The 57671-nt window shown below is 45.0% G+C and carries 49 protein-coding genes (2 of these 49 cut by a window edge); 18 read left to right on the top strand and 31 right to left on the bottom strand.

What is annotated here, in order from left to right:
• The 3 genes from acnD to L5L97_RS13845 all read left to right on the top strand — a co-directional run.
• Positions 1 to 2169: the 3' portion of a Fe/S-dependent 2-methylisocitrate dehydratase AcnD gene (gene acnD, locus L5L97_RS13835; protein ID WP_263147565.1), read on the top strand. Its footprint begins 435 nt before the window's first position; the window shows 2169 of its 2604 coding nt (coding positions 436-2604); its start codon lies off the left edge, out of view; its stop codon occupies positions 2167 to 2169.
• Positions 2170 to 2262: 93 nt separating this feature from the next.
• A complete protein-coding gene (gene prpF / locus L5L97_RS13840; RefSeq protein ID WP_263147567.1) occupies positions 2263 to 3465 on the top strand; it encodes a 2-methylaconitate cis-trans isomerase PrpF in 1203 nt (400 codons plus the stop codon).
• Positions 3466 to 3835: 370 nt separating this feature from the next.
• Positions 3836 to 8362, top strand: coding sequence for an EAL domain-containing protein (locus tag L5L97_RS13845; RefSeq protein WP_263182485.1), 4527 nt, complete (start codon positions 3836 to 3838; stop codon positions 8360 to 8362).
• Positions 8363 to 8447: 85 nt separating this feature from the next.
• Here L5L97_RS13845 and L5L97_RS13850 read toward each other — a convergent pair whose 3' ends face one another.
• Positions 8448 to 9539: a branched-chain amino acid aminotransferase gene (locus L5L97_RS13850; RefSeq protein WP_263182409.1), complete on the bottom strand. Its 1092-nt coding sequence runs from the start codon at positions 9537 to 9539 to the stop codon at positions 8448 to 8450.
• Positions 9540 to 9768: 229 nt separating this feature from the next.
• Here L5L97_RS13850 and L5L97_RS13855 point away from each other — a divergent pair, with 229 nt between their 5' ends.
• Positions 9769 to 10041: a Rho-binding antiterminator gene (locus L5L97_RS13855; RefSeq protein WP_105251101.1), complete on the top strand. Its 273-nt coding sequence runs from the start codon at positions 9769 to 9771 to the stop codon at positions 10039 to 10041.
• 13 nt (positions 10042 to 10054) lie between these two features.
• Complete coding sequence (locus tag L5L97_RS13860) at positions 10055 to 10396, top strand: hypothetical protein (RefSeq protein ID WP_263163947.1); 342 nt, start codon at positions 10055 to 10057, stop codon at positions 10394 to 10396.
• Between the two features lie 162 nt (positions 10397 to 10558).
• On the opposite strand, the gene L5L97_RS13865 is transcribed toward L5L97_RS13860, so the two are convergent.
• A complete protein-coding gene (locus L5L97_RS13865; protein WP_263182413.1) occupies positions 10559 to 10912 on the bottom strand; it encodes a RidA family protein in 354 nt (117 codons plus the stop codon).
• A gap of 81 nt (positions 10913 to 10993) precedes the next feature.
• Positions 10994 to 12487 carry a Na+/H+ antiporter NhaC family protein gene (locus L5L97_RS13870; RefSeq protein ID WP_263182415.1) on the bottom strand — a complete coding sequence of 498 codons (1494 nt, stop codon included), beginning with the start codon at positions 12485 to 12487 and terminating at the stop codon, positions 10994 to 10996.
• A gap of 179 nt (positions 12488 to 12666) precedes the next feature.
• Between L5L97_RS13870 and L5L97_RS13875 the strand changes: the two genes are divergently transcribed.
• Complete coding sequence (locus tag L5L97_RS13875; RefSeq protein ID WP_006083484.1) at positions 12667 to 12888, top strand: cell division protein ZapB; 222 nt, start codon at positions 12667 to 12669, stop codon at positions 12886 to 12888.
• Here the strand turns inward: L5L97_RS13875 and L5L97_RS13880 are convergent.
• From L5L97_RS13880 to L5L97_RS13910, 7 genes are all read right to left on the bottom strand, one after another.
• Positions 12885 to 13097 (bottom strand): DUF1107 domain-containing protein, encoded by a 213-nt coding sequence (locus L5L97_RS13880; protein ID WP_006083486.1) that lies wholly within the window; start codon positions 13095 to 13097, stop codon positions 12885 to 12887. The genes L5L97_RS13875 and L5L97_RS13880 overlap by 4 nt on opposite strands.
• A 504-nt stretch (positions 13098 to 13601) precedes the next feature.
• Positions 13602 to 14210 (bottom strand): thiol:disulfide interchange protein DsbA/DsbL, encoded by a 609-nt coding sequence (locus L5L97_RS13885; RefSeq protein ID WP_173248033.1) that lies wholly within the window; start codon positions 14208 to 14210, stop codon positions 13602 to 13604.
• A 129-nt stretch (positions 14211 to 14339) separates the two neighbouring features.
• On the bottom strand, positions 14340 to 15362 hold the full coding sequence (locus tag L5L97_RS13890) for a serine/threonine protein kinase (protein ID WP_263182418.1): 1023 nt from the start codon (positions 15360 to 15362) through the stop codon (positions 14340 to 14342).
• Positions 15363 to 15364: 2 nt separating this feature from the next.
• On the bottom strand, positions 15365 to 15697 hold the full coding sequence (locus L5L97_RS13895; RefSeq protein ID WP_263168403.1) for a DUF3630 family protein: 333 nt from the start codon (positions 15695 to 15697) through the stop codon (positions 15365 to 15367).
• Positions 15698 to 15710: 13 nt separating this feature from the next.
• On the bottom strand, positions 15711 to 17165 hold the full coding sequence (locus tag L5L97_RS13900; RefSeq protein ID WP_263182420.1) for a protein adenylyltransferase SelO: 1455 nt from the start codon (positions 17163 to 17165) through the stop codon (positions 15711 to 15713).
• Positions 17166 to 17174: 9 nt separating this feature from the next.
• Complete coding sequence (locus tag L5L97_RS13905; protein ID WP_113941607.1) at positions 17175 to 17486, bottom strand: hypothetical protein; 312 nt, start codon at positions 17484 to 17486, stop codon at positions 17175 to 17177.
• Between the two features lie 143 nt (positions 17487 to 17629).
• Entirely contained in the window at positions 17630 to 18466 is an 837-nt protein-coding gene (locus L5L97_RS13910; RefSeq protein WP_263182422.1) for a hypothetical protein, read from the bottom strand.
• A 273-nt stretch (positions 18467 to 18739) separates the two neighbouring features.
• Between L5L97_RS13910 and L5L97_RS13915 the strand changes: the two genes are divergently transcribed.
• The 4 genes from L5L97_RS13915 to L5L97_RS13930 all read left to right on the top strand — a co-directional run bounded on the left by L5L97_RS13915 (position 18740) and on the right by L5L97_RS13930 (position 21354).
• The gene (locus tag L5L97_RS13915; RefSeq protein ID WP_263182424.1) at positions 18740 to 19099 is read left to right on the top strand and encodes a DsrE/DsrF/TusD sulfur relay family protein; all 360 of its coding nucleotides are present in this window, start codon (positions 18740 to 18742) and stop codon (positions 19097 to 19099) included.
• Positions 19100 to 19246: 147 nt separating this feature from the next.
• The gene (locus L5L97_RS13920) at positions 19247 to 19645 is read left to right on the top strand and encodes a nitrous oxide-stimulated promoter family protein (protein WP_071940633.1); all 399 of its coding nucleotides are present in this window, start codon (positions 19247 to 19249) and stop codon (positions 19643 to 19645) included.
• Positions 19646 to 19702: 57 nt separating this feature from the next.
• Positions 19703 to 20617: a hypothetical protein gene (locus L5L97_RS13925; RefSeq protein WP_198573245.1), complete on the top strand. Its 915-nt coding sequence runs from the start codon at positions 19703 to 19705 to the stop codon at positions 20615 to 20617.
• Between the two features lie 152 nt (positions 20618 to 20769).
• Positions 20770 to 21354 carry a YSC84-related protein gene (locus tag L5L97_RS13930; protein ID WP_105250489.1) on the top strand — a complete coding sequence of 195 codons (585 nt, stop codon included), beginning with the start codon at positions 20770 to 20772 and terminating at the stop codon, positions 21352 to 21354.
• Between the two features lie 147 nt (positions 21355 to 21501).
• Here the strand turns inward: L5L97_RS13930 and L5L97_RS13935 are convergent, their stop codons facing one another.
• The 8 genes from L5L97_RS13935 to L5L97_RS13965 form a co-directional block, all read right to left on the bottom strand.
• Positions 21502 to 21897 (bottom strand): universal stress protein, encoded by a 396-nt coding sequence (locus tag L5L97_RS13935; protein WP_263182426.1) that lies wholly within the window; start codon positions 21895 to 21897, stop codon positions 21502 to 21504.
• Between the two features lie 29 nt (positions 21898 to 21926).
• The gene (locus L5L97_RS13940) at positions 21927 to 22355 is read right to left on the bottom strand and encodes a universal stress protein (RefSeq protein WP_263182427.1); all 429 of its coding nucleotides are present in this window, start codon (positions 22353 to 22355) and stop codon (positions 21927 to 21929) included.
• A 32-nt stretch (positions 22356 to 22387) separates the two neighbouring features.
• Positions 22388 to 23878 (bottom strand): SulP family inorganic anion transporter, encoded by a 1491-nt coding sequence (locus L5L97_RS13945; protein ID WP_263182429.1) that lies wholly within the window; start codon positions 23876 to 23878, stop codon positions 22388 to 22390.
• A 462-nt stretch (positions 23879 to 24340) separates the two neighbouring features.
• Positions 24341 to 25591, bottom strand: coding sequence for an organoarsenical effux MFS transporter ArsJ (arsJ, locus tag L5L97_RS13950; protein WP_263182430.1), 1251 nt, complete (start codon positions 25589 to 25591; stop codon positions 24341 to 24343).
• Positions 25592 to 25596: 5 nt separating this feature from the next.
• Positions 25597 to 26613 carry an ArsJ-associated glyceraldehyde-3-phosphate dehydrogenase gene (locus tag L5L97_RS13955; RefSeq protein ID WP_263182431.1) on the bottom strand — a complete coding sequence of 339 codons (1017 nt, stop codon included), beginning with the start codon at positions 26611 to 26613 and terminating at the stop codon, positions 25597 to 25599.
• Positions 26614 to 26677: 64 nt separating this feature from the next.
• Positions 26678 to 26791, bottom strand: a complete 114-nt coding sequence (locus L5L97_RS22965; protein WP_212600613.1) for a thioredoxin family protein — start codon at positions 26789 to 26791, stop codon at positions 26678 to 26680.
• An 11-nt stretch (positions 26792 to 26802) separates the two neighbouring features.
• Positions 26803 to 27801: a permease gene (locus L5L97_RS13960; protein WP_263182432.1), complete on the bottom strand. Its 999-nt coding sequence runs from the start codon at positions 27799 to 27801 to the stop codon at positions 26803 to 26805.
• A 90-nt stretch (positions 27802 to 27891) separates the two neighbouring features.
• Entirely contained in the window at positions 27892 to 28239 is a 348-nt protein-coding gene (locus L5L97_RS13965; protein WP_263178906.1) for a metalloregulator ArsR/SmtB family transcription factor, read from the bottom strand.
• A 357-nt stretch (positions 28240 to 28596) separates the two neighbouring features.
• On the opposite strand from L5L97_RS13965, the gene L5L97_RS13970 reads away from it, so the two are divergent.
• From L5L97_RS13970 to arsH, 3 genes are all read left to right on the top strand, one after another.
• Entirely contained in the window at positions 28597 to 29880 is a 1284-nt protein-coding gene (locus L5L97_RS13970; protein WP_263182433.1) for an arsenic transporter, read from the top strand.
• 87 nt (positions 29881 to 29967) lie between these two features.
• Positions 29968 to 30402 carry a glutaredoxin-dependent arsenate reductase gene (arsC, locus tag L5L97_RS13975; RefSeq protein WP_263182487.1) on the top strand — a complete coding sequence of 145 codons (435 nt, stop codon included), beginning with the start codon at positions 29968 to 29970 and terminating at the stop codon, positions 30400 to 30402.
• Positions 30403 to 30419: 17 nt separating this feature from the next.
• A complete protein-coding gene (arsH, locus tag L5L97_RS13980; protein ID WP_173248745.1) occupies positions 30420 to 31121 on the top strand; it encodes an arsenical resistance protein ArsH in 702 nt (233 codons plus the stop codon).
• Between the two features lie 160 nt (positions 31122 to 31281).
• On the opposite strand, the gene L5L97_RS13985 is transcribed toward arsH, so the two are convergent.
• The 10 genes from L5L97_RS13985 to L5L97_RS14030 form a co-directional block, all read right to left on the bottom strand.
• Positions 31282 to 34389: an EAL domain-containing protein gene (locus tag L5L97_RS13985; RefSeq protein WP_263182435.1), complete on the bottom strand. Its 3108-nt coding sequence runs from the start codon at positions 34387 to 34389 to the stop codon at positions 31282 to 31284.
• A 586-nt stretch (positions 34390 to 34975) separates the two neighbouring features.
• Positions 34976 to 36226, bottom strand: coding sequence for a response regulator (locus tag L5L97_RS13990; protein ID WP_263182437.1), 1251 nt, complete (start codon positions 36224 to 36226; stop codon positions 34976 to 34978).
• Complete coding sequence (locus tag L5L97_RS13995) at positions 36219 to 38888, bottom strand: hybrid sensor histidine kinase/response regulator (RefSeq protein ID WP_263182438.1); 2670 nt, start codon at positions 38886 to 38888, stop codon at positions 36219 to 36221. The genes L5L97_RS13990 and L5L97_RS13995 overlap by 8 nt, the downstream gene beginning before the upstream one ends.
• A 32-nt stretch (positions 38889 to 38920) precedes the next feature.
• Positions 38921 to 40141, bottom strand: coding sequence for an EAL and HDOD domain-containing protein (locus L5L97_RS14000; protein ID WP_263182440.1), 1221 nt, complete (start codon positions 40139 to 40141; stop codon positions 38921 to 38923).
• A 567-nt stretch (positions 40142 to 40708) separates the two neighbouring features.
• Positions 40709 to 41314: a hypothetical protein gene (locus tag L5L97_RS14005; protein WP_263182488.1), complete on the bottom strand. Its 606-nt coding sequence runs from the start codon at positions 41312 to 41314 to the stop codon at positions 40709 to 40711.
• 94 nt (positions 41315 to 41408) lie between these two features.
• The gene (locus L5L97_RS14010) at positions 41409 to 42446 is read right to left on the bottom strand and encodes an acyltransferase family protein (protein ID WP_263182443.1); all 1038 of its coding nucleotides are present in this window, start codon (positions 42444 to 42446) and stop codon (positions 41409 to 41411) included.
• Positions 42447 to 42448: 2 nt separating this feature from the next.
• Positions 42449 to 43846: a hypothetical protein gene (locus tag L5L97_RS14015; protein ID WP_219254197.1), complete on the bottom strand. Its 1398-nt coding sequence runs from the start codon at positions 43844 to 43846 to the stop codon at positions 42449 to 42451.
• 193 nt (positions 43847 to 44039) lie between these two features.
• The gene (locus L5L97_RS14020) at positions 44040 to 44390 is read right to left on the bottom strand and encodes a YkvA family protein (RefSeq protein ID WP_168826089.1); all 351 of its coding nucleotides are present in this window, start codon (positions 44388 to 44390) and stop codon (positions 44040 to 44042) included.
• Positions 44391 to 44439: 49 nt separating this feature from the next.
• The gene (locus L5L97_RS14025) at positions 44440 to 45198 is read right to left on the bottom strand and encodes a helix-turn-helix transcriptional regulator (RefSeq protein WP_263140998.1); all 759 of its coding nucleotides are present in this window, start codon (positions 45196 to 45198) and stop codon (positions 44440 to 44442) included.
• Positions 45199 to 45222: 24 nt separating this feature from the next.
• The gene (locus tag L5L97_RS14030) at positions 45223 to 45765 is read right to left on the bottom strand and encodes a YbhB/YbcL family Raf kinase inhibitor-like protein (RefSeq protein ID WP_263182444.1); all 543 of its coding nucleotides are present in this window, start codon (positions 45763 to 45765) and stop codon (positions 45223 to 45225) included.
• Between the two features lie 503 nt (positions 45766 to 46268).
• Here L5L97_RS14030 and speFL point away from each other — a divergent pair.
• The 4 genes from speFL (at position 46269) to L5L97_RS14045 (ending at position 51521) form a co-directional block, all read left to right on the top strand.
• Positions 46269 to 46352, top strand: a complete 84-nt coding sequence (speFL, locus tag L5L97_RS22970; protein ID WP_224022194.1) for a leader peptide SpeFL — start codon at positions 46269 to 46271, stop codon at positions 46350 to 46352.
• 321 nt (positions 46353 to 46673) lie between these two features.
• Positions 46674 to 48836 (top strand): ornithine decarboxylase SpeF, encoded by a 2163-nt coding sequence (gene speF, locus L5L97_RS14035; RefSeq protein ID WP_263182446.1) that lies wholly within the window; start codon positions 46674 to 46676, stop codon positions 48834 to 48836.
• An 86-nt stretch (positions 48837 to 48922) separates the two neighbouring features.
• Positions 48923 to 50242, top strand: a complete 1320-nt coding sequence (gene potE / locus L5L97_RS14040; protein WP_263182448.1) for a putrescine-ornithine antiporter — start codon at positions 48923 to 48925, stop codon at positions 50240 to 50242.
• 124 nt (positions 50243 to 50366) lie between these two features.
• Positions 50367 to 51521, top strand: a complete 1155-nt coding sequence (locus L5L97_RS14045) for a porin (protein WP_198573233.1) — start codon at positions 50367 to 50369, stop codon at positions 51519 to 51521.
• 454 nt (positions 51522 to 51975) lie between these two features.
• On the opposite strand, the gene L5L97_RS14050 is transcribed toward L5L97_RS14045, so the two are convergent.
• Complete coding sequence (locus tag L5L97_RS14050) at positions 51976 to 52536, bottom strand: gluconokinase (RefSeq protein WP_063884711.1); 561 nt, start codon at positions 52534 to 52536, stop codon at positions 51976 to 51978.
• Between the two features lie 85 nt (positions 52537 to 52621).
• On the opposite strand from L5L97_RS14050, the gene gntU reads away from it, so the two are divergent.
• Positions 52622 to 53965, top strand: a complete 1344-nt coding sequence (gene gntU, locus L5L97_RS14055; RefSeq protein WP_105250511.1) for a gluconate transporter — start codon at positions 52622 to 52624, stop codon at positions 53963 to 53965.
• A gap of 53 nt (positions 53966 to 54018) precedes the next feature.
• On the opposite strand, the gene gntR is transcribed toward gntU, so the two are convergent.
• Both gntR and L5L97_RS14065 read right to left on the bottom strand, forming a co-directional pair.
• Positions 54019 to 55017 (bottom strand): gluconate operon transcriptional repressor GntR, encoded by a 999-nt coding sequence (gene gntR, locus L5L97_RS14060; RefSeq protein WP_263178912.1) that lies wholly within the window; start codon positions 55015 to 55017, stop codon positions 54019 to 54021.
• Between the two features lie 222 nt (positions 55018 to 55239).
• Positions 55240 to 57671: the 3' portion of a YgiQ family radical SAM protein gene (locus L5L97_RS14065; protein ID WP_263182451.1), read on the bottom strand. 4 nt of this gene lie beyond the right edge of the window; only the last 2432 of its 2436 coding nucleotides appear in the window; its start codon lies beyond the right edge, outside the window — the gene reads right to left on this strand; its stop codon occupies positions 55240 to 55242.

The following is a 57671-nucleotide window of genomic DNA, read 5'->3' on the forward strand; positions in this document are numbered from 1 at the left end:
GACAGACGCAACGAAGACAGATTCCACTTTATTGATTGGACGCAAAAAGCCTTTAAAAACATTGATGTTATCCCTCAGGGTAACGGCATCATGCACCAAATTAACTTAGAGCGTATGTCGCCTGTAGTGCATTCACGCAATGGCGTGGCCTTCCCTGATACCTTAGTTGGCACCGATAGCCACACGCCGCACGTTGATGCGCTCGGCGTTATCGCCATAGGTGTCGGCGGCTTAGAAGCCGAAAGCGTGATGCTAGGCCGCGCATCCTATATGCGTCTACCGGACATTATCGGTGTCGAGCTCACGGGCAGACCGCAGCCTGGCATTACGGCTACCGATATCGTATTGGCCTTAACCGAGTTTCTACGCGCACAAAAAGTCGTCTCCTCTTACTTAGAGTTCTTCGGTGAAGGCGCAGCGGCGCTGACATTAGGCGATCGCGCCACGATTTCGAATATGACACCTGAATTTGGCGCCACTGCGGCCATGTTCTACATCGACCAGCAAACCTTAGATTATTTGACCTTAACGGGCCGCGAAGCCGAGCAAGTTAAACTGGTTGAAACCTATGCCAAAACCGCAGGTTTGTGGGCCGACAGCTTGACCGAAGTGCACTATCCACGCGTACTGCATTTTGATTTATCTTCGGTGGTGCGCACCATTGCAGGGCCATCAAACCCACATGCACGGGTGCCAACATCAGAATTGGCTGAGCGCGGAATTAGCGGCGTAGTCGAAAACGAGCCTGGCTTAATGCCCGATGGCGCTGTGATTATCGCGGCGATTACCAGCTGTACTAATACTAGTAACCCACGCAACGTGATTGCTGCAGGTCTCATTGCCCGCAACGCCAACGCTAAAGGCTTAAGCCGCAAACCTTGGGTCAAAACCTCACTCGCCCCCGGCTCAAAAGCGGTGCAGTTGTATTTGGAAGAAGCCAAGCTATTACCTGAACTTGAACAACTCGGCTTTGGCATTGTTGGTTTTGCCTGCACGACGTGTAACGGTATGAGTGGCGCGCTGGATCCTGTGATTCAAAAAGAAGTCATCGACCGCGACTTGTACGCCACCGCGGTATTATCGGGTAACCGCAACTTCGATGGCCGTATTCACCCCTATGCTAAACAAGCTTTCTTAGCATCGCCGCCATTGGTCGTCGCCTACGCGATTGCAGGCACCATACGTTTCGATATCGAAAAGGATGTGCTGGGATTAGATAAAGACGGCAACCCCGTCAAACTTATCGACATTTGGCCATCGGATGAAGAAATCGATGCCGTGATCGCCAAAAGTGTTAAACCCGAGCAGTTCCGCAAAGTGTACGAGCCTATGTTCGATTTAGCCGTCGATTATGGCGAAAAAATCAGCCCGCTGTACGATTGGCGCCCGCAATCTACTTATATTCGTCGCCCACCTTACTGGGAAGGCGCATTGGCGGGTGAACGCGCACTCAAGGGTATGCGACCACTGGCGGTGCTGGGTGACAACATCACCACAGACCATTTATCGCCTTCTAACGCCATTATGATGGACAGCGCCGCGGGCGAATATCTGCACAAAATGGGCTTGCCGGAGGAAGACTTTAACTCCTACGCCACCCATAGGGGTGATCACTTAACCGCCCAGCGCGCAACCTTTGCCAATCCTAAGCTTAAAAACGAAATGGCAATCGTTGACGGCAAAGTGCAACAAGGCTCACTGACGCGTATCGAACCAGAAGGCCAAGTGACCCGTATGTGGGAAGCGATTGAAACCTATATGGAACGTAAGCAACCTCTGATCATCATAGCGGGCGCAGATTACGGCCAAGGTTCGTCCCGTGACTGGGCTGCCAAAGGCGTGCGTTTAGCGGGGGTTGAGGCCATTGTTGCCGAAGGTTTCGAGCGTATTCATCGCACTAACTTAGTCGGTATGGGCGTGTTGCCACTGGAATTTAAAGCGGGCGACAATCGTGCAACTTATGGAATAGATGGCACAGAAGTGTTCGATGTCCTCGGCACGCCAGCGCCAAGAGCGGATTTGACTGTCGTCATCACCCGTAAAAACGGGGAGCGCATCGAAGTGCCGGTGACGTGTCGTCTCGATACCGCCGAAGAAGTGTCTATCTACGAGGCGGGCGGCGTATTGCAGCGTTTTGCTCAGGACTTTTTAGAGTCGAATCTGAAGTAAAACTCGCTTTCAACAGGTGGCGACTCCACACGTGAATCGCCACCTTTGATAGCAACGCTAACCTGTATCGCTATTCCCCTTGGAGTTAATAGCATGAGTAAGAATTTTTTCCCGCCACAAATCAAAGTCGCCGCGACTTATATGCGTGGCGGCACCAGCAAGGGCGTGTTTTTCCGTCTGCAGGATTTACCTAAGGCCGCACAAGTTGCAGGTGCCGCCCGTGATGCCTTGTTACTGCGAGTGATAGGCAGCCCAGATCCCTACGGTAAACAAATTGATGGCATGGGCGCTGCCACCTCAAGCACCAGTAAAACCGTGATTTTATCCAAAAGCACTCAGGGCGATCACGATGTGGATTACCTCTTTGGTCAAGTGGCCATCGATAAGCCCTTTGTCGATTGGAGCGGTAACTGTGGCAATCTAACCGCCGCCGTCGGTGCCTTTGCCATCAGCAATGGCTTGATTGATGCCGACCGCATTCCTCAAAATGGCGTCTGTACTGTGCGAATTTGGCAGGCCAATATTGGCAAAACCATTATCGCCCATGTGCCCATCACTAACGGTGAAGTGCAGGAAACCGGTGATTTTGAACTCGATGGTGTGACCTTTCCTGCCGCGGAAGTGCAAATCGAGTTTATGAGCCCCGCCGCCGATGAAGACGGTGAAGGGGGCTGCATGTTCCCTACGGGTAATGTTGTCGATGTGCTAGAAGTGCCGGGCATTGGCAGCTTTAACGCCACTATGATCAACGCAGGCATTCCCACCATTTTTATCAATGCTGAAGACTTAGGCTACACAGGCACTGAGTTGCAGGATGATATTAATAGCGACAACGCCGCCCTTGCCAAATTTGAGACTATTCGTGCCTATGGGGCTGTGCGTATGGGCTTAATTTCACATATAGACGAAGCCGCATCACGCCAGCACACCCCTAAAATTGCCATTGTCGCCAAACCACAGACCTATGTGTCCTCGAGCGGTAAAACTGTCAATGCAGATGAAATTGATCTACTGGTACGCGCCCTGTCTATGGGCAAACTGCACCACGCCATGATGGGCACGGCGGCAGTGGCAATTGGCACGGCAGCAGCCATTCCCGGCACCTTAGTCAACTTAGCCGCAGGCGGCGACACTCAGGGCAAAATGGATGCGGTACGCTTTGGTCATCCCTCTGGCACCTTGCGCGTCGGCGCAGAGGCGTCAATGGTCAACGGCGAATGGACAGTTGTTAAAGCCATTATGAGCCGCAGCGCTCGCGTACTGATGGAAGGTTTTGTGCGGGTGCCCGCTGCGTAATTTTATCTAAGTAAACAGTTCAACCAAAGACCTTGCTTCTCCCCCTTCCGGCAAGGTCTTTTTTCTATTCTCGCCCATCATTTTAATCTGCTTCGCCCGTATTTGTCTTAGCATGATATGTTGACATACCTGAAACAATGCTAAGATCCTTTAGCAAAAACGCCAGAATACAAACTCGTCATAAAAAGAATATTGGCAGTAAAACGGTACAGTTAATATATTGCATGATCTATTACAGAATCGCGCCCATCGATTTTGGTTATTTTTAAACCAAGTCAGCAATTTAAGTCGCATTTTTACAGCAAAATGGCATGTAAGGTCTAGGCTAAGAACTAAACTAAATAGAAACCTAATCAGGATGGGTCCGTTTTTGGTAGGGGAAAATTTGAGTCAACTAATCCAGAAGCTAATGTTTAGTACGCTTTTTATCCTAAGTTTGTGGGGGATCTCGTGCAATGGATTAGCTCAACCATTGAGCGCGGCTTCTACACAGCTCAAATTTGAACATATTCGCAGTGAAGATGGCCTTACCCAAAATACGATTACTAGCCTGTTTATGGACAATGCAGGTATGTTATGGATTGGCACTCAAGATGGTTTGCATGCTTATAACGGTCACAGCTTCAATATTTTCCCCCATTCACCCAATGATCCGAGGAGTATTTCTGAGAGCTATGTATCTGACATTATTCAAGACTCAGAAGGTAATATCTGGGTTTCGACTTTCAGCCAAGGGGTAAATCGACTCGATTTGAGCACAGGGACCTTTGAACACTTTGGCCAAGAACAAGGGCTTACCGATCCGCGCACAACCAAACTCAGCGTTGTAGGCAATACACTCTGGATTGGTACTAAAGCAGGACTATTTTCCCTATCGACCAAAACCAAACGCATTACCCAAGTGAACTTAGGTAATAGTGTTCAACCCCACATCACCAGCTTAGCCAATGTTGAAGACACTTATCTGCTGGCAGGAACACAAGATAGCGGCACCTTTGCTGTCAGTGCCAATACTATCACTCGCTTAAATGTCCCGCAGAATCTCACTGCACATCAAATTAGGGCACATTCCGCTAATGCGATCACTTTAGCTCTGGGAGAGCAATTATGGCATTACAACTTGGCCTCACAACAGGGCGAAATCCTCTGGCAGACAGACGATAATGTGCCTTACATTAAAGATTTTATCCAAACTGAGCAGGGTGACTTTTGGGTTGTTGGGCCAGAAGCTGGTCTTATTCAACTCGAGAGAAACGATAAGGCATTTACTGCGACCTACCACAGGTATGATCCTAAGCGTACCAACAGTATTAGTGAAAATAACATACTGAGCTTACTGCAAGATCCCTTTGGCAATTTATGGTTAGGTGCCAGTTATTCTGGTCTAGATAAAATTAATACCCGTCGTCAGTATTTTCAGCATATTTACGAATCCACCCCTAACCTGTCGCAACAAAGTAACAACATTCGCACCTTGTTCCGCAGCCAAGATAATGCGCTATGGATAGGCACCGAAGGTGCTGGGCTGAAACGCATGTTGGCCAATGGAAAATATGAACACTACACGGAGCTCTTTGCTAACGCCTTAGGGATGCATCAACGCAACTTGAATCTTATCCTGCGAGATATAGACCAAGACAAAAATGGCGTGCTTTGGTTTGCCACTAACTATGGGTTAGGTCGACTGGCGCTAGATGGCCACTTCCAGTTACTCAAGGTGACAGAACGCACTGATCAAGGTTCAGAAACCAATTATATCCGTAGTTTAGATATTGATGAGCAAGGTCGCCTCTGGGTGGCAACAACCAATGCTCTCTACCGTAAGGCGATAGATACCGATGAATTTACTTTTATCTCATTGGCACATATTGATAATTTCTATCCGGCACAAAACCAGTTTTTAATCCTCAGAACACACAAAGATACGCTATGGATAGGTACTCTCGATGGCCTACTTAAACTGGATATGAAAACAAGTACAGGTAAATCCTACTTCCATCAATCCTCAGACAAAAACAGCCTGATCAACAACCGTGTCCGCGATATTTTAGTCACAAAGTCGGGCGAGGTATGGTTTGCCACCCATGGTGGGATCAGCAAGTTACCGTCCCAAGAGGCCGATGCAGGTTTTAGCCACTATACCCGCAATCAGGGATTACCAAGTGATACCATCTATGCCTTACTCGAGGATCAAGAACACAACATTTGGTTTAGTAGTAATGCGGGCATAGGCAAACTAAACCCTAAAACCAATCGTGTCATCATATTTAATGAGCAAGAAGGGCTACAAGCACTGGAGTTTAACGGTGGCGTAAAACTTGAAGACAGCGATGGCGATCTCTGGTTTGGTGGCATTAATGGCATAAATCGTTTCAATCCAAAGTCAATTCCAGATCAACGACCCGATGTTAAAGTCGCACTCACTGGCTATAGTATTGCGGGTAAAGGGCACACTATTCTCGATTTGAGCCATCCACCTAGCATAGTAATGGACTATAGCGATCAGCTGATCAGTTTTGAGGTGACCTCATTGGATTTCAGCTATACGGGTAAAAACCGCTTCAGCTATTTTCTTGAGGGATTTGATAACGAGTGGCATGAGCTCCCCACAGGTAATGAAATTACCTTTACCAATATTAATCCTGGTCACTACCAACTGCATGTTCGCCATGGGCTGCAATACAACTCTCAAGGTGACTACGCCCTTTCTGTCGATCTTCATGTACAAGCGCCCTTCTATCGAACTCAGTTCGCCTACGCCCTCTATAGCTTGCTCTCTCTATGGCTGTTGGCTTGGATCATTATCTGGCGTAAAAGAAAACGCCAGCAACAGCGCGAATTTGAAACCAGTATCCGCGCCTCAGAGGAGCGACTCAAACTTGCACTTTGGGCCTCTGGCGATGGCATGTGGGACTGGAACATACCAGAAAATCGAGTCTATCGTACCAATATGGATTCTTCAGTCCCCCATTGGAATAGCAGCAATATAGCCCATGAGAGCATGCACTCAGAGGATAGAGAAAGATTCAAATTTGAGCTTAACGAACACCTTCAAGGTCGTTCGCCTTTCTTCGAAGCAGAGTACCGAGTCGAACGCTCCCCCGGTAATTGGGTATGGATTTTAGACCGCGGTAAAGTGGTGGAAAAAGATAGCCTAGATAATCCGATCCGCATGACAGGGACCAACCGTAACATTACCTCGCGCAAACTGATTGAAAACGAGTTGGTACTGTCATCACAAGTGCTTAACAGTATGAACGAAGCCGTTGTAGTGGGAGGATTAAATTATCGAATTCGTTCGGTCAACCCAGCATTTTGTGCCATTACAGGGTACACAGAACGCCAAATAACCGACAAGCATTTCATTCACTTAGCCTTTAGTCGCCAACAGCGAGAGTTGTTCAATACAATTGAACAACAGCTACTGCGTCACAAACATTGGGTCGGAGAACTGTGGATCCGCAATAAACAACGTCAGGCCATTTTAGTCTGGCTTGAAATCAACCAAGTGATCGATATCAAAGGCGAAACCAGTCACTTCGTTGCAGTATTTACCGACATCACAGAGCGGAAAAAAGCCGAAGAAGATCTGCGTTTCCTCGCCAGCTTCGACACATTAACTGGCTTACCGAACCGAACCTTATTTCAAGACAGGCTCAATCACGCGATTACTCAAGCGCACAGAGCGAATAATATCGTTGCCTTACTGTTCTTAGACCTCGACCGCTTTAAACATATCAACGACTCTATGGGTCATCATGTCGGGGATTTGTTACTGAAAGCCGTGGCAAGACGACTGCAAAATGCAGTGCGTGATGGCGATACTGTCGCACGCTTAGGTGGCGATGAATTTACTATTATTTTAGAAGGTGTTGCGAAAACAAAAGCCGCAACCCTGATCTCAGAAAAAGTACTCAGAGCATTCCAAACGCCCTTCCTATTGGACGATAAAACGCTGACCATTTCGACCTCAATAGGTATCAGCTTATACCCTAACGATGCGGACAATGCCGACTCACTGATTAAATTTGCCGATACCGCCATGTACCACGCAAAATCATCAGGTCGAAATAACTTTCAGTTTTATACCTCTAAGTTGAATGAAATCGCCACCCGTCATGTACAACTCGAAAGTGGTTTAAAGGAAGCTATCCAACGCAAAGAACTAAGCTTGGTTTATCAACCTAAATTCTGTTTACGAGATGGTTCACTCACAGGACTGGAAGCACTTTTACGTTGGTATCACACTGAACTTGGTCCTATTTCACCTGTGGAATTTATTCCACTCGCGGAAGAAACGGGTATCATCACTCAAATTGGCCACTGGGTGATCAACCACGCCTGCCAGCAATTAGCCGAATGGAATAGCCTAGGATTTAACGGGATCACTATTGCCATCAACCTATCGGCTCGCCAACTGAAGGCGGACATTATCTCCACCATCGAAGTCGCTTTAGCCGTATCAGGTCTCCCGGCTCAATCCCTTGAGCTTGAGCTTACTGAATCAATGATCATGGGCAATCCGCAGGAGTCGGTCAGCATCCTATCTAAACTCAAGGCCCTAGGATTGACCATAGCCGTGGATGATTTTGGTACGGGTTATTCGAGCCTAAGCTATCTCAAACGCTTCCCGATAGACACACTCAAAATCGATCGAGAATTTGTCAGAGACATCACCAACGATCCCGACGATGCCGCCATCACCAGCGCCATTATTGCCCTCGCTCACAGCTTAGAACTGAATGTCGTCGCCGAAGGCGTAGAGACCCAAGAACAGCTCAACTTCTTGGCGATGCAGGGTTGCGATCAAGTACAAGGTTTTTTACTGAGTAAACCCTTAAATGCCGAAGATTGTTTAACCTTACTCAAAAATCAATCTAAGCCACAGCCACTTTGATTTAAGGCGAAGTCTACAAATGTCATCGCAAAATTCAGCCAATAAAAAAGGCTCCTAGGAGCCTTTAAACATCACCACAAATTCCTTACTTTGCTAAACGTTCAACACGCTTAACCCAACCTTCAGGACCTTTAATATGGCCCTTTTGGATTTCGGTATACAGTTTATAGATGCGCTGAACATGCTCGCCCACTTCACCATTACCGACAGTGACAACATGGCCATCTTCAAAAATGTAGGAGCCTACAGCAGAAACCACGGCCGCCGTCCCAAAACCACCCGCCTCAATAATTTCACCAGATTTAATATCAGCGATAAATTTATCAAGCATGACAGTCTCTTGGCGCACTTCACAACCGAGCATCTCACCCAATTCCATAATGGATTGCGAGGTGATCGACTTCAAAATAGTATCTGTGAAGGTTGGAATAATCACAGTGCCATCTTTCAGAATGTGGAAATGGTTCATCGCGCCCGCTTCTTCAATCTGTTGATTGGTCGAATCGAGATATAACACTTGCGATGCACCAAAGGCTGCCGCAGCTTTACCCGCACGCAACGAAGCCGCATAGTTACCCGCGGCTTTTGAGGCGCCAGTGCCACCCGATACAGCACGATGGAAAGTTTTGCTGATCAGCAAGCGTATACCTTTGTTCACGCCAGCCGCGTAATAAGCGCCACTTGGGCTTAACACCACACAGAAGGTATAACGCGAACTTGGGCTCACAGAGAGGCGGTCTTCGGTCGCAAAAATAAAGGGACGAATATACAGACACGCGCCTTCTTGCATCGGGAACCAGAGGCGATCGACATCGATCAACGCATTGATCGCATCCATCTGCATTTGTTCATCGATATTAGGAATACAGACGATATCGGCGGAGCGATTCATCCGCTCGGCATTCTTATTAATACGGAAAGTATAAATCTCGCCGTCTTCATGCATAAAGGCTTTAGCGCCTTCGAAGATCGACTGGCCATAATGCAACGCCATTGCACCCGGAGCCATTTCAAATGGTCCATAAGGAACGATGCGCGGATCGCACCATTGTCCATCATGATAATCCATCAAAAACATATGATCGGTTCTGAGGCTACCAAAGCCCACATTCCCCTCGGGCTTGAATTGCTCAGTACGGCGCTCGGACGCAGGTTTTAAATTGTAAGTTATTTCCATCGCATACCACCTTGATTACTGAACAAGCAGACTAGGGAGCGACAGGAATAAAGTCAAGAGGGGCGCGCATATCTAAAGGTCTAAGCAAATAAAAAACTCGCTAACACGCTTGGTTCAACTTTTCACACGGCCTCAGAGACAGGATAAAACAATCCGCATTGGGTCACACCTAATGCCAATGGCAAGTATTTTTGCCACAATAGGGTCGAACTCCCAATGAGATGATTCAATGTCAGATTATAAAATGATCCCCTGCGCCCACTACGACTATCTCGAACTCGCCTGTCTGCGTGGTTATCAACTCAACATTGAGCTTATTGATGGCACCCAGTGCCAAGGTAAAGCTATCACCACGCAGACAAGAGCCGACAAAACTGAGTGGCTTATCATCCAACTGCAACAAACTAAACAATCCCTTAGACTCGACCATATCGCCGCCATCACCCCCCTCGAGCCTAATGCTGAATTTAGCCGAGTACTCATTGCGGCCAAGCAACCCTAGCAAAGGATATAACATGGCAACTATGATTTTATCGGTTGAAATCGGTCATTGGATCGGTGGGCATAACGGCCAATACCCCCATCTCATTGAGTTTGATATGGCACATCTGGATAGACCCTTTCAGGTCAGTGAAGGTTGGGGGCATGGTTTAGGAGGCTCCGCTTACTCACTCGCACAATTTGTCGAAACGCCTTATTTCCTCAAACTCAAAACCGAGGCTCCTTGGGCGTTTGCCATTATCGAACAAGGCCTAGCCCAACAAGATATTGAGACTATCGCCAGCGCACTCTCAGAACAATATGGGGATCATCCGCCGCTTGTCCCTGCACATTTAATGGAATACTTATTAGGTTAAAGCTAAAGGGTTTTGTTAGAAGAGAGTGGACCTGCTGAACAATACAGGTTTAGTTAGCGAGGTGTATTGCGGAAAAACTTCACCGAGTCATGACACTCGGTGACAGGATTCAAAATAGGGATCGAAACAGGCTTCTTAACTGGACGAAAAATAGCTTAGCGCTTAAACCGCAACCGCCGCAATCACAGAGACTTCAACCAAATATTCTGGCTCGGCAATAGCGGCTTGCACACAAGCGCGGGCTGGCGCATGGCCTTTAGGCATCCAAGCATCCCATACCGCATTCATCGCATCATAATCACCCATATCTTTCAGATAAATAGTCACTGACAGTAAATGCTCACGCGAACTCCCCGCCTGCGCTAACAAGGTATCGACCTCCTCAAGCATAGTGACAGTTTGCTCGGTGATGCCTTGACACTTGTCCTTCGCCACTTGACCACACAGATACACAGTACCTTGGTGGATCACTATACTGCTCATGCGGGTACCTACATCTAAACGGGTAATACTCATATTGATAATCTCTTAAATCAGATGCACTTAAATAAATGGCTCAGCAAGAACCGAATCGGCTATTTTAACGATAAACAGGCTTTATGTCTGCGCCACGAATCTGGGCAAAGGTGAATAAAAACGTGCCATCAAGGCAAATAATCCTAGGCTACAGCTCACCACGGCCAGCCACACTAACGGCGTCGCCACGGCTAAATTGACTAATTGAAATCCGACTAAGGCTGCACATGCCGCGATCAAAGCAAAGGGCAACTGAGTCACCACATGGTCATGGGGATCGCAACCTGAGCTGGTCGCACTTAGCACGCTGGTATCTGAAATGGGCGAGCAGTGGTCGCCAAAAACCGACCCCGCCATCACAGCGCTCAGTACAGGTAACAACAAATGAGGATCCAAGTTATGGGCAATCTCTGCGCCAATAGGGATCATAATTGCAAATGTTCCCCAGCTTGAACCCGTCGCAAAAGCCATTATCGCGCAGAGTAAAAACATTCCCGCTACCAGCAGGTGCGGAGAAAGATAAGCCTTAGCCCAAGCAGCCAACAATTTAGCGACGCCAAGATCTTGGAGCACAGCGCCAATCATCCAAGTGCAGAGTAAAATCGCAATGGCGAAGGCGATCATGCGAACTCCGTGGCTCAAATCCCCCACTAACGCCGTTAAACGTCGCCCAGACAAGCCTAACATGGCAAGAGTGACTAAGGTTGCCAACAAACAAGCATCGCGCATAGAAGCGCCAATATCAGCCTTAGCAAGCCAAAGTGACACATCCCAAGAAGAGACCTGCTGAGCCCCCGACCACAAAGTTAATCCCACTGAAGCAGACAGCAGAGTCAGCATAGGGATTGCGAGCAGCCAAGGATTTCCCTTAACCTCGACCGTATTGGAGGATTCCACAGCAGTAGCAGCAACAAAAGAGTGAAAACCTACGCCATACCAAGCGACGAGCACGGACAAGCCTAAGGTCACTATGGCGTAAAAGTTAAATAAGGCCACCTCAATAAAGGCTTCCAGCGGCGACACGGGCAAAAAGCTGATCCCCACGATAAGCGCCATCACATAAGGGCCCCAACTGGAGAAAGGCAATAGCGCGCATAAAGGCGAAGCATTGGAATCAACTAAATAGGCGAGCTGCTCATGGCGAATACCATAACGCTGGCTGAGCGGCTGACACACATGGCCGACAGCAAGACAACTGAAAATCCCATCGATAAACACTAACCAACCAAGAAATACGACCCCAAGACGCGCCTGACGCTCAGTACGAATACGGCTATACAGCCAATCGCCAAACTGACCCACGGCACCGCCACGTGCTAACAATTGCGTCATGCTACCGAGCAGTAACATGGCGAACAGCACATTGAGATGCCACGCTTGCCAAGCACCTTGGGCATAAAATTGTTTTACACCGATATCAAGCAAATACAACCCCGTTTGCAGCGGGTCAAATTGGGCGATCAATAGGGCGCCAGAGACGATACCAACGCCTAACGCCACCAGCGTGCGGCGTAAAAACAGGGCTAAGGTTAAGGTCAACAGTAACGGGAGTATGGCGAGCAGACTAGGCGACATGGACCATTCCGATAAAAAATAAAACCAAGAATACTAACGAGTTAATAACAAATGCAAAAAAACTTAATTTAGAACCCAGTAATAGGGTGTTTTTTAACCAAACGGCAAGAATCGCTATTCCTTAAGTTCTAGGCACTGCTAGAATCACAGTCCCATCCAGAAACCATAGGACTCTCCAGATGAGCCTTGAATTACTGTCCAAACTGGAAACCAAAATCCAGGCTGCACTCGAAACTATCGAGCTTCTAAAAATGGAGCTTGAAGAAGAGAAGCAAAAAGCGTCTACGCTGAGTGAGCACAATCAACAATTGAATGCGCAAAACCAGCAACTACAAGAAGAACTCACTTCTTGGAACGAAAAAGTGACTGGCCTTGTTGGCTTGTTAAACAGCGAAATCTAAACTGCATTAGTTTGATGATGCTGCGCTTCGATCAGTTCGTTCAATTCTAAAATAGCCTGCTTCACTTTTGGCAGGCTTTTTCTTGGCAGTAAAAACCGTCCCTTCTCAAATTCCAATCGTCCTAAATCTTTAACCCAAATAACACCAGTGAGAAAAATACGCGCGTGCTTAACGATAAGCTTAGGTGCGTAGACAGGAAAAACTCTCATATGACCACCTACAAGCATTCTTGTTGTTATTGATTACAGTTGTTTGACAGAAGCTTTGCCACTTGAGTTTCATCGTTAGAGTGGTATTTTTCATCTTTTATCGCCAAAAATACTTAATCGTTTGATTTAGTTAAACTATGAATATGTCACCCTGTGAGTAAAAAAGAAGATCGCCATAATAATGTCACTTGCCAATTTTTTGACACTCTGCTAAATTATTAGCGTTACTCAGGGTAAAAATGAGTCCTCTGGCTCAAGTCCGTACTTTCTTTTACAAGAAGTACGGTTTTTTTTGCCCATTTTTTGCCTCGTCTTTATTCAATAAGTTCAAACGACTAGCCTACAGAAGCCCACTCAGTACGTTAAGATCCCTATCAAAGCTTTATTTGCCTTGTTGTTACCAACCGCCCCAATAAAAAAGAGCCCTTAGGCTCTCTTTAACATGCAATCGATACAGCATTATCATCCGCTCATATGACAGCAGTGCGGGTAACGCCTATCGAACTATTTTTTTGCTAGGTAGAAAGCAATTTCTAACAGCTCGTCGTAGGATTTGATTGCCCCTGTTTCAACACGGTACTTACCGTTAACAACCAGAGCAGGTACACCCGTCAGCTTAGCGTTTTCAGTATCACGCTTCATCTTTGCCATTTGCGCCTTTACCATGAAAGACTCTGCAGCCGCATCGAAGGTTTTACCATCGACACCGTTAGCAATAAACACAGCACGAACATCATCGCGATTAGTAAAATGCTGTTTCTTCTCATGAATAGCAGAGAATAACGCCGCATCCATTTTCTCATCGACGTTTAACTGATGTGCGACTGCAAATGCGCGTGACATTTCAACCCCCATCTCTTTGCCGATAAAATCAACGTGTGCTTGGTTAAACGCAACGCCTTCTGGCTTATCGGCGAGAATTTTTGGCACTACGGTTTTAGAGAAAGTAAAACAATGCGGACAATAGAAAGAGAAAAACTCAGTAATCTCAGGCTTCGCTGTTGCTGGGCCATCGTTAATCACTGTGTAATGCACACCTTCTTGGTATTCCACAGCCGATACTGCCAGTGGCGCCAGTAACAGAGCCGCGGCCATGAGTAATACTTTTTTCATGAAAATTCCTTAAATCATTTTGATAAATGGGCTGGAGACTAACATATTCCATTTTTTGAGTGTAACTCAAGCTTAAGAGTTCAATCTAATGTCACAAGATACGTCTGTGAAATCATATTTTGCTCAATGCTAATACGGCACTAGGCTCAGTGGTGGTTCGCTAAGGGCAAATAATTGCTCTTTGAACGCCAAAATCTGCTGTTCCCAATACTTTTCATCCCCAAACCAAGGGAAGTTCATCGGGAAGGCCGGATCGTCCCAGCGACGGCCAATCCACGCGTTGTAATGCACCATACGCAGCGCCCGCAGCGGTTCAATCAAGGCTAACTGCCTTGTATCAAACTCACAAAATTCTTCATAGGCTTCGAGTAAGATCTCAAACTGCATCAGTTGCTGCGCTCTATCCCCGGTCAGCATCATCCATAAATCTTGAATCGCCGGTCCCATGCGAGCATCGTCTAAATCGACGAATCCGGGACCGTCTGGCGTCCACAAAATATTGCCTGGGTGTAAATCGCCGTGTAAACGAATGGCCGCAAAATCTTGGCGATCCCAAATCGCATTCGCCTTTGCCAACACCTGCTCTACTACGGTAAAGAACGGCAAGCGTAGGCTATTAGGCACCAGATTAGATTGCTTTAACCACGCGAGCGGCTCGGCGCCTAAAATCTGCGGATTCAGCGGTTCACGTTCAGCAAATACCGTTTGCGCCGCGTACTGATGTATACGACCGATGAACCGACCCACTAATTCCAGCTGCTCTAAATTATCGACTTCGAAGGCGCGACCACCCAAGGAAGGAAACAGGGTAAATCGATAACCTTGGTACTTGTGTAACGTATGGCCTTCGATAATTACAGGTACGGCAATCGGGATATCTTCTGCCGCGAGTGCGAGCGCATAATCATGTTCCTCTTGGATCTGCGCATCGCTCCAACGATCTGGGCGATAGAACTTCACCACATAACGCAGCCCTTCATCGCTACGGAACTGATAAACGCGGTTCTCGTAACTGTTCAGCGCGAGTAAGCCCGTTTCTGGGTACACGCCCAGACTTTCGATCGCATCTAAGATCAAATCCGGTGTTAGGGCTTGAAAATGGAACTCTGCGCCGCTAGAACTCGTGGTTGGTGGCGTCATATTCTGACTCATATTCAGTTCACTCTTAGGTGAGGTTGCAGCAAAGTGGCTAAGTATTCCAGCACCTCAAAATCGGCTTCTCGTTCGGTCGAGAGCCAGCAAATGTTGCCGTAAAACTCATAATTGAGCCATAACTGGCTGCCTTCAAATTCTAATAACCATTGATGCCTGTCGGCACCCCACTGACGCTCGCGCACAGTGCAATCTAGCGCCGCGGCTAAGGGTTCGGCAAAGTCGGCGAAACGATCAAAATCGATATCCGCACTGACCGCTAAACTTAAGGCACTTTTATCTAAGCTAATGGTATCTAAGCTCATGGCTTTTAAATGCGTACTTGATAATTTCATGCTTGTTATCCCATCAACTACTACATGACATGATCAAACCTTGGCCCCAGTCCGGCGGACGCTTGGCCAAGTCTTCATGCTCTGCGTGTTCGGCAAAGGGCTGAGTTAAGATTTTTTGCAGCAAATGCAGCGGCGCAAGATTACCCTCTTCCACCGCGATTATCGCCTCTTGGGCTAAATAGTTACGCAAAATATATTTGGGATTCACACTATTGCGCTCAGTTTGCCACGCAGGGATATCAGCCACCGCGCCCAATCGCTGTTGATAGGCTTGATACCAAGCATCAAACTGACTGACATCGATAAAGTCATCCCGCAGCGCACTGTGTTTGCTGGTTGGATCTAACTTGCCTAATTGACGCCAAGTCTGAGTGTAATCGAGTTGATTTTTCTCCATCAGCACAGTAAATCGACCTATAAGTTCGAGATCCTGTTTGTCCTGCTCTACCGACGAAACATCAACTGCTGATAGACCTAGTTTTGCCCGCATCAAGCGCAAATAAGGCTGCACTAGCGCCTCTTGGTATTGATTAAGAATGGCAATTAAGTCATCGGATGGGATCACTGGTGTGAGCGCCTGTGCTAAACGTTGCAAGTTCCACAAACCGACGCCCGGCTGCTGACCAAAGGCATAGCGACCTTCGGGATCAGAATGATTACAGATAAAGTCTTCTTGGAATGTATCGAGGAACGCAAAGGGACCGAAGTCAAAACTGTCACCTAGAATCGACATATTGTCTGTGTTCATCACGCCATGGGCAAAACCGACCGCCTGCCAGTGGGCAATCATCTTAGCGGTATCTTGCACTACCTGTAAAAACCACGCTTTATAACCTGCGGCATCACAACTCAAATGGGGATAGTGCTGAGTAATAGTGAAGTTGAGTAATTGAGTCAGCTTATCGGCACGGCCGCGCTCACTGTGGCAGAAAAACTCGAAATGACCGAAACGAATATGGCTACGGGCTAAACGTACGGTAATGGCTGCGGTTTCTTGGCTCTCGCGCCATACGGGCAAGTCAGAGCCAATCACAGCCAAGGCGCGGGTCGTCGGCACATGCAGATGATGCAGCGCCTCAGAGACTAAAAACTCGCGCACTGCGGAGCGCATCACAGCACGGCCATCACCACGGCGCGAATAAGGCGTCGGACCGCCGCCTTTAAGAGCGACATCCCATGCGCCATGTGGACCAATCGCTTCACCTAAAATGATCGAACGTCCATCCCCTAAGCGCGGCGTGTAACCGCCAAATTGGTGGCCACTATAGACTTGGGCATAGTAAGTCGCGCCATCGACGGCAGCATTGCCAGATAAGCCCAATAACAGCTCATCGGTGGGTTGACTTAAGCCTATCAATTGGGCGGCGTCATTACTCCATGCCAGCCATTCAGGCTTAGTTATCCCTTGTGGATATACTTGCGAGTAAAACTCAGGCAGCTGAGTAAAAAAATCCTGTTTAAACTTCATCTTGTCCACCTATTGGCTCATGGTCTTGCAAACCAGCACCGACTTATCGTCGAACTCACATAGGTGCCCACATTGATAAGATCCAAGGCCAAAACCACTCACGCCAGAACGACTTAGGCGTTGCATACCATGAGCCTTGCTCTGGCATTGCTCTAGAGTATCGTAGTAACCATTAATATCTTCGGCCTGCAAAGGTGTCACCGGAATGGCACTCACATCGGGATAATAAAATAGGGTCCATTCTGGGGTTTTAGTACAGCCACTGAGTAGCAATAATCCAAGCCCGAATAAGACATTCGGTAAGGCATAGCTTAGTTTCATTTTTCCCCTATTAAGCCCATAAAAAAAGCGAACCTTAGTTCGCCTTTTGCGCATTCAGTTAGCAGGGATTCTACACTGCTTAGACGAGGGAAATAACCGCTTTTCGACTAAGGGTTTACCCGCTAAGCGCTCCCTACGACATATCAAGCCGTGGTTGCTTTAGTCTGTGCTTTCTCAATCCGGTTGATTCGGCCCTCAAAGCCAGTGACAGTGCCATCGCTCAGCCCAAGCTCAAGTGCTTTACGACAGATGACAATGGCGGCATCGAAGGCTTGGGTATCATTTAGCAAGGTGGCTAAATGCAGGAAACCGGAAGATTTAAGCTCAGTATCTTTGCCTTGCTCGGCGCTAGCCGCTTGGAACAGTGCAATATACTCTTCCGCTAATTGAGCACCATAGTTAAGGTAATCCGCCGATTTACGCTGTTTGTAGCATTCAGCAATCATATTTTGCAGCGCGGTATAGCGAGCACTGGCTGACGTCGCTCCTTGATACTCCTCAAAGGCCCGAACTAAAGTCACATTCGCCCAAGCCCCTGGCGCACCGACCTCAGAACGTGTGTTCGATGCTGGCTCTGCTTCAGTCTTAACGTCATCTTGTTCATCTGCAGGCGTGGTGCCTAAAATGATCACCGCCTCTTCATTATGGGCCGCAGGAATATCGACTTCGATGATATCTGTGTCTAGCGCCACCGAAATGCTCGCAGGGCTTTCGGTCTCACGGGGCATTAATTCGGCTTCAACTTCGATAACTGGCTCTACTTCAGCCACACCAGTATCCTCAACCCTGTTAACTGGCTCAGGTTCTACACGCTCGGGCTCAACAGCGGAGAAAATAGGTGCCTCTTCGGTGGGAACTACAGGTTTTACCGAGGTCGACTTGGGTTTCATCGCCTCTTGTTCTTCTTTCGCCAATCGCTGCGCGCGAAGGAATAAAAACACCCCGACAGCAATCAGTATAAATACGACTAAGATCTTCATTCTTGTTCACCTTTGATGGCCGCTTCTCATCAGAAGCCGTGTCAATGGGTTTGCCAACGTCCATCAGGACTGTGTCCATGGCAACCGAGTCTAGCTAAAAATTGAGCAGAGATTAACCGCTATTAAAGTCCATTGTGTCGGTGCAAATCAAGTATTTATGCCTTTTTATACGATCTTGCGCTCAAATAGTTATAGCCAATTGCGCTAGACTGGCACAATCGAGTTCCCTAATCCCCCCATCCACCTGCTTATAACAAACATAAGGAAAACCTGATGCAAAGTATTCTTATCGTGGCCCATGCCAGCCCTTACGGGACAGAAAAGCTATTTAATAGCTTACGCATCGCATTAGCCCTGAAGGATCAGGACGAGCAAGCGGTCGATCTTAAACTTTTTCTCATGTCAGATGCCGTGTTTGGCGCACTCAAAAATCAAACCACACCTGACTTAAGCTACAACCTGCAGCAGATGTTTGAAATTCTCTGCGCACAGCAAGTTCCGATTCTACTTTGCAAGACCTGCGCTCAAGCACGAGGCGTCACTGCAGAAATGATTATCGAAGGTGCATATATAGGCACACTGCAAGATTTAACTCGCTGGACACTGGCCGCCGACAAAGTGATGCATATCTAAGGTTTATTTTTAGGTGTGACATTGGGGATAGTTGGATTATTTAAAGCCCCATTTTGTGCGCACCTTCATAAATTGGCGCTTTCGTTTTGTCAGCGCCAATTTCACTGCCTATGATGGGATATCCGAGTGACAAGCTAAGGTATTCCAATGGGCACAGCCACACTGCTTACGGGCAAACTCCTGTACGAACACCAAACCATTGCCGCAATGGTGACAATTTATTGCAAGGCGAAACACCAAGGCCAAGACGCGACGAGCCTATGTGCAGATTGCATTGAGTTATTGGATTATGCCGCAACACGCCTAGATCGCTGCCCCTACGGACAAAACAAACCCACTTGTAATAAATGCCCAGTGCATTGCTACAAACCCGCGCAGAAACAAATCGTCAAAGAGATCATGATCTTTTCTGGTCCACGGATGTTATTACCGCATCCCGTTCGTGCAATCAAACACTTACTCGCGGAACGCATTCCCGTTCCCAGCGTTGTGCCCGAGGCGGCTTCAAATCGTCATCAGCGCATAGCAAGCCAACAGAAAAACTAACGGCGATACTTTTACCGAGCCGATTTCCTTGATATAACAGGGCTCGAGGTATCGCATATGAACGAGTTTCATAGTTTTTTCACTCAAGCTTACTGGTGGTTGTCATTATTTGGAGGCGTACATTGCCTCGCGTTAGCTATTTATATTCGCTATTTTTATCACCCAGACGCTAACCAAAAACTCCTCGCCGCTTTCTTAAGTCTTATTGCTCTATACTTCCTCACGGGTATGCTGAACCGCGATAACAGTCCAATTCCCATTCATATCCTATTCAATCTGATTAACCCTATCTATTTTTTGCTCATGCCTTTGCTCTATCTCTATTGCAAACGCAGTTTAGCACCAACCAATAAACCGCTAGGGTTTTCAAAGCATTACTGGCCATCTGCATTCACATTAGTTTTCGCCATTTTAGATATTGCCCTAAGATTAACTGCGCATCCCATTAACGAGTGGCAACCCATAGCTCTGATGCTTAAAGAAATGAGTATCAGCCAATGGGGCGCTCTACTCCCAGCGCTGTTATCTGTACAAACCTGTTTTTACTTTATCGCGCTGTGGATGTTGTTTCGTCGACATAAGCGCAATCAAAGAGATGTCACCCAAACCCAAGAGGCGCTCGGCACCATTCGGTTTCGTTGGCTGATAAGCTTGACCTTGGCCATGTTGTTGAATTGGTTAATCCGCGTATTTGTGGTGATTTTGCCTTTCTATCTTGGTGATAATCTATCGCTACTTTCCCACGCATTGCCAAGGCTGACCTTACTACTGAGCATGTATATGCTGGCGGTGTATGGGCTAAAGCAAATCACCCGCTCTGCCTACTTAAAAGGCCGCATGGCCGAACCAGAGTTAGAGCAACGCCCACTCGTCATTGAAAATATTCTCACCCCAGAGGAGTATGAATTTTTGCATCAAGTTCAGCAGGACGATGCAGAAAAAAACCAAGGTTCTTCGCCACCTAAGAACTAATTGGCGAAACTGCACTCCAATCATCACCACCAATATCACTCCAACCATTAAGTCGAACACTGAACCTAAGCTGACACATATGTCACTTTTGGCTGTCATTTGTGTCGATAAAGGCTAGTCTGGAACAACTAAAGACTTGAAGAGGCGTTACCATGAAATCATTTTTAACAGCCATTGCGGCATCAACATGCCTTATTGTGAGCCTATTTGCTGCCCCAACTGTACATGCAGATGAAAGCTACGATCAGGCTGTAGTCAATTTCCAAAAAGCGAAAGAAACCAGTAAATTTTTCGACACAGCCTATGGCTATGCTTTATTCCCAACTGTGGGTAAAGGCGGAATTGGGATCGGTGCAGCCTATGGCAAAGGCCGAGTCTACCAAGGCGGTGCCTATATGGGTGATTCGAGTCTGACTCAATTATCCATCGGTTTTCAATTAGGTGGACAAGCCTACAGCGAGATCATCTTCTTTAAAGATGCCAAAGCCTATGAAGCCTTCACGAGCGGCAGTTTCGAGTTTGATGCCCAAGCGTCGGCAGTTGCCATCAACATGGGAGCAAGCGCTCAAGCAGGAACCACAGGCAACTCAGCAGGCGCAGGCCAATCAGGTGGTAATCGCTCGGCGAGCGGCTCTTATATCAACGGTATGGCAGTATTTACCGCAGCAAAAGGCGGCTTAATGTTTGAAGCCGCTCTTGCGGGTCAAGCCTTTAGCTTTGAGCCTAAAGCTAACTAAGACGAGCCATTCGGCTGTGATATCAAACGGCGAGCCTAAATGCTCGCCGTTTTTTCTTAAATGATTACCTCAAGCTTCTGACTCAGATGTTCTAACTAAAACCAAGTCATTAGAATTGAGCAAAATAAGTTGAAATGTATATTTAACCTAGCGAAGTAATAACAAGGGGATATGACTTTTACTGATCATCCTTGTGGTGTTACTCCCCACAAAAAACTTCCGAATACGCGAATGACCATAGGCGCCCATCACCATAAGATCGATTTGATGCTCAAGTTGATAGATCTCAAGGGCCGTTTGCACTTCTCCCTGACAAACGGCGGTAACCACATTGAAATCCGCCGCAATCAGAGATTCAGCCACCAACGCCAGTTCAGCTGTCGCCAGCGATTGATCATCAGACACCATCACTAAATGACATTCAAGCCCTTTTAAAAGTGGACTCGTTAGCACTTGATTAAGGGCTTTTTTCGCAGTAATGCTGCCATCATAGGCGATCATAAATCGAGTCGGTGCAGTAAACTCGTCCATCACCACTAACATAGGCTGCTTAAGCGTGCGAATGACATTTTCTAAATGACTGCCAATGGCCTGCGCTTGATCTTGATGCTGCTCCCCTTGGCCCCCATCACCACCAATCTGGCATGGGATTCTTGCTCTAGCAGGGTTTCGACTAAATCGCCGTGACGCTGCAAGGTTGCAACCATTCTGCTAGGCTGCTTCTCAACAACGCGGATTTTTGCTTCTTGCAGCATATACTTACCCTGTTCAAGTGCGAGTTTGCCTCGACGCGCTTCAAGCTCAACCATTTCAGCAAGCAAATGCTCTCGCGTACCTAAACCTATATTCCCTGATAAATTCGTTTCAGTTGGGTATGCTGATTTATCCAATACATGCAATAGAGTTACTGGGGCATCCAGTTGCTGAGCGGCCCAGCTACTGGCGTCACATACGGCGAGTGTCACTTTTGAACCGTCGATACAGGCAATCACATTTGTCATCGTTATTTTCCTTTTACTGTGTTGCTAAGGGCTTAGTGACCAGACATCATGTTTTCAACGTTTTCAGGCTTATCGTGCACCCCAAATTTATCGACTATGGTTGCACTGGCTTGGTTAAGGCCAATCAACTCCACTTCAGTTCCCTCTCGACGGAATTTAATCACTACCTTGTCTAGGGCCGATACCGCAGTAATATCCCAGAAATGCGCTTGAGATAAGTCGATAGTCACCTTATCAACCACTTCCCTAAAATCAAATGAATTACTGAACTTATCTGCTGAGGCAAAAAAGACTTGCCCAATAACTTGATAATGGCGACCTGCGTCGGCAGCAGCCGTTACACTCTTAACCACCATAAAACGGCCCACTTTATTAGCAAAGAACAGGGACGCGAGTAATACCCCCACAAATACTCCCATAGCTAAGTTATGGGTAGCGACCACCACAGCAACGGTCGCCACCATCACAAGGTTGGTTGATATTGGATGATGCTTAAGATTACGAATTGAATCCCAAGAGAAAGTACCGATAGACACCATGATCATCACGGCAACCAGTGCCGCCATAGGGATGAGCTTTAACCATTCGCCGAGGAATACGATCAATATGAGTAGAAATACCCCCGCTGAAAAGGTCGATAACCGTCCGCGACCACCCGATTTAACATTGATGATCGACTGACCAATCATAGCGCAACCGGCCATACCGCCCATTAAGCCCGCGCCAATATTGGCAATACCTTGGCCCTTACACTCGCGGTTTTTATCGCTTTGGGTATCGGTTAAGTCATCGACTATGGTGGCGGTCATCATAGATTCCAGCAAACCCACCACGGCAAGGCCGGCCGAATAAGGGAAGATGATCATCAGAGTTTCAAGGGTCAATGGCACTTCAGGCCAGAGGAAAATAGGCAAAGTATCAGGTAGTTGTCCCATGTCACCGACAGTACGAATATCTAACCCCATATAAACCGCAAACAGCGTTAATCCGACAATACACACGAGAGGCGAAGGTAAGGATTTACCAATCACAGGGATAAGTGGGAATAAGTAGATAATACCAAGACCTGCAATCGTCATCGCATATACATGCCAAGTCACATTGGTCAGTTCGGGCAACTGGGCCATAAAGATCAGAATCGCCAGCGCATTCACAAAGCCTGTCACCACAGAGCGGGAGACGAAACGCATCAAGCTTCCTAGTTTTAAGTAACCCGCGGCAATTTGCAGCACACCAGTTAATAGGGTCGCCGCGAGTAAATACTCGAGGCCGTGTTCCTTCACTAAGGTCACCATCAACAACGCCATAGCACCCGTTGCGGCAGAGATCATACCAGGACGGCCACCTGTAAACGCGATGACCACTGCGATACAGAATGAAGCATACAGGCCGACCTTAGGATCGACGCCTGCAATAATAGAAAAGGCAATAGCCTCAGGGACTAACGCCAGTGCAACCACAATACCGGCTAACAGATCTCCGCGTATGTTGGAGAACCACTCTTTTTTCATGGTTTGTATCATGTCACTCACTCTGATTGAAATTTAATCATATCTTCCAATAGCTAATATCAACACTTGACTCAAATGTCAGCGCATAGCCAATAAGGTACTTATGCGTCAAGCTGACGAAATGCAGTTGGGATTATGGGTATGGGGTACAGCAAAACAACTACCGAGTCGGTAGCGACTAAGGACGGATCTTAACGATCCAAGAAGGAAGGATTAAACTAATGCGGCTTAATGCTCATCACCGAAAAATAACCTCACTTATATGAGCCAACTCAAATTTGACTGCATTAAAAATAGTTGTGCTATTGGGAATAGCGACATAATGACGTGTATAAAACAGGCCGGAGTATAGAGAGTTGTTTGCTCAAAATCAAAAAACTTCAGTTAACATCAGAGTGATTAAAATACCCACCATACTTTGGTGGGCATTGAATAAAAACAACCGCAACAACTCAGGGGTAACATAGGTAAGTATTAAGCACCATCTGATATCGCTTTATGCCGAGGCAGTTTGATTGAGATAAGTGCTGCGAGCGCAATAAATGCCGCCGATATCCACAGACAAGCCGCCATGCCATACACTTGATACACCCAGCCAGACAACACAGTCCCAATCAAACGCCCCATAGCATTAGCCATGTAGTAAAAACCCACATCTAACGATACGCCATCTTCATCCGCATAACTGACGATAAGATAGCTGTGTAATGAAGAGTTGATCGCGAATAAGGCGCCAAACAGCATCAATCCCCAAATCAGTATATTCGCAGCATGGAAGTCATAACTTATCGCCAGCGCAATGCCTGCCGGCACTATGCTCAATATCGCCGCCCAACCTAAGGCGCTACGTCCATCGGGAACCTTGTTTTGGCTCGCCGACTTTGTCCCCGTCAAGCGAGGTGCGAAGCCTTGCACTATGCCATAACCTATCACCCAGAGTGCGAGAAAACCGCCGACATACCAATGATCCCAACCAAAGGTTGAGGCCAAATAAACGGGTAAAGCCACCACAAACCACACATCCCGCGCACCAAATAAAAACATGCGTGCGGCAGAAAGCGTGTTTACCGCCGGACTCTTAGAGAAAATTTCCGTGAACTTAGGTTTTTTTTTGGCTTTACCTAAATCGCGCTGCAAACTTAACAGACTAAAAATCCACACCAGCAATAGGACAATTGCCATACCTAACACGGCCAGCTGGAATCCAAACAGGGTCAGCAAGGCACCGCCCAAGAAGAACCCCGCGCCCTTTAGCGCATTTTTGGAGCCAGTGAGCATGGCAACCCACTTATACAGCTCACCCTGAGCATCATTGGGCACCAACAACTTGATACTGCTTTTAGCGCTCATTTTATTGAGATCTTTAGCAATACCCGACAAGGCCTGCGCCGCCATCACCCAAGCAACCGTAAGCATACTGCTAGGCACAAGCAGCATGCTAAGGGCGACAATCTGCATAAATAGGCCTACATTCATGGTCTTATTTAAGCCTAAACGCGCCCCGAGCCAGCCGCCGACTAAGTTCGTTACCACCCCAAAGATTTCATAGAAGAGGAATAGCATGGCAATTTGTAGCGGGCTATAACCTAAGCCATGAAAATAGAGCACCACTAACATACGTAATGCGCCATCGGTGAGCGTGAATGCCCAATAGTTGCCTGTAACCACCAGATACTGGCGGATCTCGGGTGATATGTTAGACAAGAACCCTGTCAGCTTAGCCATAAAGCTTATGCCTTATCCATCAGACCGACCATGCGGGCCAGTTCGACGGTGCGATTGGCATAACCCCACTCGTTGTCATACCAAGCGTAGAGTTTGACCTGAGTGCCATTGATAATCATGGTCGATAGCGCATCGATAATGCTCGAACGCGGATCGGTTTTATAATCGACCGAGACTAATGGACGTTCCTCATAACCTAAAATGCCTTTTAGCGGTCCGTCTGCCGCTTCTTTTAACAGGCGATTGACCTCAGCTTCGGTCGTTTTGCGACTCACCTCGAACACACAATCGGTTAATGAGGCGTTCGCTAATGGCACCCGCACCGCATGGCCGTTAAGCTTACCTTTGAGTTCAGGGAAAATATGGGTAATAGCCGTCGCAGAGCCTGTTGTCGTAGGGATTAGGCTTAAACCACAGGCCCGCGCACGGCGGAGATCTTTATGCGGTGCATCTAAAATAGTTTGAGTGTTGGTAATATCATGAATGGTTGTCATGGAACCATGCACTATGCCGAGGTTTTCGTGGATCACTTTGACGATTGGCGCCAAACAGTTAGTGGTACAGGAGGCCGCGGTTACAATAGGATGAATAGCTTTGTCATAGAGTTGATGATTCACCCCCATGACAACGTTTAACACGCCCTCTTCTTTAACGGGCGCTGTGACCACAACACGTTTAACGCCTTGATCTAAATAAGCTTGCAGCACTTCTTTGGTTTTCATCTTACCCGAGGCTTCAATCACCACATCGCAGGCGGACCAATCGGTTTCGGCGATGGTTTTATTGCGTGTACAGCGAATACACTTGCCATCGATAATGATGTCATCGCCATCGCCATCGGCATTGGCCTCGTACTGCCAGCGACCATGCACAGAGTCGAATGTCAGCAAATGGGCTAAGGTCGCCGCATCCCCTGCGGGATCATTAATCTGCACAAACTCAACCTCTTCCCAGCCCCAAGCAGCGCGCAATGCTAAACGTCCCATACGGCCAAAGCCATTTATCCCGATTTTGATTGTCATACCTGCATCCTTCCCACTCAGTTTTATATTAGGTGTTTTATATTATTTGTTTAAGATTAAAGCGTTATCTGTTCGATATAGCCGCGCTAATGCCCTTCTCGTTGGCAATGGCGGTAATGATCTCAGCGGTTTTAGTGCATTTAGCGCATCCACTACCTAATGCTTTGATGTTTAACATTTTTATAATTCTCACAGAACGGGACCTATAGCGTTAAAGATCCAACCGATTAAGGTGAATGAAATCAATAAAATGGCAAAAACGATGGCCAGCAAACGCCATTGCATCACCTGCTTGAGCAAAATGAACTCGGGAAAACTGGCGGCAACCGTAGACATACAAAATGCCAATGTCGTCCCTACGGGCAAGCCATTAGTGATAAGGCTCTCCATGATAGGGATAACCCCTGTGGCATTGGAATACAGAGGAATACCAATCAATACCGCCACAGGAACCGACCACCATTGACCATCGCCTAAGTGGGCTTCGATCCAACCGTCAGGCACAAATCCATGGAGTGCGGCGCCAAGCCCAACCCCAATAATGACCCATTTCCACACTCGGCCAAAAATCTCTAGGGTCTCGTCTTTCGCAAACTCATGTCGCTCGGTTAACGTCATGGATGTTGATGTCATACCCTCGCTATTATCGTGACTTGCTTGCGCCTGACCTTGTTCGAGTGCTTTGGCGGCAAAGGACTGCAGCCAACGCTCAGCGCGAATCGAGTCCAAAAATGCCCCCGCCAACATACCCACTGACATGCCGACTAGCACGTAGATCACAGTGAACTGCCAGCCCAGCAGACTCACAAGCAACAGTACGGCGACTTCATTAATTAACGGCGAAGTGATCAGAAATGCCATAGTGATCCCAACGGGGATCCCCGCGGAAGTGAAACCTAAAAAAACAGGAATGCTCGAACATGAGCAGAATGGGGTAACAGCGCCAAAACCCGATCCCATAACGTAACCGACAAAACGATTTTTACCCGCCAAGTAATCCCGAACCCGCTCGACATTGAGCGAGGCCCGCACCAAAGCGATGCCATAAATCATCAGCAACAGGAGCGCAAAAATCTTAGTGGTATCTTCAATAAAAAAATGGATGGCGTCGGCGAGCTTAGTATTGGGCTCTAAACCCATCAAATCAAAAGTTAACCAGCCCGCTAAATCTGAAAATATTTGCAGCATTGTTACGCCACCTTAATATTAAGCAAAACTTTAGACACGTAAATATATGAAAAAACGTATATTTGAGGTTAAATTTTTGCAGCTAGTCTTCTAGCAGCAAGCTTTAGCACGGTCAGGACGCCCGCCCATCTTACACAAATTACGCATATTTTCTTCAAGGAATACAGTGTTTTGGTTGGTAACTTCACTCAGCACTAACTGACTCCATTCGGGTAAGTCATTATTGATACGATAGAAAACCCATTGCCCCTGACGGCGATCAACTAATAAACCGCATTTACGTAATTGGGCCAAATGTCGCGAAATCTTAGGCTGGGTCTCTTGCAATGCCTCGGTCAATTCACAGACACAGAGCTCTCCCTCTTGCTGGATCAACATCATGCAACGCAAGCGGGTTTCATCGGCTAAACATTTAAAAAACTGGGTTGGATTAATCATTGATGCCCTTAGACTGAACTAATACAAACATTTTGATCCTTTTGTTAACTTTCCTAAAGGTTCATTCAAACAGCAAGCTGTGAGCGGTAAGAAACAACACTCGTTTTTCATGGCTATGGATCTTTTGGAAAGACCTTGTACAATATATACGAATTTTCATATATGTAAATATCCGTATATAAGATCACCTTAAGTATCATGCATTAGTCAAAATGGTGTTTGAGTATAGTGTTCAACACTAAGATACATACGAAAATTCACATATAAAAAATCATTCAAACCCACCGACAATATAGTTAGGTGAGGGCATTATTTTATGATTACGGGTAGACAGTCTCTGCCCTTTTAGGAGCTTGTATGTGGTTAGCAGGGGCAATTTTTGTTCTCACCATAGTGTTAGTAATTTGGCAACCTAAGGGGTTAGGCATAGGTTGGAGTGCTACCTTGGGCGCCGTATTGGCCCTACTACTGGGTGTGGTGCACTTAGGGGATATTCCTGTGGTATGGAATATTGTCTGGAATGCGACCGCCACCTTTATTGCCGTGATCGTCATCAGTTTATTATTAGATGAGTCGGGATTTTTCGAATGGGCCGCGCTACATGTGGCCCGTTGGGGCAAAGGTCGTGGCCGTTTACTCTTTACTTACATAGTGTTACTCGGCGCGACTGTTGCCGCATTGTTTGCCAATGATGGCGCGGCGTTGATCCTCACCCCGATCGTAATTGCGATGTTACTGGCTCTGGGCTTTAGCGCCGGAGCAACCTTAGCCTTTGTGATGGCGGCGGGTTTTATTGCCGATACCGCAAGTTTGCCGTTAATTGTCTCTAACCTAGTCAATATTGTTTCGGCGGACTTCTTCAATATAGGTTTTAACGAATACGCCTCTGTGATGGTGCCCGTCGATATTGCAGCTATTAGTGCCACCTTAGTCATGCTGCATCTGTTTTTTCGCAAAGATATTCCCGCGACCTACGACTTGCAAAAACTACGCGAACCTAAGGCCGCCATTCGCGACCTCAACACCTTTAAAACCGGTTGGGGCGTATTAGTCTTACTCTTGGTGGGCTTTTTTGGCTTAGAACCCCTCGGTGTGCCCGTGAGTTTAGTCGCTGCCGTGGGTGCCCTGATCCTGTTTATTGTCGCGAAAAAAGGCCATGCCATAGATACCACTAAGGTACTGCGCGGCGCGCCCTGGCAGATAGTGATCTTTTCACTCGGCATGTATTTGGTTGTTTATGGTCTTCGCAACGCAGGCTTAACCGATTACCTATCAAGCGTATTAAATAGTTTGGCTGAACAAGGGCTTTGGGCTGCCACTATGGGCACAGGCTTCTTGGTCGCCTTTTTATCATCCATCATGAACAACATGCCAACAGTGTTAATTGGCGCCCTGTCGATAGACGGTAGCAATGCCACCGGCGTGATTAAAGAAGCCATGATTTACGCTAACGTGATTGGTAGCGATTTAGGTCCTAAAATCACCCCCATCGGCAGTTTAGCAACCCTGCTATGGCTGCATGTACTGGCGCAGAAAAATATTAATATTACCTGGGGTTATTATTTCCGCGTCGGCATTGTGATGACGCTACCAGTGCTATTTGTCACCCTAGCGGCACTGGCGCTGCGCCTCTCCTTCTAATCTTCGTCCATGGGCACTAGAGCATCTGTTTAGTGCCTATGGATCAATTTATAAGCAATTATTTATCAGAGACATGTTATGACTAATATGATTGATGACAGCATTAAGATTTACCACAATCCAGCCTGTGGTACATCGCGCAACACTTTAGCATTGATCCGTAATAGTGGAGTCGAACCCCAAATCATCCACTACTTAGAAACGCCACCCTCCCGCGATGAATTACTTAAGCTAATTAATGAGATGAAAATATCTGTGCGTTCATTGCTACGTAACAATGTTGAACCATTTGAACGACTAGGACTTTCTGAAGTCACATTTACTGATGAAGAACTGGTTAACTTTATGCTGACTTATCCCATTTTAATTAACCGTCCTATCGTCGTTACGCCGCGAGGCACAAAACTCTGTCGCCCATCTGAGACAGTGCTTGATATTTTGACCAAAGCACAACAAGGCCCTTTCACCAAAGAAGATGGCGAAATCATCATTAATGAACAGGGACAAAGAGTTCGCACATGAAACCACTAAACCACGATATGCCAGCGCTCAAACAAGAATTAATGGTTAATAACATGGATATGGACTGTTTTAATCTAACTCCTCTAACCCATCCGCCTAGAATACTGATGCTTTATGGCTCAGTACGAGAACGCTCCTATAGCCGACTGACGACGGAAGAAGCCGCTCGACTATTAACACACATGGGCGCAGAGGTGCGTATTTTTAACCCTTCTGGACTTCCACTTCCTGATGATGCGCCTGACAGTCATCCCAAAGTCATGGAACTAAGAGAAATGGTACGTTGGTGCGAAGGTATGGTGTGGTGTTCACCAGAACGCCACGGTGCGATGACCAGTATTATGAAAGCCCAAATCGATTGGATCCCTTTGGCTGAAGGTGCTGTCCGGCCTTCACAAGGTAAGACATTAGCAATAATGCAGGTGAGTGGTGGTTCACAGTCCTTCAACACACTAAACCAAATGCGTATATTGGGTCGATGGATGCGCATGTTCACCATACCCAACCAGTCTTCAATCGCAAAAGCTTGGTTAGAGTTTGACGAGGCAGGCCGAATGAAGCCTTCGCCTTACTACGATCGTGTAGTTGATGTTATGGAGGAATTGATGAAATTCACTTTACTCCTGAGGGGCAATGTTAATTTCCTCACAAACCGATATAGCGAACGCAAAGAAAGCGCTTCAGAGCTATCAACCCGAGTAAATCAAAAAGAAATATAGATTAAACACTAAAAGTATTCTCGACTATGGAGCAAAAGATTAGCCCTGCGCCAACTTTTACTCCATAACTAAGAACCATCACGCCAAATAAATACATTCCAAATACACGAGTGAGCACCTAAATCCTTAAAGCCAGCGAAAAACTCTCTGTAACTTGCTATTAACGATGCAATTCGTCCATTTGCTTGAATTCATTTTTAATCTGTTGATATTGCGATGGCCATTCGTCGTACCAAAGAGCAAACTCCTCTACAGGCATAGGCCGAGCAATACCATAGCCTTGGCACAATTGGCAGCCCAATTCAGCTAAACTCTTACCATGGGCAATGGTTTCAACACCTTCAGCAATCACATTAAGATTAAATACTGACGCTAAGCGGATAACACCCTCCACGATACGCCAATCATCTTCGCTATCGAGCATACCTCGCACAAAACTCTGATCAATTTTTATCGTCGATATGGGTAATTGGCGTAAATACGTTAACGACGAATAACCTGTACCAAAATCATCTAGGGAAAAATGGACACCCAAACGCTTACATTCCTGAAGGATCTCAATTGCCAATGTCATATCTTCAATGGCGGCACTCTCTAAAATTTCCAATTCTAGATCCGAGGCCGTCAAATCGGGATATTGCATTAACGTCGATTTTAAGAACGCGCTAAAGTGTTCAGCCAATAGCTGCCGAGCGCTTACGTTAATACTTACTGCTATCGGGCGACCACTCTGTTGCCAATTCTGCCATTGTGCTACTGCAGTATTGATAACCCATTCACCTAAAGCAATTTCAAGATCACTGCCTGCAATATCCGGTAAAAACTCACTCGGACCGACTATACCTCGCAGTGGATGACGCCAACGAATTAAGGCTTCCGCACCAATAATTTTACCGGTAGCGAGATTCACTTTTGGTTGGTAAAACATCACAAATTCATGACGTTCAAAAGCTGACTTAAGTTCTTCTAACCAAGTTCTCCGAGCAATAATGTTACGATCAATGTCAGGATCAAACATTTGGAAACGATTCTTACCTGCCGATTTTGCCATATACATGGCTTGGTCGGCATGGCGCAATAAAATGTCGGGGTCAACGTTATCCTCTGGATACAAACTCACGCCAATACAAGCCGTTAAACAAAGATTTAAATCACCGATTAATATCGGCTGATCGACCGCCGCCAGTATTCGTAATAGTACTTGAGTACATTCTTCCTCAGACATCATCTCAAATAAGATAACGAACTCATCGCCTCCTACCCGGGCCAACGTATCTTGCTGCCGAATCACCACAGACACATTATTTGCAATCGCGATCAACAGTTGGTCACCAACCTCATGGCCATAACGATCATTGATCACCTTAAACCCGTCAAGGTCCATAAAACACACGGCACAGAGACTGCCATTACGTTGAACATGGGCAATCATTTGCTGAAAACGGTCTAAAAGTAAGCGACGATTTGGTAATCCTGTAAGTGCATCATAATTTGCCACGCGATCTAACTCAGTCTCATGGGTCTTTAATAACGTGATATCGGCTTGGGTTCCCGAAATCATCAACGCTCGACCTTGACTATCCTCTTCAACGACCCGCCCCTTACACAATATCCAGCACAGCTCGCCAGTCTTTTTAATGCAGCGCACTTCCAACTCTATACTGCTTGTTTTATGGATGAGATGCTGTAGAACCTGTTGCTCTATATTTTGCACATCTTCGACATACACATATTGACGCCAATTATTAACCGTCAGCTTCATCTCGCCAGCTTGATATCCCAAAATGGCTTCAAATCTTGGGCTGATTTGCACTTCTCCAGTAACAGCATTCCAGTCCCAGAATCCTTGTTCAGAACCTTGAATAACCCTTTGCAATTGTGCTGTTTGAGCCGCTAGTTGTTGTTGAAGCTGTCGCGCATGGGTAATATCTTGCACTGTACCGTGCAATTTAAATATCTTACCGTGCGGATCACGCTGTGCTTGACCCCTAGCCATAATCCAACGATGGGCACGATTAGGATCTAGCAACTCAGCTTCGCATTCATACTCTTCTCCCGTATGCACACATCGCATCACCAGCGTACTTAACGCTTGCCAACTCTCAGGAGTAAATAATTTCTGCACTTGTTCTATCGAAGGGGCGGCTTCTTTATATGGCAAGCCATAAATCACAAAAACCTGTTCAGACCAAGTATGCGAATCAGTAACTAAATCCCACTCCCAACTGCCAATCCCTGATAATTGTTGTGCTTGTTTTAATCCCAACTCACTAATGAGTAAATGTTCAGCATTTTTTTCTTGAGTCGTGACATCCCTTGCTATTCCAAATAAGCCACAAATTGCACCTTGAGCGTCAAACACAGGACCTTTGGTCACTTGAAAAATGGCTGCTTCACCCTGAATATGTAAATACTCTTTATGTGTGGTGACCATTCCGGACACTAATACAGTGCGATCTTTTTCTTGGATAATATCAATAGAGTCAGCATCAAAAATATCAGTGTCATCTTTGCCCAAGATGTCACTCATACTCTTGCCGACAAAGGTAGCAGCACCTTGGTTGACCAAGATATAACGCCCCGCCAAATCCTTCACAAAAATACCATCGGTTGTTTGAGAAACCACAGAATCGAGCAGTTGATGATTCACATCCAATTTCTGTAATGAGGCACGTAAATAGCCGCTCAGTGCACTGATCACTATGCCGTAAACACTTAGACTAATAAGCTGTAACCAATCGACAGAATGAATATTATCGAGGCTATTGGCGGTTGGATGAAGATAATAGACACACAGAACAGAGAGACATGTCGCGACTAATCCGGGGGCGAATCCGCCACCAATAGCGCTTAATGAAATGGGCAACATAAAAATCAGCAATAGTAAACGCTGGTGCTGCTCAGCTGAAAGTGAATTGGCAAACCATAGCGTTATCAGCGTAAAACTCAATATCGCAATGTATTTAAGCCATGAGATATTACTTATCGCTACAGAGCGAGCAAAGGTTATTTCTAGCAAATTACCCGATGGAGCATTATGACGGTCAGGAACGGCATTCAGAACAAAAAGTAGGATAAAGGCACTGGTAAATACAAAGAAAAAACCTTTCGCGAGGGATAAGCGAAACACAGTTTCTGTGTCCGTAAATACAAGCAACAATTGATCGGATAAAAAGATCCATCCAAGCGCCGCAAGTGCATAAATAGCCACAGCTAAAATAATATATTGAGTCCGAGATTTATGATTATGTCCAGTATTGTCAACCATCCTAACTCCATCACAACTAGCGCCATCAAAACGACTCCCTTGATCTATGATTGGCACTAACGCCAGCCAACAATAGGTGGTCATTCCACAGATGAACATCATATTCAAGCTAAAGACTATAACTTAAAAAACATCAGTATAATCTAATAAAAACCCGAAAGAACAATGTACAACATAAAAATGCAAATCAAATACATGCCTAAAATATAGCTATCAGATATTAAACTGCAAACAGTATCTAAAAATGATTATTGAGCGTTCAATCATTAACGATAGAACGCCGTATATTGCTAATTTACAGTAAATTTTCTAAGTAAATGCACAGCATATCTGGCTCACAGTGCGATGAAAATCTAAAATCCCCGGCGTAAATCATTAGGAACTCAGTCACCACATCGCATTTCTAACACACCAATAAGATGAGTGCTGAATCAGCCATGCTGACATAAAGCCTCTACCTACAAAACATAAAAAAACCATAATTTAAATACCTAAAAAGGTAGATATTACGGGTAAGGATATAAGCCCATACCTGTGAGACTAAAAGAAAAACATACAAGTATCATTAAAACCCCTGTCTATAGAACTATCGCAAATGCAATGGAATATCATACTTCCTAAAAAGCTTGATTATTGAATCCTTATATAGCGGTTTGATAATGTAACCTTTAGCTCCTGCAGCTATTGCCTGCTGAACTGATGACTTATTTTTATTCCCAGTCAACATAACAATGGGCGTAATTGCATTTATGCCATTAGACTTATTAATGTGGTTAATAATATAAAACCCATTAGTATCAGGAAGATTTATGTCCATTAAAATAACGTCATATTTTTTCTTAGAAAGTAAATCTAACGCCATACGTCCAGACAATGATGTATCAAGTTCAATGGCATACGTTCTAAGAAGCATAATAGTTAAATTCAAACTAATGTGATCATCCTCAACAATTAACATCTTTGGTACTATAGGAACTTCAACTGATACAAGAGAATTTTTTGACTCCGAATACAATCGATTATACGTGTATTTAGTATCAGGCACGGTTGGAGCTGCCTTGTTGCTAACCTCAATATGCTCCTGTTCTGGCAAAGGGGCTTCTGCGACCGTCGCCACATTTGATACATCAGTAACAACAAGTTCAAGTAAGTGCAACGCCTTACTTTGCAGTTTCAACAAAGCTGGTCTAATTTCATTAGAACGAATAAATGATAATATCTTCTTCAATGAAGCCAGATCTAACTCAGCGGTTCTATTACTTGCAAGGTGCGCTTCTGCCTTATCTAATGATTGCTCGATTTCAATCAAACTTAATTCAAAGCTATGTTCTAAATCCTTCTTGCGCTGAACACCTTTAAGGACAATCTCCTTGATATGCGAAGAGTAGTTATCTTGTACATTTACAAACTCTTCTACTTTTTTATATTTTCCTCTCAACCCAATTTCCCGCAATAAATGTGTACATATTATAATTGCTCTATGCACTTCATACATTGGCCTAGCGATTAAATAATCATTAATCACACCACTACGATAAGCCTCGTACGCTTCTCTTTCTTGATGTTTTGGAATAAGAGAAACAACGGCATGCTCACATATTTCTACAGCCTGCAACTCCTCTATGGCTTCGTAATAAATAAGTAAAGTTTCTTGTAAAGTTTCAGCAGCAACAAGAATCACTTTTGGGGTTGATTGTTTGATTTGCTCAACAAGCTCAGCATTCGTTTTAATCACATGAATACGAGAAAAGTGACGAATTAGAACACTTATCAATAATCTATCATTATCTTGGTCGTTCGTATAGAGAACGATATGCTCAAAATTGACTCTATCCACTAGCATTACTCCTTTGCATAAAAAACTCAATTAACGCAAATAAATCATCATCAACCTCTTGCCAACATTTTAAGATAACTTTGTAATCAATAGCATTGTTACGCGACACACGCTCTAGTTCTTGGCAAGATAAATTTAATTTTTTTGCTCCTATGTAAAGAGAATTACTTTTAAGGGTATGGCTAATTGCAGTAATAATACGAAGATCATTATCCACAATTGCAGACCTTAATGCTTCACGCTTAACAAGTAAATTACTGTAATATTGCTCTAAAAAAATAGATAACTCTTCATCGCTTATATCTTCACCTACAAAATTATATATATCTGACAAGTTGACTATCTGTAAGATGTCTACTAATTCCTGCGGTGTTTCATCACAACAGAAAAAACTATTATCAAAAGAAGTATTATCTGCTTTAACTGTAGACTTTTTTAAACTTGTATTATTTGACAAAATGAGTTTTACTTCATCTAAAAGGCCAATCAAATCATTCAACGTCAGAGGCTTTACAAGTACGCGATTTGCTCCAGCCTGCAAACATTCATCTTTACATATGTCGCCATTATCAGCGGTCAACATCACAATAATCGATGGCGCTAATTCCCGATATCCTTCAACTTCTCTAATGACGCCAATGAGGTCTGAGCCCGATATATTTGGCATTATCACATCAGAAATAACGACATTAAATTTATTTGTCTTAAAAAGCTCAATTGCTTGCATCGGATCTTGAACACAGGAAACTAGGACTCCAACAGATAATAACTGCTTTTCGATGACAAATAAGTTTTCTTGACAATCATCAATAACTAACACACTAATATTACTATAATCAGCACTATCCGAAGCCTGCTCGTCAATAATATTCAAATAATTTTTAACATTAATGAAATCAGTTACTGATTGAATTCTGAGTGGTGGATATGAAATCACTTCGTAGTCGGAGTTAGACTTAGAAAGTGACACTCTCCTCAACTCTGCAACTCTTTCTTTTCTTGTAAAAATACTAGTTACAAATTCATTCTTTGAGATAATATCATTTTGATTCAAGTCAATAAAAAGTATTGAGCTTTCAGTTTCAAATTCCAGTAATTCATTACTTGGTAAATATAGCAACTCGAAATCAAGCTCTTTGGAATATCTTGAAACTGATTCGTGAAAAATCGAACTATTAGTATATGCTGTTACTGAAGCATCAATATCAGAACGATAGGAGCCGCTTACATCATGCGCCGTAAAGTGACTATCTAAAGCAAAATCAATAACAAAAAAGAAAACGCTACCATCACCGATACGACTAATAACCTGAAGATCACTTCCCATTGAACGACATATACTTTTACTTATGTATAGTCCTAAGCCAACACCACCATACTGACGGTAAGAATTTGATGATGCCTGCTCATACTTACCGAACACTTTTGATTGTTCCTCTTCAGTTAAACCGATACCATTATCAATAACAGAAAACTTTAGTTTTACATTTTCGAATGACTGTTCCAGAACTTCGACTTCTAATAGAATCGACGAGTCAATTTTATTGGAAAACTTAATTGAATTGGAGATTAAATTATAGATAACTTGATTTAGTTTAACTTCATCACAAATAACCCTGCGATTAAAATTTAATGGCATAAAAAAGTCTAAATTAATGTCTTTTTTATCTGCTTGAAGGCTAAACGCATCAACAACAGATTCGCCTAACAACCTAACATCTACCGAGTCATTTTTAACATCTGCACTACTCTCATTTGTCTTTTTAAAATCCAACATACTATTAATGAGTAATAGAACTTGTTTTGAAGTGCTGAATGCGACAGATAATAACTTCTTATCCTGTGCCCTTACATTACCTAAACTGAGCTCAATTAAGCCTAGCACTGCATTTAATGGTGTTCTAATCTCGTGACCTAGAGTGGCAATAAAATCACTTTGAAAACTATTCAATTGTTCCAGCTCTGAACATTTCTCTATTAATACTTTTTCTTTCTCATATCGTTTAGATTCATCTATAATTAACCCAAACCGAGTTCCATCATCAAGGAAGAAATCTCTATACTCAAAATACAACCCTGATTTAGTTTTAAAAGATAGACATATGTTTTTATTAGTTGCACATTTATATCTAAACCACTTCATAATTCTATAATTATTTCTACCAACAATCTCATAGATAACAATATCTTGAATTAAACTAAAAAATGACCTACCAATATAATTATCAAAATGTAAATATGGAAAAAAGTATTTAACCCCGCCACCAATAAAATCAATATTGCCAAGAACATTTATGACAAGAACACCGTCTGAAGCAATTTGCTGATATCTAGAGTCATCACCCGCAGGATTCTCACACCTAAATTGGCTATACTCGAAACTTTTTGTTATTGGCGCATCATGTTCTACAACACAGAGAACAATAAAATTTTTATTGACCATCTTTAATAGGCTAAACTTTAAACAGTTACTTCCTATCATTAAGCATTCATTAGGCGTGATATTCTGTTTAAGTTTTTCAAAATGCTGAATGATTTTTTCCTTGGAACTTTTTAAAAAAATATTATTTGAAAAAATTTGATTCTCACCTAACCACTCCCCCTCAGGTGATAGCATAAATGCACAAGAATCAAACAAGTCTAAATCAATACCATTCATCATCGCATATCCTTATTGCAAACTAGCATTCATTACTACTGAACTGAATTTTTATACTGATTAAACCAGCTATACACTTTATCACACGCTGAGATGAGCCTCTCAGGATCAATATTATAATTATCAATGAAATAATCGACAGTAACCCAATCACCTTCCATATACGCCAGAGTAAGTTGTAAACAATGAGCTAGGTATCCATGATTATTAAGTAAAGCACGCTTTATTTGCTGTTCAAGAGGAAGCGGCTCTATCGCTCTGTTCATCGGTTTATCTAAAATGGCATCTAAAGTAGATAATAATCCAGTCAAAAATGCTGACTCTTTCAACAAAGGAAATCCCATTAATGATATTAACTCTTCACATAACCGAGCCCTGATTATAGTATTATTAATTAACACAACTGGTTTATTGGGGTTAAGTTCAGCCAAAATAATGAGACTTACAAACTTACGAAGTTTATTTTCACCTAAAAAAATCATAGTCTGCTTAATTGAGGTAAATTCATTCACATGATCAAACTGACTTGAATTGACATACCTTAGTAATTTATAGGTAAGATCTAAGTCTTGAGTAAAATAATGTTCAAGTTTTTTATAACTAAAATCAGACTTAAAAACCTCATTGTAAATAGACATAACAAAATGTTGTGTAGCACCTATTTCACTTCCCTCTATGAGTTCTGGCTTATAAAAATAATAACCTTGAAAATAATCAAAACCTAGTGACTTAGCTAGCCTATACTCTTCCAATGTTTCAACTTTCTCTGCAAGTAACTTTAAATTATACTGTCTAAATTTAGGGAACAGATGAGAAACACTATCCAAAGGCGTTGACATTATATCAATTTTTATAAGTTTAAAAAAAGGAAAAAAACGTTCCCACTCAGGAGAATAAACAAAATCATCTAAAGCAAGATAATAACCCAAGTTAAATAACTCTTTAATTAAAATAAAGTTATCTTCGCTTGGGCTAACAGTTTCCAATACCTCAACAATAATATTCTTGTATGGAAACATGTATAATAAATGGTCTCGCAAGAAATGAGATGGAAAATTAATGAATGCAGGCTTCCCTTCGGTTAAATCCTCTAGATCCATACTTAAATAACTATTTACAAACACTTTAGCTGTAGCAACATTGTCTGTAATACCCTGTGGAAAATAGTTATCCCGGCTATTTCTAAAGAGCAACTCATAAGCAACAACGTTTTTATTTCTATTCAGTATAGGCTGTCTTGCCATATAAAAGCGCATAGTTCACCTCTTCCCTTTAGGTCACTTAACTTTATAATCATTAGTGAATCAGTCCTTTAATTTTTCAGTCTAGACCTAGGTGCACCATCTTTCAACTGCACTTTTCTAGCCTAGACTATAAATTAGCATAGGTAATGGTTAAATCCGGTTTAAATCTCAGATTTATGTTTAATTTAGGTGAATATTTAAAAAAATATTCCCAAGACATAAATACCTATTTTTAGGTATGATTATCTTGTTTATCCATAAAAATTAAGTATTAAATTAACCGCAATTCTAGTATTCCGCAACACAATAAAATGAATAAAAAGAACACTTAAAACTGAAAAAATCTATTATTAATCCTTTTAGACATAATGGACTTATTGGCTTATTGCCAGTTAATGGCGTCATTACATAGCAGTGATACTAGATGAAGAACTTACCGCACTAGGGTTTGCAGGCGAGGATGTCACAACGATTTGACTGGATTTGATGCGAGGCTGAGCCCGTGTAGTGTCGTTATCCACATAAACGGGCAACATAAGCAGGTGATGAACACAATTTTGAGCTAGCTTGATAACAACACTAGTCGTGTCCCCAAGGTTTGGGTGGTAATGCTACTGGCTGGGTAAGATCAAAATCGACTTTGAAATCGCGGTTTTCGCGCGTAAGTTGATAGCTAAACGTTGTTGGCGTAATTTCCATGTGCCACACATTCGTGATCGACTGGGTTAGCCCATTCTTAACGAAGTTATCGATAGATTCCCTATCAATTGGAAATGATTGTTTCTGTACTGTCCCATCATTCATAGTGTCGCCGCCATACATGGTCACAGCATCTTCACTTCCATCCTGATGGCGATGGTCGTGCTTCAACTTAAGTCCTTGCTGCGTTTTAGTCAGCACCCAAGTACGCGAGTGGTTATCACCCACATGGAACGGGATCTTAAGCTCAGTGTCGCTACATTCACGCACGTGCATAATTAAAGACTTACCGCTAAAGGCCGAGTCCGCAGTGTCACCCGAAACCACTTTGCCCGCAAAAGCTTGGCCACAATGGGCGGCAATTTGTGCAAAGAAAGTATTCTGGGTCTCAGTGGATATGGGCTCAGCTTGAGCCGCTATGGATGGTAAGGCAATCGAAGACAAACTGGCGAGCGCGAGACTCTGTAGGGCAATTCTGGACTTCATCATGTTCTCCATTTTTTAGATGAAAAACACCCTAACACTAGGAAATAAATTCAAACTGAATTTTCCCTAGTGTTAGTGACGATAAGCCAAGTGATTACCAGCCGATATAAGTACGCGAACGATTACCGAGACGCTTCTTGATAAAGCGAGCCGTAATAATACTTCCCATCATCAGGAAGATAAAAATCCCCGCAGAGAAGAGCACGCTAGTGACCCAAGATCCCGGCGGTAAACGGTAACGCATTAAGGTAGCAGTAGCGTTAAACATCATGTCGAACAGCGGATGAATAAAGAAAATCGCAAAACTCATCTCAGCCACTTCCACTAACCAAGGCAATCGACTGCGCCCCGACAACCATTCGCAGAAATTCAGCACTAACACACATAAACAGAGTTTTTGAATAAACTGCCAATCGATGCCGTTATATTCAAACGGAGCCTTATGGTAGTTACCAATATGCTGCACTATGTAAGTTTGCTCGACTAAGCTCACCACTAAAAAAATCATCGCGAGGGCAGTAAAGATAGAACCAAAGCGCGTCACAATATGTTCATCTTGCGAATATAAAATACCAATCAAATAGAAAGGCATAAAATACACCACTGAGTGGATGAAATTGACGTTACCTATGGGTCTATGCAGCAGAATAGCCACCACACAACTCAGTACAAATAGCGTCCAACGCATCTGCTGTGAGCAACGGATAAACCATAAAAAAATCGGCGAGAATAAAAACACCGCCATGATGAAGGGAATGTACCAGTGCGGATACAGAATATAACCGTTACGCACAGTATAAAAAATACTCAGCAAGACATTATCGAGCGGCTGATGCTCCATAAATATCCAGCGCAAACACAAACAAAATAGACCAATTAATGACACAACTAAAAAAGGATAAAGTACGTTTTGTACTTTGTTCTTCATAAACTTGCTGTAGTCGAAATCCTTATAAAAAATGCGGTGGAAAAAGTATCCCGAGATAAACACAAATAACGCCGTGCCACCACGCAATAGATTTTCCAGCAACAGCGGGAAACCTTCACCAGAGTTGTAAATACTGTGACCAAGCACGATAAAGATAATCGCAATGCCACGCATGTAGGTAAATTCGAGCTGATTTTTTCTCATTATTAATTCATCGCACAGTAGAGGGTTCTTCCATCAACAACACTCGCAGAAACCCTAATAGTTCCATGGACTTCCGCTTCGTTGAATACCAGATACTGACCCTCACGCTGAAAGGGGAATGCTAAAGGTAACAGAGTTGCCGCCTCAATGCCCTCACAAAAATTTTGTACCGGAACATCGAGTAATGGACTGCCACTCACTGACAAGTTACTAAATTGCGCACTCATCCCTAAATAAGCTTGAGTCATTTCCTCTTGATAGGGCACCACATAAAAGCCAGAACGTACGTCACCCACATCAATAAAACTGCTACTATCGCTCACGCTCGGCATAACCAATAACGGCACTTTTGGATCCTGCACATTCAACAACAACTGAGACAGTTTTGCTTGAGTGGCAGGGTAATACGCTAGCATCTCCTGCAGCTGTTTCTTTTGTTTAGTGTCTTTCTTGTCTAGCGGGGATACTGGCTTTACGCGGTTCAGTAGTAAATCCACAGGCAACATACCCGACATGACCGACTCTTTCCACACATAAGGGTCTTGAGTGCTATCCAACAATATGCCCGCCAGAGCGCCAATATTTGCCGCCTCAGCCGTCCAACCAACCCACATCTTCTGCTGTTGATAATAGTCATACACATATTTTGTCAGTATTTGCTGATAACCAAGTAAAGTTTGATTTTGACTCAATACACGCGCACCAGCGACCAATTCCACATACTTAGCGCTGCCTTCAACGAGATCATTGATGTAACCGACTTTATCTTCATTCGGCGCAATTTGGCGCCATTGCTGCAACCAATAAGCTGCATAGCTAAGGTGTAATGACTGTTGCTCGGGTTGTGCCAGCGCCGCCATTAAAGCATCAAATAACTGTAAACGATAATAGCGAGCATCGAAGTTGAGCGGAAAGACTTCGCCCTCATAACGCTTACCGTCTTCCAATACTCGCCATTCGGATTGGGCATAAAAATGGAAGGCTTCATGCAAGCCATTGCTCGCCCAGATTAAAAAAGCTAAATCCGTAGGCTTAGTGTCGCGAGTAAATTGGATGTTCGGCACTTCGAGCTGGATCAATACGCCTGGCTGGCCATTATATTGCGGAAAGCCGAAACTCACCGATAGACCAGAATGCAGATTGACCGACTCTAACACACTGTTATCTTGGATTATTTCGCCACCAGGCTGTCGAAGCCAGACATTACCACCATAACTAAAAAGGTGTACTTTATCTTCAAGGCGAAAACCGGGCCACAAAGCTTCGCTCTGGCGACTATTCTGTGCCATAAAATCGAGGTAAAGACGGGCGAGTTGTTCCGGAGAGGCCTCATCGGCAAACGCGGGGGTAGCGGCAGAGACACCTAAAAGCCATAGGATCACTACCATAATATTTTTCATTTATCTGCCTAAACAAACACAAGGGGTTTACAAAACAGCGCTAGCATATAGCGCAATCAAGCAATAGTGAAACATTTGCAAAAAAATATTTTTACCCCAGAAAATCTCAGTCAAAACCAAATCAACGACTCCTAATGAAATCATATTTTTAGCACAATTTTGCATCACTTAGGCGATTGCGTTCGCAATAGGCTTAAGTCTTAGGTTCGCTCGGCTTATCTCCAAACCACAGTGCGAGTTTATCCGCTGCAAGGGATTTCACTTCATCATCGATATATAAGGTCACCATAGTCAGGGCAGCGGCAAGGGCACCTAAATCATCGGTAAAGCCAACTAAAGGAGTCAGATCGGGAATCGCATCTAAAGGCAAAACAAAATACGCTAACGCGCCGTAGATGACTGACTTAGCCCACTTAGGCGTATTGGGTTGTTGCGCTGCATAATAAAGCCATAGTGCCCGCTCGATGACCTCTCTACCTGCTTGACGGCTAAAGAGTTTGATCTTGTTCCAAAATCCGCTGTCAGTAAATTGCTCATCCGCCATCATATTTCTCCAATACCCTAAAGTTGTTTGGGTATACACCCATGCCACTTCACAGTGTACGACGATAAGCCGCAGGGGTCAGGCCAAATTGTTGCTTAAAACGTAAGGAAAACTTTTCCGCAGATTGATAACCACAGGCCAAAGCCACTTGTAATACTGGCTCACTCGAATTCTGCAACATGGCTAAACCATGACAAAGCCGCACTTCTACCAGTAACTGCCTAAAACTGGTGTCTTCTAAGGCCAATTTACGCCTAAGGCTTGCCGTGCTCATGTGTAACTTGTCGGCAATATCCTCCTGCTGCCATGACGCCGAAGGACTCACACTCATCAAGGCCAAGGCCGCTTGAGTCACGCTGCGTTGGGTGTGTCCATACAACCAGTTCACACTGCGTTTATCCGGCAAACTTAACAGTAACGCGGCCAAATAATGCAGTTGAACAGGATCGGCCAGAGACAAGGTCAAACTCTGTAATAGCGCACTCCAAGCTAAGTCCACAGCGCGTGATACGTTTTGGACTGGCATAGGGTCACGCCAATCGGTAGCGCTTGATAAAATGCCTTGGGGTAAATCGTGGGGGAGTAATAACTGCACCGCCCGATAACGCCCAAGAAAAGGTCGATTAACAAAGCTAATATGCGAACCAGCAGGAATTAACAGTAACTGCCCTTGGCCTACTAAAACAGATTCATCTTGCCAGAGCAGAGACTTTTCACCATAGATAACCCGAATAATCGACGGCTGATGTACAGGGACTTGAGATAAAGATTGTGCCTGCTTCGAATCATATTCAAACATACGGATCATGACACCAGCCTAATTATCAATGGATTATCGATTATATACCGCAGTCAACTTGGCGTTGCCGAGCGCTTGTGCCCTGAGCATAAAGCCCAATAAGGCAGGGCTAGCATCCTTTGGCAATTCTAAAGCACTGGGTAATGCCCACACAGTAAATTCATACCTGTGAACGCCATGACCTTGGGGCGGGCATGCGCCACCAAAATTTGTAGTACCAAAATCGTTCTTCAAGGCAATGGCGCCTTTGGGCAGAGCATCAACATGCGAGCCCGCACCTTGTGCGAGCGAAGTTTGCGCTACGGATAAGTTATATACGGCCCAGTGCCACCAACCGCTGCCCGTTGGCGCATCAGGATCATAAGCTGTCACTGCAAATGCTTTAGTTCCTGTGGGCACCTCAGTCCAAGTCAGTTGCGGCGAAATATTTTCTCCTTGGCAACCAAAGCCATTAAACACTAATTGCGATGTCAGTTTATTGCCCTCGCTCATATCTTTGCTCGTTAATGTCATAGCACTTGCCTGTCCAACGAATAACCCAAGCACTAAACTCGCCCCTAACCACCCTTTATTCATGTCTATCTCCTATTCATGTTCGACCTGACTCACTTTACGTCAATCAAAAAAATAACATCTGCCCTAAAACGACAACTTTCTGCCCCAAATGCTCAAATGTGAGAAAAAAGTTATCATTTTTGCATTTTTCAAGCAGGAGGATGATTTTGTAACGAAAATATCTGCATAACAATGCAGATATGGAATGCGGTATAAATCGGAATGATGATTACAGCAGCCTTTAAATTAAGATTAGATATTTGAAATAAGATATTTTATGCAAATAAAATCATTTAAATAATGCTGACAATATTTACTTTCATAATTTAGATAAAGATACTTAAGCATGATTGACTCAATTTAATATCGATAAATTAAGTTAAATTGACGTGCTAATTATTTAAAAATAAGACATAGGTCATGATTTTATTTATAACTCGCATATAAACTTCATTACGTAATAAAAACCTAACCATTTTCTCTAAGTCATAATGGAGTCGTATATGAAGAGGAAATCTAAAATTATGGCGCATATCAGGCGCACACGGCATATCATGATGCCTAGTCAACGTGACTATTTCGATCATTCCTTTATCTTCCTCCGCTAACCTTAGCGTAGGTAGTAGGCCAATTAACAGGTCTAAAGTGCTATTGCCCTAATAGGTGCAAACACTTATCGTACTGTTTTTATTTGGTTTATTATCTAACACCTTAATCAAAGCATTCTTTTATCAGTGTAGTTTTACTGCGGCTAAGCTATTCATACGCTCAATAAATATATTTCTACTTATATTTATTTCGTAACTTTGGCATAACCACATTTAATCTGCGCACGGAATAGCCATATCTAATTTTCATACCATTAATGTTTTTAATTAGGTATAGGCACACTTGTATCTATTTTTTATAAAGTAAAAGGGAAATTAACTATGAAATCATTAAAAGTAGCCGCTAGCTTATCTGTTAGATCTTGTTTCGATATCGACAGAGAAGTTGTCAATGTATTAACCACAGATTTTTGCGATGTGGGCGCGGCTGTCGTCTCTGTTGATGATGTTAGAAATGGTATTGTTGAAAAGATTAAAAACACCGGATTGAAACTGCCCATTTTCGTTTCAGTTTGCTGTGAAGAAACCTTCCCTGATGATGTTTGCTCATCGATTACAGGGGTATTTGAACTCTGCGGTGATAACACTGACTTCTACGGAAAACAGGTTGAGACTGCAATAAGTAAATATGAACAAGCGCTATTGCCACCTTTCTTCGGTACGTTAAAAAAATACGTCGAAATGGGTAACTCTACCTTTGCCTGTCCTGGTCACCAAGGCGGACAATTCTTCCGTAAACACCCTGTGGGCCGCCAATTCTTCGACTTTTTTGGCGAAACAATTTTCCGCGCGGATATGTGTAATGCCGACGTGAAACTGGGTGATTTACTGATCCATGAAGGCGCTCCACTGGAAGCACAGAAATACGCTGCCAAAGTTTTTAATGCCGATAAAACCTATTTCGTACTTAACGGCACTTCGTCATCAAATAAAGTCGCGACTAATGCGCTGTTAGCGAAAGGCGACCTCGTGTTATTCGACCGCAATAACCACAAATCAAACCACCATGGCGCATTAATTCAAGCAGGTGCTACACCTGTTTATTTAGAAACGGCACGTAATCCCTTCGGATTTATTGGTGGCATTGATGCCCACTGTTTCCAAGAGTCCTATTTAAGAGAGCAAATTCGTGAAGTCGCGCCAGAAAGAGCCGATGAAAAACGCCCATTCCGCTTGGCGATAATCCAACTCGGCACCTATGACGGCACCATCTACAATGCTCGACAAGTTATTAATAAAATTGGCCATCTTTGTGACTACGTCTTATTTGACTCAGCTTGGGTGGGTTATGAACAGTTCATCCCTATGATGAATGACTGCTCACCACTCTTGCTCGAACTAACTGCTGAAGATCCAGGCATTATCGTGACTCAGTCGGTGCATAAACAGCAGGCCGGTTTCTCACAAACCTCGCAAATCCATAAAAAAGATAAACATATCAAAGGCCAAGATAGATATTGCAACCATAAACGCTTCAATAACGCCTTTATGATGCATGCCTCTACCAGTCCCTTCTATCCTTTATTTGCGGCGCTAGATGTAAACGCGAAAATGCATGAAGGCGCGAGTGGTCGTTATCTGTGGCGCGAAGCGGTAAAAGCGGGTATCGAAGCACGTAAGCTATTACTCAAAAAGTGTAAATATATCAAACCATTCGTGCCAACAATGATCGACGGCCGCCTATGGCAAGACTATGAAACCGAACAAATGGCCGATGACTTACGCTTCTTCGAATTCGAACCTGGTCAGAAATGGCACTCCTTCGAAGGTTATGAAAAAGGCCAATACTTTGTTGACCCTTGTAAGTTCTTATTAACAACACCGGGCATAGATGCTGAAACAGGCAAATATACCGAATTTGGTATTCCAGCGACTATTCTGGCTAACTTCTTACGGGAAAATAATATTATTCCAGAGAAGTGCGACTTGAATTCGATTTTATTCCTGATGACACCTGCGGAAGATATGGCCAAGATGCAACATCTGGTATCACAAATATCTCGTTTCGAGAAATTAGTCGATGAAGATGCGCCATTATCTGAAGTATTACCTAACGTTTATAACGCCAATAAAGCCCGTTATAAAGACTATTCTATCCGTCAACTCTGCCAAGAAATGCACAATCTTTATGTCAGCCATGACGTAAAACAACTGCAGAAAGAAATGTTCCGTAAAGCGCATTTTCCTACAAAAGTGATGGACCCACAGGAAGCAAACCTAGAGTTTATTCGCGGTAAAGTAGAACTAGTCCCACTCTCGCAAATTGAAGGCCGTATCGCTGCCGAAGGTGCGCTGCCATATCCACCAGGCGTGTTATGTATGGTGCCAGGTGAAATATGGGGTGGTTCTGTTCAGCGTTATTTCCTTGCCCTTGAAGAAGGCATCAACCTATTACCTGGATTCTCACCAGAACTGCAAGGTGTTTATCTCGAAAATACCGCAGACGGCAAAATTCAAGCAATGGGCTATGTACTAAATAAATAATGAAGACTGACTGCAGAGTTTATTAACCCCACTCTGCAGTCAAATTCATGCCTCCTATAATAAGTCACCTAAATTAGGTTATTAGTATGAGTAAATCAGAAAATAAAATTGGCGTCGTCCAATTAACTATTATCACCATAGTCAACATGATGGGTTCGGGCATTATTATGCTGCCAACCCAATTAGCTCAAGTCGGTACTATCTCCATTTTATCTTGGTTAGTAACAGCAGCAGGGTCAACAGCCCTCGCCTTCGCTTTTGCTAAGTGCGGTATGTTCAGTAAAAAATCCGGTGGTATGGGCGGTTATGCCGAGTATGCCTTCGGCCGTTCTGGCAACTTTATGGCCAACTACACCTATGCCGTCTCGCTGTTAATCGCCAACGTCGCGATTGCCATCTCTGCCGTGGGTTACGCTGCCGTGTTGCTGGAAGTTAACTTAAGCCCGATGGCAATTTGTCTTGCGACCATTGGCGTACTTTGGTTGGCAACCATTGCTAACTTCGGTGGTGCACGCATCACTGGCCGCGTCAGTAGCGTGACTGTGTGGGGGATTATTCTGCCTGTGATTGGCGTATCTTTAATTGGTTGGTTCTGGTTTGACATCGACCTCTATAAAGGCGCATGGAACCCGCATGATATGCCATTCTTCAAAGCGTTAGGCGGTTCTATCGCTATGACTTTGTGGGCGTTCCTCGGTTTAGAATCGGCCTGTGCAAACTCAGAAGCCGTCGATAACCCAGAAAAAAACGTACCTATCGCTGTTATGGGCGGTACCTTAGGTGCTGCAGTGATTTATATTGTCTCCACTAACGTCATTGCCGGTATTGTGCCAAATGCCGAGCTTGCCATGTCAAATGCGCCATTCGGCTTAGCCTTCGCACAAATGTTTAATCCTGTAGTTGGTAAAATCGTGATGGCCTGCGCCATTATCTCCTGTACTGGATCACTCTTAGGTTGGCAGTTCACTATTGCCCAAGTGTTTAAAGCCTCTGCCGATGAAGGATTTTTTCCGAAAATTTTCTCTAAAGTCAGCAAAGCCGATGCGCCAATTTGGGGCATGACTATTATCGTCTCGATCCAAACAGCATTATCGCTGATGACCATTAGCCCATCACTGAGTAAGCAGTTCGAAGCACTCGTTAACCTCGCCGTCGTCACCAACATTGTGCCTTATATCTTATCTATGGCCGCGCTTGGCATAATGCAAAGACAGCAAAAAGTGCCTATGAATAAAGCCCGCGTTGCCAACGTGATCGCCGTAATCGGTGCGTTATATAGCTTCTACGCTCTGTACAGCTCTGGCGAAACCGCAGTGATGCTTGGCGCCATAGCCACCTTCTTCGGTTGGACTATTTTCGGCGTGATCTCAAACCAAGCGCCTGTTGCCGACACACGTCCAGCCTAAATACGGCTAACGCATGATCGGAAACAATTAATACCAACATCCACATCAAGACTAACGATAACTCTGGGATCATAGGCCAAGCCTATGATCCCCTGGAGAATACTTGCTCATTATCGGGGGATTTATGAATAAGACTTGTCTCGCTTTAGTGTTACCTATGCTATTAACGGCCACCAGCAGTCAGGCGGTTGAACTCTATAAAGATCAAAAAAACACATTAAATTTAACAGGTTGGTTAGGGTTTGCAGCATTAAATGACAGCCACGATACTTCAGTTATCGACGACTCGTCACGCCTAAGATTCAGCTTCGAACGGAGCGAGAAAAATGGCTGGACCGCTTTTGCTACCACAGAATGGGGGATCAACATGGTCTCCAGCGACGATGGGCTAGTGATGCAAGGGGGCAAACTCGCCGCCGAAAAAACCGATGATTTTCTCTATAACCGCTTAGGTTATGTTGGCATGTCCCATGATACATGGGGCAACCTGAGTTTCGGTAAACAATGGGGCGCCTATTACGATGTCGCAGGCACTACAGATTTACCGAACGTATTTGCAGGTTACAGCGTTGGCGCTTACACCTTCGGTGATGGCAGCCTCACAGGTACAGGCCGTGCCGATTCCGCCTTCATTTACCGTAATAATTTAGGCCCAGTACAAATCGCCCTGCAATATGCCGCCAAAACCAATGGTGATGTCAGCCTAAAGAACGATGACGGTAGCGAGATGACCAACTCAGAACTGAGTTTTGACAGCAGCTACGGCGCCAGTATCACTTATGCGGCAACCGACAAATTCAAGCTACTCGCAGGCTTTAACCGCGGTGATTTTGAAGGCCACTTAGGTAATACCCAAGTCGATGAAACCAATGAAATCATCGGTATTGGTGCCATGTATGGTGACTACTACCACTATGCCGAAGGACGTGAGGCCAGCGGTCTCTATGTGGGCTTTAACGCTCACCAAAGTAAAAATAATGAACTGGTCAACGGCGATCTCTACGACGCCACTGGTGCCGAGTTGATGACTGCCTATCAATTCGACAACGGTTTTGTGCCTATGGTTGTACTCAGTTATTTAGATTTAGACACAGATGTAGCTACGCCTATTCAAGGTCAATGGACTCGCCAATTTGCCATGCTGGGGCTGCATTATCGCTACAGTAACGACACTGTGATGTTTGCCGAGATGAAGCTAGATTTCAGTGATATGGATGATCCTGCACTCGAAGCACAGGAAGACAACAGCTTCGCAGTGGGGATCAACTACTTTTTTTAGGACTAAAGGAGATGTTAGCTAAGGTTTCTAAAGCGCTCATTCTACTTTGGCATTGCTTAGTCGCATGAAGCAGGACGATTTTGAGTAACAGTCTTTAGTGACAGTTCTAATCACATGTTGAGTTAAATCATGTTTAGCAGGATAGGCAGCTCGCGTCATCGCTCATATGCGTGAGCTTATTTGGGGCTGAGGTGCGGCGCACGTTCCGTCTACAAACGCTCGCCGTAACACTCATTGGATGGTACCGCAGGCTTACCATTATCTCTACGCCACTCCAAGTTAGTTTCTGGAGTGGCTTTTTTTCAATAATGAGCTGCTAGATCCACCTTTGCCACGATCTTCAGCGGTAATTGAAATCCCAACGACTGTCGTCCCGATTCCTCTTCGCTTTAAAAACTAATCTGCAACATCATGATAAAGCAGCCAAGCCTCGCATTAAGATCCAATGACTTACCTATGCTTCGCCATTTATCGCCTGAATACAGCGTTGTACGACTTCTTCGAAAGTGCCATCTATGCTCACTTGGATAACATCAGCTTCATCGGTCGCGGGCATTTCCAGCGTGTCGAACTGACTCTTGAGCAGCTCAATCGGCATGAAGTGGGCTTTTCTGGCAAACATGCGTTCTTTGACTAATTCAAAATCTCCGTATAGATGAATGAACACCAGCTTGCTGTTGTTCTGACGGATTAAGTCACGATACTGGCGACGCAGTGCAGAGCAGACAATCACCCCCTGCTCCCCCTTTTGCTCAATGCTATACACAGCGTCGTTGATGCGCTCAAGCCAAGGAGCGCGATCGCTATCATTGAGCGGTGAGCCAGATTTCATCTTGATAATATTGGCTCTAGGATGCAGATCATCACCATCAATAAATTTCGTCTCTAAAGCCTCTGCGACCGCGGCACCAATCGAAGATTTGCCACAACTAGAGACGCCCATGAACACATAGCTATTGCCTTTTTTTCTCTCAGTCACTTTGTTAACCTCATGCCAATTCTCGAATTTAGTCACTTCCCACTCTACCATATTACGGGTAACATGTTACCGGTAACCTACAAAAATGTGGACAACTTAACTAACAAGGAAAAGTCCTCTTATGTCTGATATGTCATTGATTCTGACAGCACTGGGTTCAATCGCCCTGCTACTGTTCTTAGTGATGAAAGTGAGATTACATGCAGTAGTATCATTGATACTGGTGTCGATAATTGCCGGCCTTTTCTCTGGTATGAACCCAGCTGATATTACCAATACGATTCAACAAGGTATGGGGGGGACACTAGGCTTTGTTGCGGTTGTGGTCGCTTTGGGAGCCATGTTTGGCCGGGTAATGGAAGAGACTGGCGCGCTAGATCAGATAGCCCATACACTGCTGAATAAATTTGGTAACGACAAAGCTCACTGGGCCATGACCTTTACAGGCTTTATCTGTGCATTACCTCTCTTCTTCGATGTTGCTGTGGTACTGCTGATTGGCATCGCCTTTGCCGTGGTTCGTAAAGGGGGCGGCAGCGTCGTTAAAATTGGTATTTCACTGCTCGCGGGTATTGCCACCTGTCAGGCATTTCTCATCCCTGCACCGGGGCCTATTTTGGTCGCTTCCCAGCTCAATGCCGACTTTGGCTACATGATAGTCTTCGGTTTATTGGCATCGATTCCGGCGATGATTCTAGGCGGCCCGCTCTTTGCCAGCCTCATCTCCCAAAAAGTCCATGTTGAGCTGCCTGCCCACGAGCAGCAGGAAAAAGGTGAACGAGAAGGCGGACCGATCCCCTCATTCGCGCTATCAATCAGTATTGTGGTGTTCCCACTGCTGCTTATCGGTTTAAAGACAGTGGTGTCACGCTTTATTGATGAAAAATCCGATCTGCATAATTGGCTCGCCTTGATAGGTCATCCCTTCACCGCCATTTTGCTGGCCTGTTTAATCGCATTCTATGTGCTGGGCGTGAGACGCAATATTCCCAATGAGCGCATCATGGAAATCTGTAGCAGTGCGCTCCAACCTGCTGGGATCATTATTCTCGTCACCGGTGCTGGCGGCGTGTTTAAGCAAGTGCTGATTGATTCGGGGGTTGGCGATGCATTAGGCAATATGTTGGCAGGTTCGGGATTACCGATTGTAATACTGGCATTTATTTTGTCGGCGTCGGTACGCGTGATCCAAGGGTCGGCCACCGTGGCCATGTTAACGGCTTGCGGCCTTATCATCCCGATACTTGAACCACTAAACTTAGATGGTGCTCAATTGGCGGCAATTACGATTGCCATTGGCGGTGGTTCGATTGTGCTCTCGCACGTCAATGACTCAGGCTTCTGGCTCGCTAACCGTTTTCTTGGATTGTCAGAAAAACAAACGCTGCAAACTTGGACTGTAATGGAGACCATTATCGGTACGACGGGCGGCATAGTCGCAGTCATCATCTCTGCGTTTCTCTAGCGCTAGCCTGTGATGACAAACATTAGCCGTTAAGCGAAAGAACGAGGGGAAGTCTACAGTGTTTCCCCTAAATCAATACGATAGCCCAGATCGATAACCGATTCTGCTCTCTCTTTGCCATTTAACCTGTCTAATAGCTCAGTGGCAGCAATTCGACCAATCTCTTTTCTCGGCGTAATAATGCTCGCCAATTTTGGCGTCATAGATTGGCCAATATCATGGCCATGAAATCCTGCAACGCCAATTTGTTCAGGGATCTTGATGCCTTGTCTTTGACACTCAAATATCACCCCTGCAGCCAAATCATCGTTGGTGCAAAAAAAGCTATCTACATAGGGATATTTCGCTAATGTTTGTTGCAATAACGACGCCCCCAACGAAAACGACGAGGCCTCATTTGTGGTCATCGCCAAAGGTGTAAGCTGAGCCTCCTGCATCGCTAACTCGTAGCCTCGCATCTTAAGCTGAGTGCGAATATCCATGCGCGCACCTAGGTAAGCAATGTGGCGATAGCCTTGTGCAATCATGGCCTTAACCATTTCGCATGCGGCCGCTGTGTTATCGAAACCCACACACTGTTGAATCGAAGGCGACACACTATCCATCATTTCGATGACCGGAATGCCCGCCGTTTCAATCATTCGCACGGTGCGCGGCGTGTGGTAACTTTCGGACAAGAGTAAGCCATCGATATTGTAAGAGAGCAGTGATGCCACCCGCTCTTCTTCTAATTCAGCCTGATACCCGTAGTGAGCCAGCATGGTTTGATAACCGCGTTTGCCGGTCACATTCTCGATACCGCGCAGCACTTCAGCAAATACTTGGTTGGTTAACGAAGGCACTAACACGCCAATGGCGCGGCTGGTTGCTTGCGCTAAAATTTCCGGCGCGCGATTAGGAATATAACCTAAGGTTTCTAGTGCGACAGCAATCTTCTCTTGAGTGCTTTGCGCCACCCTTGTTGGATTTTTTAAATAGCGACTCACCGTCATTTTGGTGACCCCAACTTGATCGGCAACGTCTTGAAGACTGGGTCTACGCTTTTTATTCATAATATCTAATGTTAGTTAACGAACCGCGGATATGGGTGAGATGTATAGCTAAAATATCGAATATAAACAAATAGTAGACATAAACATCAGACAGGGATCTTATAATAGTTCGCCCAGCGATACCAGTTGAGGACTATTTTAGCGGAATGACCATGCTAGCTAGGCCACTCCAAACTCATATCTGGAGCGGCCTTTGAACATTATTTGTGATGGCGAAAACTGTTACTTAGCCTGTTGGCGCCCCTGAGAGGGCTTTCCTGCAGGTTTACCACCCGTTTTTGATGGGCTTCCGCCTTTAGCACTGCTGTTCGCTTGAGCGCCGCCGGCCTTAAAACCAGACTGGCCGAAGGGCGCTTTCGCTCCCGGACGGCTCGAATGAGCTCCGCTAGGTTTAGAGCCAGTTGGTTTAGATCCCGTTGGCTTAGCGCCATTCGCTGCTGGTTTTCCGCCTTTAGCAGCGGGTTTTGACTCAGCACCAGCTTGAGCTTGCGCGCCGCCTTTAGCCGGACTTTTAGATTTGCCATCGCCCTTGCGGTCATCAAATTGATTACCCGAGAAGCGAGTAAAGGCTTTTTGGCCTTGGTTGGCATCTTTCATCCACTTAGGTCCGCGCTCATTTCGACCCTCTGGCGGCACTAACTGATGCGGACTATTACCGATCAAGTCTTCACGCCCCATGGCGGTTAAGCCTTCACGGATTAATGGCCAACCCGCAGGATCGTGATAACGGAGCAATGCTTTGTGCAAGCGACGTTGGCGCCCTTTCTTCGGCACAGATACCACTTCGCTGGTGTGCTTAACGTTTTTCAGCGAGTTTAACTCGGTATGATAAATCGTGGTCGCATTCGCCATCGGTGACGGATAAAAGTTCTGTACTTGGTCGAGCTTGAACTTACGCTCCTTCAACCACAACGCTAAGTTCACCATGTCTTCGTCGGTCGTGCCTGGATGCGCCGAAATAAAGTAAGGGATCAGGAACTGCTCTTTACCCGATTCCTTAGAAAACTTGTCGAACAATTCTTTAAACTTATCGTAGGCGCCCATGCCGGGCTTCATCATCTTGCTGAGCGGACCTTCTTCGGTATGCTCAGGGGCGATTTTTAAGTAGCCGCCCACATGGTGCTGCACTAACTCTTTAACGTAGGCCGGATCTTCGATCGCCAAGTCGTAACGCACGCCAGAGGCAATCAATACTTTCTTAATGCCAGGTACGGCACGCGCAGCGCGATATAGGTCGATAGTATGTTTATGATCTGTGCCTAAGTGGCCGCAAATCGATGGGAACACACAGGATAAACGACGACAGGTTTTTTCGGCCTTTTCGCTGGTACAACCTAAACGATACATGTTGGCGGTGGGGCCGCCCAAATCGGAAATCACCCCAGTAAAGCCTGGCACTTTTTCCTGAATATCTTTGATTTCTTTAACAATCGACTCTTGTGAACGACTCTGAATGATTCGGCCTTCATGCTCGGTAATCGAGCAGAAAGAACAGCCACCAAAGCAACCACGCATGATGTTGATAGACGTCTTGATCATGTCGTAGGCAGGGATTTTTTCCTTGCCATAGATAGGATGAGGAATGCGCTGATAGGGTAAATCGAATACCGCATCCATCTCATCGGTATTGAGCGGCCATGCGGGCGGATTCACCCAAACGGCGCGGTCGCCATGGGGTTGAAATAACGCACGGGCACAACCTGGGTTTTGCTCTTGGTGCAAAATCCGTGAAGCATGGGCATATAAATATTTGTCTTCGGACACTTTTTCAAACGCTGGCAGCAGCACATAGGTTTTATCCCATGGCTTAGGTTTAGGCGGTTGAACGCTAATAGGCTTAGGGGCTTCGTTATCGAATATCTTCACATCCGACGGGCCGGACAAGTTAGCACAACCCACATCATCGGCGCCGTAAGGATTCGGCAGCGGCTCTATCTTGTGCAGTTGGTCAATCTTGCGCGAGTCCATACCGCGCCATTCGGGCAGCGGCTCTTTACGGATAACGGCTGTGCCACGCACATCGTGCAACGAGCTTATCGGTTCACCGGCAGCTAAGCGGCGTGCCACTTCGACTAAAGGACGCTCGGCGTTGCCGTACATCAAAATGTCGGCCTTGGCATCGAAAATCACACTGCGACGCACTTTGTCCGACCAATAATCGTAATGGGCGATGCGGCGTAAACTGGCTTCGATACCACCAATAATCACAGGCACATCTTTAAAGGCTTCTTTACAACGCTGGGTGTACACAGTCACGGCGCGATCTGGGCGCTTACCACCAATATCCCCCGCAGTATAAGCATCGTCGGAGCGTAAACGACGGTCGGCAGTGTAACGGTTGATCATCGAATCCATGTTACCGGCGGTGACGCCAAAAAACAGATTCGGGCGGCCCAATTGCATAAAGGCGTCTTTGCTCGACCAATCTGGCTGGGAAATAATCCCAACTCGGTAACCCTGAGCCTCTAACATACGGCCGATCACCGCCATGCCAAAGCTTGGGTGATCCACATAAGCGTCGCCTGTGACTATGATGATGTCACAGCTATCCCAACCAAGCTTATCCATCTCCTTGCGAGACATAGGTAAGAAAGGCGCAGTGCTGTCGCCCGTGGCCCAATACTTGGGATGACTAAAGAGTGTGGATTCAACTT

This window comes from Shewanella sp. SM71 (genome assembly GCF_025653905.1).
Classification (GTDB): domain Bacteria; phylum Pseudomonadota; class Gammaproteobacteria; order Enterobacterales; family Shewanellaceae; genus Shewanella; species Shewanella oncorhynchi.

Excerpts from the sequence above, each read along its gene's own strand:
- prpF (WP_263147567.1), top strand. The coding sequence starts at position 2,263 with ATGAGTAAGAATTTTTTCCCGCCACAAATCAAAGTCGCCGCGACTTAT.
- L5L97_RS13850 (WP_263182409.1), bottom strand. The coding sequence starts at position 9,539 with ATGGAAATAACTTACAATTTAAAACCTGCGTCCGAGCGCCGTACTGAG.
- L5L97_RS13855 (WP_105251101.1), top strand. The coding sequence starts at position 9,769 with ATGTCAGATTATAAAATGATCCCCTGCGCCCACTACGACTATCTCGAA.
- L5L97_RS13860 (WP_263163947.1), top strand. The coding sequence starts at position 10,055 with ATGGCAACTATGATTTTATCGGTTGAAATCGGTCATTGGATCGGTGGG.
- L5L97_RS13865 (WP_263182413.1), bottom strand. The coding sequence starts at position 10,912 with ATGAGTATTACCCGTTTAGATGTAGGTACCCGCATGAGCAGTATAGTG.
- L5L97_RS13870 (WP_263182415.1), bottom strand. The coding sequence starts at position 12,487 with ATGTCGCCTAGTCTGCTCGCCATACTCCCGTTACTGTTGACCTTAACC.
- L5L97_RS13875 (WP_006083484.1), top strand. The coding sequence starts at position 12,667 with ATGAGCCTTGAATTACTGTCCAAACTGGAAACCAAAATCCAGGCTGCA.
- L5L97_RS13880 (WP_006083486.1), bottom strand. The coding sequence starts at position 13,097 with ATGAGAGTTTTTCCTGTCTACGCACCTAAGCTTATCGTTAAGCACGCG.
- L5L97_RS13885 (WP_173248033.1), bottom strand. The coding sequence starts at position 14,210 with ATGAAAAAAGTATTACTCATGGCCGCGGCTCTGTTACTGGCGCCACTG.
- L5L97_RS13890 (WP_263182418.1), bottom strand. The coding sequence starts at position 15,362 with ATGAGTCAGAATATGACGCCACCAACCACGAGTTCTAGCGGCGCAGAG.
- L5L97_RS13895 (WP_263168403.1), bottom strand. The coding sequence starts at position 15,697 with ATGAAATTATCAAGTACGCATTTAAAAGCCATGAGCTTAGATACCATT.
- L5L97_RS13900 (WP_263182420.1), bottom strand. The coding sequence starts at position 17,165 with ATGAAGTTTAAACAGGATTTTTTTACTCAGCTGCCTGAGTTTTACTCG.
- L5L97_RS13905 (WP_113941607.1), bottom strand. The coding sequence starts at position 17,486 with ATGAAACTAAGCTATGCCTTACCGAATGTCTTATTCGGGCTTGGATTA.
- L5L97_RS13910 (WP_263182422.1), bottom strand. The coding sequence starts at position 18,466 with ATGAAGATCTTAGTCGTATTTATACTGATTGCTGTCGGGGTGTTTTTA.
- L5L97_RS13915 (WP_263182424.1), top strand. The coding sequence starts at position 18,740 with ATGCAAAGTATTCTTATCGTGGCCCATGCCAGCCCTTACGGGACAGAA.
- L5L97_RS13920 (WP_071940633.1), top strand. The coding sequence starts at position 19,247 with ATGGGCACAGCCACACTGCTTACGGGCAAACTCCTGTACGAACACCAA.
- L5L97_RS13925 (WP_198573245.1), top strand. The coding sequence starts at position 19,703 with ATGAACGAGTTTCATAGTTTTTTCACTCAAGCTTACTGGTGGTTGTCA.
- L5L97_RS13930 (WP_105250489.1), top strand. The coding sequence starts at position 20,770 with ATGAAATCATTTTTAACAGCCATTGCGGCATCAACATGCCTTATTGTG.
- L5L97_RS13935 (WP_263182426.1), bottom strand. The coding sequence starts at position 21,897 with ATGTTAGTGGTGATGGACGAGTTTACTGCACCGACTCGATTTATGATC.
- L5L97_RS13940 (WP_263182427.1), bottom strand. The coding sequence starts at position 22,355 with ATGACAAATGTGATTGCCTGTATCGACGGTTCAAAAGTGACACTCGCC.
- L5L97_RS13945 (WP_263182429.1), bottom strand. The coding sequence starts at position 23,878 with ATGATACAAACCATGAAAAAAGAGTGGTTCTCCAACATACGCGGAGAT.
- arsJ (WP_263182430.1), bottom strand. The coding sequence starts at position 25,591 with ATGGCTAAGCTGACAGGGTTCTTGTCTAACATATCACCCGAGATCCGC.
- L5L97_RS13955 (WP_263182431.1), bottom strand. The coding sequence starts at position 26,613 with ATGACAATCAAAATCGGGATAAATGGCTTTGGCCGTATGGGACGTTTA.
- L5L97_RS22965 (WP_212600613.1), bottom strand. The coding sequence starts at position 26,791 with ATGTTAAACATCAAAGCATTAGGTAGTGGATGCGCTAAATGCACTAAA.
- L5L97_RS13960 (WP_263182432.1), bottom strand. The coding sequence starts at position 27,801 with ATGCTGCAAATATTTTCAGATTTAGCGGGCTGGTTAACTTTTGATTTG.
- L5L97_RS13965 (WP_263178906.1), bottom strand. The coding sequence starts at position 28,239 with ATGATTAATCCAACCCAGTTTTTTAAATGTTTAGCCGATGAAACCCGC.
- L5L97_RS13970 (WP_263182433.1), top strand. The coding sequence starts at position 28,597 with ATGTGGTTAGCAGGGGCAATTTTTGTTCTCACCATAGTGTTAGTAATT.
- arsC (WP_263182487.1), top strand. The coding sequence starts at position 29,968 with ATGATTGATGACAGCATTAAGATTTACCACAATCCAGCCTGTGGTACA.
- arsH (WP_173248745.1), top strand. The coding sequence starts at position 30,420 with ATGCCAGCGCTCAAACAAGAATTAATGGTTAATAACATGGATATGGAC.
- L5L97_RS13985 (WP_263182435.1), bottom strand. The coding sequence starts at position 34,389 with ATGGTTGACAATACTGGACATAATCATAAATCTCGGACTCAATATATT.
- L5L97_RS13995 (WP_263182438.1), bottom strand. The coding sequence starts at position 38,888 with ATGATGAATGGTATTGATTTAGACTTGTTTGATTCTTGTGCATTTATG.
- L5L97_RS14000 (WP_263182440.1), bottom strand. The coding sequence starts at position 40,141 with ATGCGCTTTTATATGGCAAGACAGCCTATACTGAATAGAAATAAAAAC.
- L5L97_RS14005 (WP_263182488.1), bottom strand. The coding sequence starts at position 41,314 with ATGAAGTCCAGAATTGCCCTACAGAGTCTCGCGCTCGCCAGTTTGTCT.
- L5L97_RS14010 (WP_263182443.1), bottom strand. The coding sequence starts at position 42,446 with ATGAGAAAAAATCAGCTCGAATTTACCTACATGCGTGGCATTGCGATT.
- L5L97_RS14015 (WP_219254197.1), bottom strand. The coding sequence starts at position 43,846 with ATGAAAAATATTATGGTAGTGATCCTATGGCTTTTAGGTGTCTCTGCC.
- L5L97_RS14020 (WP_168826089.1), bottom strand. The coding sequence starts at position 44,390 with ATGGCGGATGAGCAATTTACTGACAGCGGATTTTGGAACAAGATCAAA.
- L5L97_RS14025 (WP_263140998.1), bottom strand. The coding sequence starts at position 45,198 with ATGATCCGTATGTTTGAATATGATTCGAAGCAGGCACAATCTTTATCT.
- L5L97_RS14030 (WP_263182444.1), bottom strand. The coding sequence starts at position 45,765 with ATGAATAAAGGGTGGTTAGGGGCGAGTTTAGTGCTTGGGTTATTCGTT.
- speFL (WP_224022194.1), top strand. The coding sequence starts at position 46,269 with ATGGCGCATATCAGGCGCACACGGCATATCATGATGCCTAGTCAACGT.
- speF (WP_263182446.1), top strand. The coding sequence starts at position 46,674 with ATGAAATCATTAAAAGTAGCCGCTAGCTTATCTGTTAGATCTTGTTTC.
- potE (WP_263182448.1), top strand. The coding sequence starts at position 48,923 with ATGAGTAAATCAGAAAATAAAATTGGCGTCGTCCAATTAACTATTATC.
- L5L97_RS14045 (WP_198573233.1), top strand. The coding sequence starts at position 50,367 with ATGAATAAGACTTGTCTCGCTTTAGTGTTACCTATGCTATTAACGGCC.
- gntU (WP_105250511.1), top strand. The coding sequence starts at position 52,622 with ATGTCTGATATGTCATTGATTCTGACAGCACTGGGTTCAATCGCCCTG.
- gntR (WP_263178912.1), bottom strand. The coding sequence starts at position 55,017 with ATGAATAAAAAGCGTAGACCCAGTCTTCAAGACGTTGCCGATCAAGTT.